Annotated in this window: 50 protein-coding genes, 2 tRNA genes and 1 riboswitch (1 of these 53 running past the window's edge); of the genes, 33 read left to right on the forward strand and 19 right to left on the reverse strand. The window is 70.2% G+C overall.

All coding sequences use genetic code 11. The features are described 5' to 3' along the window. The 3 genes in view from ABZ208_RS16120 to nudC are tightly spaced (at most 37 nt apart) and all read left to right on the forward strand, a layout consistent with a single transcriptional unit that may run on beyond the window. Positions 1–3323, forward strand: partial view of a UvrD-helicase domain-containing protein gene (locus ABZ208_RS16120; RefSeq protein WP_356910108.1) — the 3' portion only. 229 nt of this gene lie to the left of the window's left edge; only the last 3323 of its 3552 coding nucleotides appear in the window; its start codon lies beyond the left edge, outside the window; it ends in the stop codon at positions 3321–3323. Positions 3324–3333: 10 nt separating this feature from the next. Further along, entirely contained in the window at positions 3334–4731 is a 1398-nt protein-coding gene (locus ABZ208_RS16125) for a dipeptidase (protein WP_356910109.1), read from the forward strand. Between the two features lie 37 nt (positions 4732–4768). Then, positions 4769–5740, forward strand: coding sequence for an NAD(+) diphosphatase (nudC, locus tag ABZ208_RS16130; RefSeq protein WP_356910110.1), 972 nt, complete (start codon positions 4769–4771; stop codon positions 5738–5740). Between the two features lie 115 nt (positions 5741–5855). Here nudC and ABZ208_RS16135 read toward each other — a convergent pair whose 3' ends face one another. Continuing rightward, complete coding sequence (locus ABZ208_RS16135; RefSeq protein WP_328396759.1) at positions 5856–6113, reverse strand: mycoredoxin; 258 nt, start codon at positions 6111–6113, stop codon at positions 5856–5858. A gap of 155 nt (positions 6114–6268) precedes the next feature. Here ABZ208_RS16135 and ABZ208_RS16140 point away from each other — a divergent pair, with 155 nt between their 5' ends. From ABZ208_RS16140 to ABZ208_RS16160, 5 genes are all read left to right on the forward strand, one after another. Next, positions 6269–8443: an ATP-dependent DNA helicase UvrD2 gene (locus tag ABZ208_RS16140; protein WP_356910111.1), complete on the forward strand. Its 2175-nt coding sequence runs from the start codon at positions 6269–6271 to the stop codon at positions 8441–8443. A 163-nt stretch (positions 8444–8606) separates the two neighbouring features. Next, on the forward strand, positions 8607–8930 hold the full coding sequence (locus tag ABZ208_RS16145) for a hypothetical protein (protein ID WP_356910112.1): 324 nt from the start codon (positions 8607–8609) through the stop codon (positions 8928–8930). Positions 8931–9121: 191 nt separating this feature from the next. Further along, entirely contained in the window at positions 9122–9490 is a 369-nt protein-coding gene (locus ABZ208_RS16150; RefSeq protein WP_328396753.1) for a WhiB family transcriptional regulator, read from the forward strand. Continuing rightward, positions 9487–9810, forward strand: a complete 324-nt coding sequence (locus tag ABZ208_RS16155) for a hypothetical protein (protein ID WP_356910113.1) — start codon at positions 9487–9489, stop codon at positions 9808–9810. Before ABZ208_RS16150 ends, ABZ208_RS16155 begins: the two co-directional genes overlap by 4 nt. A 112-nt stretch (positions 9811–9922) precedes the next feature. Further along, the gene (locus tag ABZ208_RS16160) at positions 9923–10123 is read left to right on the forward strand and encodes a hypothetical protein (RefSeq protein WP_356910114.1); all 201 of its coding nucleotides are present in this window, start codon (positions 9923–9925) and stop codon (positions 10121–10123) included. 42 nt (positions 10124–10165) lie between these two features. On the opposite strand, the gene ABZ208_RS16165 is transcribed toward ABZ208_RS16160, so the two are convergent. Beyond that, a complete protein-coding gene (locus ABZ208_RS16165; RefSeq protein WP_356910115.1) occupies positions 10166–11569 on the reverse strand; it encodes an AarF/ABC1/UbiB kinase family protein in 1404 nt (467 codons plus the stop codon). 47 nt (positions 11570–11616) lie between these two features. Next, complete coding sequence (locus ABZ208_RS16170) at positions 11617–12771, reverse strand: ThiF family adenylyltransferase (protein WP_356910116.1); 1155 nt, start codon at positions 12769–12771, stop codon at positions 11617–11619. Positions 12772–12995: 224 nt separating this feature from the next. On the opposite strand from ABZ208_RS16170, the gene ABZ208_RS16175 reads away from it, so the two are divergent. The 4 genes from ABZ208_RS16175 (at position 12996) to ABZ208_RS16190 (ending at position 16810) form a co-directional block, all read left to right on the forward strand. Beyond that, positions 12996–13619: a M48 family metallopeptidase gene (locus ABZ208_RS16175; RefSeq protein WP_356910117.1), complete on the forward strand. Its 624-nt coding sequence runs from the start codon at positions 12996–12998 to the stop codon at positions 13617–13619. 107 nt (positions 13620–13726) lie between these two features. Then, on the forward strand, positions 13727–15343 hold the full coding sequence (locus ABZ208_RS16180; RefSeq protein WP_356910118.1) for a TerD family protein: 1617 nt from the start codon (positions 13727–13729) through the stop codon (positions 15341–15343). Between the two features lie 11 nt (positions 15344–15354). Then, positions 15355–16035 carry an AIM24 family protein gene (locus ABZ208_RS16185; RefSeq protein ID WP_356910119.1) on the forward strand — a complete coding sequence of 227 codons (681 nt, stop codon included), beginning with the start codon at positions 15355–15357 and terminating at the stop codon, positions 16033–16035. Between the two features lie 19 nt (positions 16036–16054). After that, positions 16055–16810, forward strand: coding sequence for an AIM24 family protein (locus ABZ208_RS16190; protein ID WP_356910120.1), 756 nt, complete (start codon positions 16055–16057; stop codon positions 16808–16810). A 57-nt stretch (positions 16811–16867) separates the two neighbouring features. On the opposite strand, the gene ABZ208_RS16195 is transcribed toward ABZ208_RS16190, so the two are convergent. Then, the gene (locus tag ABZ208_RS16195; protein ID WP_356910121.1) at positions 16868–17389 is read right to left on the reverse strand and encodes an NUDIX hydrolase; all 522 of its coding nucleotides are present in this window, start codon (positions 17387–17389) and stop codon (positions 16868–16870) included. Continuing rightward, the gene (locus tag ABZ208_RS16200) at positions 17386–18831 is read right to left on the reverse strand and encodes a zinc-dependent metalloprotease (RefSeq protein ID WP_356910122.1); all 1446 of its coding nucleotides are present in this window, start codon (positions 18829–18831) and stop codon (positions 17386–17388) included. Before ABZ208_RS16200 ends, ABZ208_RS16195 begins: the two co-directional genes overlap by 4 nt. A 190-nt stretch (positions 18832–19021) precedes the next feature. Here ABZ208_RS16200 and ABZ208_RS16205 point away from each other — a divergent pair, with 190 nt between their 5' ends. From ABZ208_RS16205 to ABZ208_RS16220, 4 genes are all read left to right on the forward strand, one after another. Next, positions 19022–20134: an SDR family oxidoreductase gene (locus ABZ208_RS16205; RefSeq protein WP_356910123.1), complete on the forward strand. Its 1113-nt coding sequence runs from the start codon at positions 19022–19024 to the stop codon at positions 20132–20134. A 172-nt stretch (positions 20135–20306) separates the two neighbouring features. Beyond that, positions 20307–20768, forward strand: coding sequence for a molybdenum cofactor biosynthesis protein MoaE (locus ABZ208_RS16210; RefSeq protein WP_356910124.1), 462 nt, complete (start codon positions 20307–20309; stop codon positions 20766–20768). A 140-nt stretch (positions 20769–20908) separates the two neighbouring features. Beyond that, positions 20909–21085 carry a hypothetical protein gene (locus ABZ208_RS16215; RefSeq protein WP_328396727.1) on the forward strand — a complete coding sequence of 59 codons (177 nt, stop codon included), beginning with the start codon at positions 20909–20911 and terminating at the stop codon, positions 21083–21085. A gap of 93 nt (positions 21086–21178) precedes the next feature. After that, the gene (locus ABZ208_RS16220; RefSeq protein ID WP_356910125.1) at positions 21179–22270 is read left to right on the forward strand and encodes a PDZ domain-containing protein; all 1092 of its coding nucleotides are present in this window, start codon (positions 21179–21181) and stop codon (positions 22268–22270) included. Between the two features lie 92 nt (positions 22271–22362). On the opposite strand, the gene ABZ208_RS16225 is transcribed toward ABZ208_RS16220, so the two are convergent. Beyond that, a complete protein-coding gene (locus ABZ208_RS16225; RefSeq protein ID WP_356910126.1) occupies positions 22363–22920 on the reverse strand; it encodes a PPA1309 family protein in 558 nt (185 codons plus the stop codon). A gap of 136 nt (positions 22921–23056) precedes the next feature. Here ABZ208_RS16225 and ABZ208_RS16230 point away from each other — a divergent pair, with 136 nt between their 5' ends. The 4 genes from ABZ208_RS16230 (at position 23057) to ABZ208_RS16245 (ending at position 28859) form a co-directional block, all read left to right on the forward strand. Then, a complete protein-coding gene (locus tag ABZ208_RS16230) occupies positions 23057–25951 on the forward strand; it encodes a UPF0182 family protein (RefSeq protein ID WP_356910185.1) in 2895 nt (964 codons plus the stop codon). Positions 25952–25993: 42 nt separating this feature from the next. After that, a tRNA-Met gene (locus tag ABZ208_RS16235) sits at positions 25994–26067 on the forward strand. Between the two features lie 249 nt (positions 26068–26316). Then, entirely contained in the window at positions 26317–28716 is a 2400-nt protein-coding gene (locus ABZ208_RS16240) for a sel1 repeat family protein (protein WP_356910127.1), read from the forward strand. A 69-nt stretch (positions 28717–28785) separates the two neighbouring features. Continuing rightward, positions 28786–28859, forward strand: a tRNA-Met gene (locus tag ABZ208_RS16245). Between the two features lie 162 nt (positions 28860–29021). On the opposite strand, the gene ABZ208_RS16250 is transcribed toward ABZ208_RS16245, so the two are convergent. Continuing rightward, on the reverse strand, positions 29022–29438 hold the full coding sequence (locus tag ABZ208_RS16250; RefSeq protein WP_356910128.1) for a Fur family transcriptional regulator: 417 nt from the start codon (positions 29436–29438) through the stop codon (positions 29022–29024). A gap of 126 nt (positions 29439–29564) precedes the next feature. Here ABZ208_RS16250 and ABZ208_RS16255 point away from each other — a divergent pair, with 126 nt between their 5' ends. Beyond that, entirely contained in the window at positions 29565–31034 is a 1470-nt protein-coding gene (locus ABZ208_RS16255) for a catalase (protein WP_356910129.1), read from the forward strand. A 76-nt stretch (positions 31035–31110) separates the two neighbouring features. On the opposite strand, the gene ABZ208_RS16260 is transcribed toward ABZ208_RS16255, so the two are convergent. Further along, positions 31111–31512: a CBS domain-containing protein gene (locus tag ABZ208_RS16260; RefSeq protein WP_356910130.1), complete on the reverse strand. Its 402-nt coding sequence runs from the start codon at positions 31510–31512 to the stop codon at positions 31111–31113. Positions 31513–32112: 600 nt separating this feature from the next. On the opposite strand from ABZ208_RS16260, the gene ABZ208_RS16265 reads away from it, so the two are divergent. Next, a complete protein-coding gene (locus ABZ208_RS16265; protein WP_356910186.1) occupies positions 32113–34779 on the forward strand; it encodes a tetratricopeptide repeat protein in 2667 nt (888 codons plus the stop codon). Between the two features lie 652 nt (positions 34780–35431). Here ABZ208_RS16265 and ABZ208_RS16270 read toward each other — a convergent pair. Together ABZ208_RS16270 and ABZ208_RS16275 are read right to left on the reverse strand one after the other, a co-directional pair. Continuing rightward, entirely contained in the window at positions 35432–35932 is a 501-nt protein-coding gene (locus ABZ208_RS16270; RefSeq protein ID WP_356910131.1) for a hemerythrin domain-containing protein, read from the reverse strand. A 263-nt stretch (positions 35933–36195) separates the two neighbouring features. Next, complete coding sequence (locus ABZ208_RS16275) at positions 36196–36585, reverse strand: VOC family protein (RefSeq protein WP_356910132.1); 390 nt, start codon at positions 36583–36585, stop codon at positions 36196–36198. Between the two features lie 208 nt (positions 36586–36793). Between ABZ208_RS16275 and ABZ208_RS16280 the strand changes: the two genes are divergently transcribed. Continuing rightward, complete coding sequence (locus ABZ208_RS16280) at positions 36794–37681, forward strand: LysR family transcriptional regulator (RefSeq protein WP_356910133.1); 888 nt, start codon at positions 36794–36796, stop codon at positions 37679–37681. A gap of 371 nt (positions 37682–38052) precedes the next feature. On the opposite strand, the gene hisN is transcribed toward ABZ208_RS16280, so the two are convergent. After that, positions 38053–38862, reverse strand: a complete 810-nt coding sequence (gene hisN / locus ABZ208_RS16285; RefSeq protein WP_328396668.1) for a histidinol-phosphatase — start codon at positions 38860–38862, stop codon at positions 38053–38055. Positions 38863–39050: 188 nt separating this feature from the next. Here hisN and ABZ208_RS16290 point away from each other — a divergent pair, with 188 nt between their 5' ends. Next, on the forward strand, positions 39051–39686 hold the full coding sequence (locus ABZ208_RS16290) for a TetR/AcrR family transcriptional regulator (RefSeq protein ID WP_356910134.1): 636 nt from the start codon (positions 39051–39053) through the stop codon (positions 39684–39686). On the opposite strand, the gene ABZ208_RS16295 is transcribed toward ABZ208_RS16290, so the two are convergent. The 4 genes from ABZ208_RS16295 to ABZ208_RS16310 all read right to left on the reverse strand — a co-directional run bounded on the left by ABZ208_RS16295 (position 39675) and on the right by ABZ208_RS16310 (position 43320). Further along, positions 39675–39998, reverse strand: coding sequence for a multidrug efflux SMR transporter (locus ABZ208_RS16295; RefSeq protein WP_356910136.1), 324 nt, complete (start codon positions 39996–39998; stop codon positions 39675–39677). The genes ABZ208_RS16290 and ABZ208_RS16295 overlap by 12 nt on opposite strands. Before the next feature lie 91 nt (positions 39999–40089). Beyond that, a complete protein-coding gene (rsgA, locus tag ABZ208_RS16300) occupies positions 40090–41103 on the reverse strand; it encodes a ribosome small subunit-dependent GTPase A (protein WP_356910137.1) in 1014 nt (337 codons plus the stop codon). Positions 41104–41106: 3 nt separating this feature from the next. Beyond that, positions 41107–42444: a 3-phosphoshikimate 1-carboxyvinyltransferase gene (gene aroA / locus ABZ208_RS16305; protein WP_356910138.1), complete on the reverse strand. Its 1338-nt coding sequence runs from the start codon at positions 42442–42444 to the stop codon at positions 41107–41109. A gap of 111 nt (positions 42445–42555) precedes the next feature. Then, the gene (locus tag ABZ208_RS16310) at positions 42556–43320 is read right to left on the reverse strand and encodes a M50 family metallopeptidase (RefSeq protein ID WP_356910139.1); all 765 of its coding nucleotides are present in this window, start codon (positions 43318–43320) and stop codon (positions 42556–42558) included. 62 nt (positions 43321–43382) lie between these two features. On the opposite strand from ABZ208_RS16310, the gene ABZ208_RS16315 reads away from it, so the two are divergent. The 9 genes from ABZ208_RS16315 to ABZ208_RS16355 all read left to right on the forward strand — a co-directional run bounded on the left by ABZ208_RS16315 (position 43383) and on the right by ABZ208_RS16355 (position 51843). Then, positions 43383–44198, forward strand: a complete 816-nt coding sequence (locus ABZ208_RS16315) for an SOS response-associated peptidase (RefSeq protein WP_356910140.1) — start codon at positions 43383–43385, stop codon at positions 44196–44198. 49 nt (positions 44199–44247) lie between these two features. After that, positions 44248–44892 (forward strand): alpha/beta family hydrolase, encoded by a 645-nt coding sequence (locus ABZ208_RS16320; RefSeq protein ID WP_356910141.1) that lies wholly within the window; start codon positions 44248–44250, stop codon positions 44890–44892. A 257-nt stretch (positions 44893–45149) separates the two neighbouring features. Continuing rightward, positions 45150–45815 (forward strand): sigma-70 family RNA polymerase sigma factor, encoded by a 666-nt coding sequence (locus tag ABZ208_RS16325; RefSeq protein WP_328396652.1) that lies wholly within the window; start codon positions 45150–45152, stop codon positions 45813–45815. Further along, positions 45812–46108: a mycothiol system anti-sigma-R factor gene (rsrA, locus tag ABZ208_RS16330; RefSeq protein ID WP_356910142.1), complete on the forward strand. Its 297-nt coding sequence runs from the start codon at positions 45812–45814 to the stop codon at positions 46106–46108. The genes ABZ208_RS16325 and rsrA overlap by 4 nt, the downstream gene beginning before the upstream one ends. 201 nt (positions 46109–46309) lie before the next feature. Beyond that, positions 46310–47752 carry an HD-GYP domain-containing protein gene (locus ABZ208_RS16335; RefSeq protein ID WP_356910143.1) on the forward strand — a complete coding sequence of 481 codons (1443 nt, stop codon included), beginning with the start codon at positions 46310–46312 and terminating at the stop codon, positions 47750–47752. 112 nt (positions 47753–47864) lie between these two features. Beyond that, the gene (locus ABZ208_RS16340) at positions 47865–49103 is read left to right on the forward strand and encodes an HD domain-containing protein (RefSeq protein WP_356910187.1); all 1239 of its coding nucleotides are present in this window, start codon (positions 47865–47867) and stop codon (positions 49101–49103) included. Positions 49104–49221: 118 nt separating this feature from the next. Continuing rightward, a complete protein-coding gene (locus ABZ208_RS16345; protein WP_356910144.1) occupies positions 49222–50202 on the forward strand; it encodes a hypothetical protein in 981 nt (326 codons plus the stop codon). Positions 50203–50284: 82 nt separating this feature from the next. Next, positions 50285–50926 carry a peptide deformylase gene (gene def / locus ABZ208_RS16350; protein WP_328396644.1) on the forward strand — a complete coding sequence of 214 codons (642 nt, stop codon included), beginning with the start codon at positions 50285–50287 and terminating at the stop codon, positions 50924–50926. Positions 50927–51105: 179 nt separating this feature from the next. After that, complete coding sequence (locus ABZ208_RS16355; RefSeq protein WP_356910145.1) at positions 51106–51843, forward strand: D-Ala-D-Ala carboxypeptidase family metallohydrolase; 738 nt, start codon at positions 51106–51108, stop codon at positions 51841–51843. Positions 51844–51899: 56 nt separating this feature from the next. Here ABZ208_RS16355 and ABZ208_RS16360 read toward each other — a convergent pair whose 3' ends face one another. From ABZ208_RS16360 to ABZ208_RS16375, 4 genes are all read right to left on the reverse strand, one after another. Further along, positions 51900–52916, reverse strand: coding sequence for a ribonucleotide-diphosphate reductase subunit beta (locus tag ABZ208_RS16360; RefSeq protein WP_356910146.1), 1017 nt, complete (start codon positions 52914–52916; stop codon positions 51900–51902). Continuing rightward, complete coding sequence (locus tag ABZ208_RS16365) at positions 52916–55306, reverse strand: ribonucleoside-diphosphate reductase subunit alpha (RefSeq protein WP_356910147.1); 2391 nt, start codon at positions 55304–55306, stop codon at positions 52916–52918. The genes ABZ208_RS16360 and ABZ208_RS16365 overlap by 1 nt, the downstream gene beginning before the upstream one ends. 136 nt (positions 55307–55442) lie before the next feature. After that, positions 55443–55575, reverse strand: a riboswitch (cobalamin riboswitch). A 129-nt stretch (positions 55576–55704) separates the two neighbouring features. Then, positions 55705–57333: a monocarboxylate uptake permease MctP gene (gene mctP / locus ABZ208_RS16370; protein WP_356910148.1), complete on the reverse strand. Its 1629-nt coding sequence runs from the start codon at positions 57331–57333 to the stop codon at positions 55705–55707. Further along, positions 57330–57620 carry a DUF3311 domain-containing protein gene (locus ABZ208_RS16375; protein ID WP_356910149.1) on the reverse strand — a complete coding sequence of 97 codons (291 nt, stop codon included), beginning with the start codon at positions 57618–57620 and terminating at the stop codon, positions 57330–57332. The genes mctP and ABZ208_RS16375 overlap by 4 nt, the downstream gene beginning before the upstream one ends. Positions 57621–57671 lie beyond the last annotated feature (51 nt).

Here is a 57671-nt window from a genome sequence, read left to right on the forward strand (position 1 = left end):
GCGAACTGGCCGAGCGCGTCCGTGCCGCTCTCGTACGGGCCGGTGTGACGGACCCCGACGCCCTTGACCCGGACAATCCGCCGGGTGAGCCGCGGATCTCCACGTACCACGCGTTCGCCGGTCAGCTGCTGACGGACCACGGGCTGCGCATCGGTCTGGAGCCGACCGCGCGTCTTCTCGCCGACGCCACCCGGTACCAGCTCGCCGCACGGGTGCTGCGCGAGGCGCCAGGGCCGTATCCCGCGCTCACCCGCTCCTTCCCGTCCCTGGTCAGCGATCTGCTCGCGCTGGACGCCGAGCTCGCCGAGCATCTGGTGCGCCCCGAGGAACTGGCGGCGTACGACTCCGCGCTGCTGCACACCCTGGAGACCGCCCGGCTCAGCAACGCGGAGCTGCGCAAGGTGCCCGAGGCCGCCGCCGCCCGGCGTGAACTGCTCGACCTGACCGTCCGTTACCGCGCGGCCAAGCGGGAGCGGGACCTTCTCGACTTCGGGGACCAGATCGCCCTGTCCGCCGAGCTCGCGCTGACACGGCCGGAGGTCGGCAGCATCCTGCGGGACGAGTTCCGGGTCGTGCTGCTCGACGAGTACCAGGACACGTCCGTCGCCCAGCGGCTCCTGCTGTCGGGCCTGTTCGGGCAGGGCACGGGGCATGCGGTGACCGCGGTCGGCGACCCCTGCCAGGCCATCTACGGCTGGCGCGGGGCGTCCGTCGCCAATCTCGACGACTTCCCGGCCCACTTCCCGCACGCCGACGGGCGGCCCGCCACGCGCCTCTCGCTCAGCGAGAACCGGCGCAGCGGCGGCCGGCTGCTCCAGCTCGCCAACGGCCTCGCGACGCCGCTGCGCGCCCTGCACGAAGGTGTGGAGGCGCTGCGCCCGGCCCCCGGCGCCGAGCGGGACGGCATCGTCCGGTGCGCCCTGCTGCCGACACACGCGCAGGAGATCGAGTGGCTCGCCGACTCGATCGCCCACCTGGTGCGCACCGGCAAGGAGCCCGGCGAGATCGCCGTCCTGTGCCGTACGGCGGGCGACTTCCCCGAGATCCAGGGCGCGCTGGTCGCCCGTGACGTCCCGGTCGAGGTCGTCGGGCTGTCCGGGCTGCTCCACCTCCCGGAGGTCGCCGACCTGGTCGCCGTGTGCGAGGTCCTCCAGGACCCGGGTGCCAACGCCTCGCTCGTCCGTCTGCTCACCGGGCCGCGCTGGCGGATCGGACCCCGCGACCTGGCACTGCTCGGCCGCCGGGCGCGGCTGCTGGTGCACCGTGCCACGGCTGAGGGCGCCGATCCCGAGCAGCGCCTCGCGGCGGCCGTCGAGGGGACCGACCCGGCCGAGGTCATCTCGCTCGCCGACGCCCTGGACACCTTCCTGGAGTCCGCGGGCGCGGAGGACGACGGCCTGCCCTTCTCGGCCGAGGCCCGGGTGCGGTTCGCCCGCCTCGCCGCCGAACTGCGCGACCTGCGCCGGTCGCTTGCCGACCCGCTGATGGACGTACTGCACCGCGTGCTCGGCACCACCGGCCTCGAGGTCGAACTGTCCGCGTCCCCGCACGCCCTGGCCGCACGCCGCCGCGAGACCCTCGCCAACTTCCTGGACACAGCGGCCGGTTTCGCCGCCCTGGACGGGGAGGCGTCGCTCCTGGCCTTCCTGGCCTTCCTGCGGACCGCCGCGCAGTACGAGAAGGGCCTGGACAACGCCCTCCCGGGCGGCGAGAACACGGTCAAGGTGCTGACCGCCCACAAGTCCAAGGGCCTTGAATGGGACGTCGTGGCCGTCCCCGGCCTGGTCGCCAAGCACTTCCCGAGCGACCAGGCGCGCGAGGCCTGGACCGCCCGGTCCAAGGTGCTGCCGCACGCTCTGCGGGGGGACGCGGCGACGCTCCCGGACATCGCCTCCTGGGACGCGAGAGGACTGAAGTCCTTCAAGGAGTCGATGAAGGACCACCAGCACACCGAAGAACTCCGCCTCGGATATGTGACCTTCACCCGCCCCCGCTCGCTGCTGCTGGGCTCGGGGCACTGGTGGGGCCCGAGCCAGAAGCGCAGCCGCGGCCCCTCGCAGTTCCTCCAGGCGCTGTACGACCACTGCGCGCAGGGCTACGGCGAGATCGAGGTCTGGGCGGACGAGCCGGACGAGGATGCGGAGAATCCGGCGTTGCACGGGACGGCGGCGGACCATGCCTGGCCGCTTCCCCTGGACCCGGCCTCCCTCGCGCGCCGACGTGCGGCGGCGGACACCGTGCTGGCCCACCTGGACACCCTGAGAAACCAGCCGGAGCCGGAGCCGGAGCCGGAGCCGGAGCCGGAGCCGGAGCCCGAGCCCGAGGACGCGGGCGACTGGTGGCCCACCGAAGCCCCGTACGACGACGAGGCCCCACCACCCCCCTACGACGACCTCGGCATCCCCGAGCCCCGCAGCCCTGCTGACGGGGGGACCACCCGGCGCCCGGCTCACCCCGCGTCGCCGCACCCGCACGCGCACGCCGATGCGGGCACCGAGTCGCGCGGTGAAGCCGGCTCTCCCGCAGGTGCGGAGGAGCTTCCCCTCGCTCCCGAAGAGGTCCGCATCACCCCCGAAGGGGTCCGCCTCACCCCGGAAGAGGCCCGCACCATCGCCTCCTGGGACCGCGACCTCGACGCCCTCGCCGGCGAGCTGCGCCGCACCCGCGCCAGTGTGCGTGACGTCCTCGTACCGCCCTCGCTCTCCGCCACCCAGCTGCTGCGCCTCGCCGCCGACCCCGACGGCTTCGCCCAGGAGCTGGCCCGACCCATGCCCCGGCCACCGCAGCCCGCAGCCCGTCGGGGCATCCGGTTCCACGCATGGGTCGAGTCGCGGTTCGAGGAGCTGCCGCTGCCCATGCTGGGCCCGGACGAGCTGCCGGGCGGGGCGGACGGCCCGGACGCGGCCGGCATCGAGGACGAGCACGATCTGGCAGCGCTCAAGGAAGCCTTCGAGCGCACCCCGTACGCACGCCGCACGCCGTACCGCGTCGAGGCGCCGTTCCAGCTCACCCTCGCGGGCCGCGTCATCCGGGGCCGTATCGACGCCGTCTACCGGACCGGAGCGGACACCTACGAGATCGTCGACTGGAAGACCGCACGCAACGGCAGCGCCGACCCCCTCCAGCTCGCTGTCTACCGCGTGGCCTGGGCCGAGACGCACGGCGTCCCGCTGGACGCGGTGAGCGCCACGTTCGTCTTCGTACGCACCGGAGAGATCGTCCGGCCCGACGGCCTCCCCGGCCGCGCCGGTCTCGAACGCCTCCTGATCGGCGGGAGTCCGCACAGCGGGACGGCCGACGAGTCAGCAGTCGGCGCCCGTTAGGCTCAGGAGCATGAGCGACACCCCGGACAACGCCGTCCGTACCTACACGGAGCAGCATCGCGCCGCCTTCATCGAGGCCCTCACCGAGTGGCTGCGCATCCCGTCGGTGTCCGCACAGCCCGAGCACGCCCCGGACGTACGGCGCAGCGCGGAGTGGCTCGCGGCCGCACTCGCCGGGACCGGGTTCCCCGTCACCGAGATCTGGCCCACCCCCGGCGCACCCGCGGTCTTCGCCGAATGGCTCTCCGACGACCCGGGCGCACCCACGGTGCTGGTCTACGGACACCACGATGTCCAGCCCGCCGCCCGCGAGGACGGCTGGCACACCGACCCCTTCGAGCCGCAGATCGGCGACGGCCGGATGTACGGCCGCGGCGCCGCCGACGACAAGGGACAGGTGCTCCTTCACACGCTCGGTGTGCGGGCCCACCTCGACGCCACCGGCCGCACCACGCCCGCGGTCAACCTGAAGCTGCTGATCGAGGGCGAGGAGGAGTCCGGCTCCCCGAACTTCCGCGCGCTCGTCGAAGAGCACGCCGAGCGCCTCGCCGCCGACGCCGTGATCGTCTCGGACACCGGCATGTGGTCCGAGACGACCCCGACCGTCTGTACCGGCATGCGCGGTCTCGCCGACTGCGAGATCACCCTGTACGGGCCCGACCAGGACATCCACTCCGGCTCGTTCGGCGGAGCCGTACCCAACCCGGCGACCGTCGCCGCCCGGATCGTCGCGGCGCTGCACGACGAGAACGAGCACGTCACCGTCCCCGGTTTCTACGACGGCATCGCACCGTTGACCGACGGCGAGCGCGAACTGCTCGCCGAGCTGCCCTTCGACGAGGAATCCTGGCTGCGCACCGCCAAGTCCCACGGCACCCTCGGTGAGAGCGGCTACTCCACACTTGAGCGCATCTGGGCCCGCCCGACCGCCGAGGTCAACGGCATCGGCGGCGGCTACCAGGGCCCCGGCGGCAAGACGATCATCCCGTCGTCGGCGATGGTCAAGCTCTCCTTCCGGCTCGTCGCGGGACAGGACCCGGACAAGATCGAACGCGCGATCACGGACTGGGTCGCACTCCAGATCCCGGCCGGCATCCGCCACGAGATCGAGTTCGGCGCGGCGACCCGCCCCTGCCTGACGCCTCTGGACCACCCGGCTCTGCAGTCGGTGGTACGGGCCATGAGCCGCGCCTTCGACGGTCACAAGATCCGCTTCACCCGCGAGGGCGGTTCGGGACCGGCCGCCGACCTTCAGGACGTGCTGGCCGCTCCCGTGCTGTTCCTCGGTATCTCCGTACCGTCCGACGGCTGGCACGCGCCCAACGAGAAGGTCGAGCTGGACCTGCTCCTCAAAGGCGTGGAGGCGGCCGCCCACCTGTGGGGCGACCTGGCCGAGGCCCTGCGCTGAACCGCAATCCATCCACCCGGGGGAGTTGGAAGAACACGTGAGCACCAACAGCTACGCCGACGGCCGTCCGATCGGTTTCACCGAGCCGGTCGGTCTCACCGCGCCGAGCGGTATCGACCGCGAGGCGCACAACCGCCTCGACGAGGCCTGGCTCGCGGCGGCGTGGAGCCACCCCACGACCCGGGTCTTCGTGGTCTCCGGCGGCCAGGCGCTGATCGACGACACCCCTGACGGCCGCACCGAACTGGTCATGACCCCGGCCTTCGAGGCCCCCGTCACCGAGACCCACCGCTACTTCCTCGGCACGGACGAGGACGGGGTGCGCTACTTCGCGCTCCAGAAGGACGCCCTGCCCGGCCGTATCGACCAGTCGGCGCGGCCGGCGGGTCTGCGCGAGGCGGGGCTGCTGCTGTCACCCCGCGACGCGGGACTGCTGGTGCACGCCGTTGCTCTGGAGAACTGGCAGCGGCTCCACCGCTTCTGCTCGCGCTGCGGAGAACGTACGGTCATCGCCGCCGCCGGCCACATCCGCCGCTGCCAGGCCTGCGGCGCCGAGCACTACCCGCGTACCGACCCCGCGGTGATCATGCTCATCACGGACCAGGAAGACCGCGCGCTGTTCGGCCGGCAGGTGCACTGGCCCGAAGGCCGCTTCTCCACGCTTGCCGGGTTCGTGGAACCCGGCGAGTCGATCGAACAGTCTGTGCGCCGGGAGGCTCGCGAGGAGGCCGGAATAGAGGTCGGCGAGGTCGAGTACATCGCCAGCCAGCCCTGGCCGTTCCCGTCCAGCCTGATGCTGGGCTTCTTCGCGCGCATCGCTCCCTCCACCTCGTCCGAGATCGTGGTGGACGGTGAGGAGATCGAGGAGGCGCGCTGGTTCTCCAGGGAGGACCTGCGGGCCGCGTTCGAGTCCGGGGAGGTGCTGCCGCCGTACGGGATCTCGATCGCCTCACGTCTCATCGAGCGCTGGTACGGCAAGCCGCTTCCCAAGCCCGGCAGCCTGGCATGACGCTCAGCAGACCGGCACAGGGCGCAGCGCCCGGAACATGACGCGGCCCCGGGACGAGCCCGGGGCCGTATGTCCGCGCGGCGACGGCAGTCGCACGCAGCGTCGACAGTCGTCGTCAGGCGCTGAGGGCCTGCTTCACCTGGGCGAGGCTCGGGTTCGTCATCACGACCTCCGCGCCGCCGCCTGCCGGCAGGATCTGTACGGTCGGCACCGTCTGGTTGCCGCCGTTGGCCCGCTCGACGAAGGCCGCCGACTCCGGGTCCTGCTCGATGTTGATCTCGTTGTACGAGATGCCTTCGCGGTCCAGCTGGCTCTTCAGCCGACGGCAGTATCCGCACCAGGTGGTGCTGTACATCGTCACAGTGCCCTGCATCGTCTCCTGCGCTCCTTCGTCTCGCGGGGTGTTCCAAGGGCAGAACGCGCGTGACCCGACCACCATTCCCGCATTGGCCCGCATAAGTAGGACCAATCCAGCACCCCTGTGGACAACGGCCGCATGCACCACTGCCGACCTGGCAGCATGGCGGGGTGACAGCAGCAACGCACTCCTCCCTTTTCCCGCAGGTCCCCGAGTCGGCGGACGCGGTGCTCGACGGGCTCGACCCGGAGCAGCGCGAGGTGGCGACCGCCCTGCACGGTCCGGTGTGCGTGCTGGCCGGAGCCGGCACGGGCAAGACGCGCGCGATCACGCACCGCATCGCGTACGGGGTGCGCGCCGGGATACTCCAGCCGGCCAGTGTGCTGGCCGTCACCTTCACCAACCGTGCCGCCGGGGAGATGAGAGGCCGGCTGCGCCAGCTCGGCGCGGGCGGGGTGCAGGCCCGCACCTTCCACTCCGCCGCCCTGCGCCAGCTGCAGTACTTCTGGCCCAAGGCGGTCGGCGGAGAGATGCCCCGGCTCCTCGAGCGGAAGATCCAGCTGGTGGCCGAGGCCGCCGCGCGCTGCCGTATCCGTCTCGACCGGAACGAGCTGCGGGATGTGACGAGCGAGATCGAGTGGGCCAAGGTCACCCAGACCGTGCCGGCCGACTACCCGGCGGAGGTCGCCAAGTCCCTGCGTGACGCACCGCGCGACCCGGCCGAGATCAGCCAGATCTATGCGATGTACGAGCAGCTCAAGCGCGACCGCTCGGCGATCGACTTCGAGGACGTGCTGCTGCTGACGGTCGGCGTCCTCCAGGACCGGCACGACATCGCCGACCAGGTCCGCCGCCAGTACCAGCACTTCGTCGTCGACGAGTACCAGGACGTCAGCCCGCTCCAGCAGCGGCTGCTCGATCTGTGGCTCGGTGACCGGGACAGCCTGTGCGTGGTCGGCGACGCCAGCCAGACCATCTACTCCTTCACCGGTGCCACCCCGGACCATCTGCTGAACTTCCGCACCCGTCACCCCGGCGCGACGGTGGTCAAGCTGGTCCGCGACTACCGCTCCACCCCCCAGGTCGTTCATCTGGCCAACGGGCTGCTGGGCCAGGCCACCGGCCGGGCAGCCGAGCACCGTCTGGAGCTGATCTCCCAGCGCGACCCCGGCCCTGAGCCCGCCTATGTCGAGTACGGGGACGAGCCGGCCGAGGCCGAGGGCACCGCCCGCCGGATCCGCGACCTCATCGCCGCGGGCGTCCCGGCCGGCGAGATCGCCGTGCTTTACCGCATCAACGCCCAGTCGGAGGTCTACGAGCAGGCGCTCGCCGACGCGGGTGTCCCGTACCAGCTGCGCGGCGCCGAGCGGTTCTTCGAGCGCCAGGAGGTCCGGGAGGCCGGGATCGCCCTGCGCGGCGCGGCCCGCGCCGGAGGCAACGACTCGCTGCTCGACGATGCAGAGGATCTGCCCTCCCAGGTCCGGGCGGTGCTGTCCACCAAGGGCTGGACGACCGAGCCACCCGCCGGATCGGGAGCGGTGCGTGACCGCTGGGAGTCGCTCGCCGCGCTCGTCCGCCTCGCCGAGGACTTCGCGCGGGCCAAGCCCGGGGCGACCCTCGCCGATCTGGTCGCCGAACTGGACGAGCGCGCTGCCGCACAGCATGCGCCCACCGTCCAGGGCGTCACGCTCGCCTCTCTCCACTCGGCCAAGGGCCTGGAGTGGGACGCCGTGTTCCTGGTCGGGCTCACCGAGGGCATGATGCCCATCACCTACGCCAAGACGGACGAGCAGGTCGAGGAGGAGCGCCGGCTGCTCTATGTGGGTGTCACGCGGGCCCGACTGCATCTCTCGCTGTCCTGGGCGCTGTCCCGCTCGCCGGGCGGCCGTGCCTCGCGCCGCCCCACCCGTTTCCTCAACGGCCTGCGGCCCGGCTCGGTCGCGCTCGGCAGCCGTGGGGCCGGAGGAGCGGGCGGGATCGAGCGTGGCAGCGGCAGCCGTCGCAAGCGGCGCGGCCCGGTGGTGTGCCGGGTGTGCGGCAAGACCCTGACCGACGCGGGCGAGATGAAGCTGATGCGCTGCGAGGACTGCCCGTCGGACATGGACGAGGCGCTGTACGAGCGCCTGCGTGCATGGCGCTCGGAGCAGGCGAAGGAGCTCGGCCAGCCCGCGTACTGCGTGTTCACCGACAAGACCCTGATGGCGATCGCGGAGGCCGTGCCGGGCAGCGAGGGCGACTTGGCCGGGATCTCCGGTGTCGGCGGCCGCAAGCTCGAGCGCTTCGGAGCCGATGTCCTGGCCATCTGTGCAGGTCAGGAGCTTGGCGAGGTTGATGAGAGCGACTGATACAAACTCGTCGAAAAAATAGTTTGCGCGGGCCCCAGCCCGCCCCATAGGTTCTTAACCACGAGAACAGGGCTTCTTCGAAGCGCTGTCCTCGTGCTGTACTTATCCGAATAGCGAGACCGGCCCCGGCCGGTCCCCGAGACGCCGAGAGGAGGCGATTCCAGTGATCAGCATCAAGACCAGCTTCGTCCGCACCGCCAAAATGACCGATCGCTCCGTCGTCTCCGCCTGCTCGCTCGGCTTCTCCGCTGCGTTCCAGGGCACCGGTATGTCCGGCATCTCCGCCGTGCTTCCCGTGTCCGGCCTGGGCGGCCTCTCCCTCCTGGAGCGCAATGAGCGACCGGCCAAGGCACTGGAAGCAGGAGTAGCAGCGGCAGAGGCTCAGGCCTATGCCTTTGCGGCGGCCAGTGCCGAAACCCAGCAGACGACGATGCACCACACGAAGTGGGCCTTCCGCGGGCTCGAACCCTGGAGTGATCCAGCCTGATCCAGCATCAGGCCGGCGCCTTCAGGGCCGCGGAACCCCACCCGGGATCCGCGGCCCTTCTGTTTTCCCCACCAGGGATCACAGAGCGAAGGGGCCTCGGGATACGCACCACCCGGTACCAGCCCCCCGGCACCGTCGGGGGACCCGCAACCGGCCACCAGCCGGCACGACCAGACGAGGAACAACACACCGTGCAACTCGAAGCGCACGCCCCGTCCGTACCGCCTTCCGAGACTCTCTCCCCGCCCGCCTGCACCGAGGACTCCACCTTGACTCCCCTCACCGCGCTCACCGCGCTCGACGACGCCATCGAGAACCTCGGCGTACCCGTCCCCTGCCGCTCCTACGACCCGGAGGTCTTCTTCGCCGAGTCGCCGGCCGATGTCGAGTACGCCAAGTCCCTGTGCCGCACCTGCCCGCTGATGGAAGCCTGCCTCGCCGGCGCGAAGGAGCGGCGTGAGCCTTGGGGCGTCTGGGGCGGAGAGCTGTTCGTCCAGGGCGTGGTCGTCGCCCGCAAGCGGCCGCGTGGCCGCCCGCGCAAGAACCCGGTCGCGGCATGACCGCCATCGGAACCATCGACCGACCCGTCACGCACGATCCCCAGAAGCAGGCCCCGATGACCTCTTCCACGAGCGAGCCCAACGGCTCCGCCGCCCCAGCCTTCACCACCATCGGCGCGAACACCTCGCGTCAGAACAGGACCCGCGAAATGCAACTCATCCCAGAAGCCCTGGCTCGCGCGCATATGAGCGAGCGCTTGCGTGAAGCCAACGCGGAACGCCAGGCCCAGCGCCTGGTCGCCGCCCGGCGGATGCAGCGCCGCGCCGAGCGCGTGTCCCTGCGCGCCCGTCGCGCCCTTGCCATGGCCGTCATGCACTGACGGCATGGGTGACCCCGCGGGGGCCGGTCCTTAACGGACCGGCCCCCGCAGTGCGTTGGGTCGGCGGTGCGTTGCACCTGCGCCCGGTCCGATGCGGAGGTATCGTCACGAGGTGGACGAGCAGAAGACTCCGCGCCCTGCACAGCCGGGTGCCGAGACCATCGTGTGTTCCCGCTGCGGCGCCGTCGCCGAGTGGACCCCGCCCACCTGGACCTTCTCCATGGAGAACGGCGTTCGCCACCACTACTGCGAGGACTGCGCCCGCGCCAACCTCCGGGCGATCGAGGGACGCCTGGACTCGGACTGGTGGTAGCGCCGCCCGCCAGGTCCCAGGGACTGGTACCGAAAAGGGTCCCTAGGCTTCGACGGCCGCGCTCCCGGCTTCCGCAGCGCCCGCGTCCGCATCTTCCGTCCCTGGCCGGGCCGACTCGTGCGGGGGCAGGAATCCGGGCAGCCACGCGTCCAGTTCGTCCCGAAGCCGCACGGTGGCGTTCATCTGGCACAGCACCCCGATCGTGCTCAGCGTCACCCGGTGTATCAGCAGATACGCGGGCGGCAGGTTCAGCTGCTTGCCCAACTGATAGGCGGGGGAGCGGATGTCGGCGATCCGTGCAGCCTGATGGCGCATCCATCGACGGGTGAAGGTGAACTCCTCCACCTCCGCCGGTTCGATGATCGGCAGCAGATAGCCGAGCACCGCCTCCGGGTCGAGGTCGATGGACTCTTTCACGAAACCCGCCTCGCACAGCAGTTCGTAGACTGCCTCGGCCTCGCCCTCCAGCGTCATCCGCAGGCATGCGCCGATGGTCGTCGGCAGCCCGCCGGGCAGCCGGTCCACCGTGCCGAAGTCCAGTACTCCCAGCCGCCAGCCCTCGCCGTGCTCGCCGGGAAGGAGCCGGAAGTTCCCGGGATGCGGATCGGCGTGCAACAGCCCTGTGCGAGCCGGGCCGGAGAAGAGGAACCGGGCGAGCAACTGGCCTGCCCGGTCCCGCTGTTCGGCCGTGCCCCCGGCGATCACCTCCGCCAGCGGTATGCCGTCGATCCACTCCGTCACCAGCACCTGGTCGCACTGGTGCACCACACCCGGAACCACCACATCGGGATCGTCCGCGAACTCCGCAGCGTGCTCCCGCTGGGCCTGCGCCTCCAGTCCGTAGTCCAGCTCCTCGGACACCCGGTCACGGAGCTCCGCGATCAACGGCTTGATGTCCATCCCGGGAATCAACGGCCCCAGCAGCCGTGCGAACCGGCTCAGCTGGGTCAGGTCCGACAGCAGTGCCTCCCCCGCACCCGGGTACTGCACCTTCACCGCGACCTCGCGTCCGTCGTGCCACACCGCCCTGTGCACCTGGCCGATGGACGCGGCGGCCGACGGCTTGTCCTCGAAATTGAGGAACAGCTCACGCCACCCGTCGCCGAGCCGCTCGTCGAGCACGGCATGGACCGTGCGGGTGGGCATCGGGGGTGCGGCTTCCTGCAACTTGGTGAGCGCCGCGCGATAGGGACCGGCGACCTCCTCGGGGAGTGCCGACTCGAAGACGGACAGGGCCTGTCCGAACTTCATCGCGCCGCCCTTGAGCTCACCCAGTACACGGAACAGCTGCTCCGCCGTGCGCTGTTGCAGCTCCCGCGCGACGATCTCCGCGGACTTGCCGCCGATCCGCTTGCCCAGGCCCCATGTCGCGCGCCCGGCGAAACCCAGTGGCAGTGCGGCCAGCTTGGCGGTCCGGGTGACCGCCTTCCGGGGAAGATCAGACATACGCCCCTCCAAATCCCAGACAGCCGTGCCGCATGTGCCCTGTGGCGTTACACCGTTGACGGCGATGGCCCGGCCATTGTCTCGTGTGTCGGACCGAACCCCAGGGTGCGCCCCCTCTCACTTTTCCTCTCCGCGCTGCAGGGACAGTCGAGATGGGGCGGTACGGACTCGGACCGCCAGCGCAGCAACGGAAGCGACACCTCGCACCGGGCTCCCACGCTCGCCGGCAGCTCACCGTCCAGAAACGACAGCGCATGCGCCGACGCCAGGCCCGCCACGGTGGTGGCCAGGGCGACATCGCAGGCCGGCGGCGCCGCCCTGCGCCGTCCCGAGCGCCACTGGGCCAGCAGCCTGGCCCGCCCCGGGTCCCGTTCCGCCCTGCCCCGTTCCAGACATTCGGCACAGGCGGAGCAGCCGGGCAGCACCAGCGGGCCGACCACACCGGTCGCCTCGACAACCCCCGCATACAGATGCGGAGTCCCGGTCGCGATCCAGTCCTCAGCGCCCGCCGGATCCGGCGCATACGCGGACAGCCCGTCCCGTGGCGCGACGACGATCAGCGACAGACCCGGCTCGCCCGTGCCCGCCTCGGCGGCGCGCGGAGGGCGGTCGGGTGCGGTGCGCCGCACGAGCTGCCGGGCAGCCACCGCCCGCCGTTCACCGACGGCTTCCCCGGGCAGCCCGCCCGGAGCGACGTCACCAGGCTCCGCACATCCGCCGTCCAGTACCTCGACCCGGCCCACCCCCGCCGCCGACAACGTCGCCGCGACCGTGGCACCGACACGACCCGCGCCACGCACCTGAACCCGTATCGCCCGCCGGGCGACAAGCCGTCCCATCCCGCCGCCCGGCTCGGGATGGATCACGGACAGTGACGCCAGATCGGGCCGAAGCCGTTCGAGCGCGCCGGCCCGGGTGCGTAAGGCATCGGCGGCAGGCCCCCCGGCCGTCGCGTCGTCGACCAGGCCCGCTGTCGCCAATCGCGCCACCAGTGCGTCGACTTGGCCATCCGGCAGCCCTATCGTCCGCGCCTGCTCACGCAGGAGGGGAAGGCCACGGGTGCCGTCCAGCAACTCGATCAGGGAGCCGGTGGCCGTGTCCACCGGACCCACCGTCACCGCGTGCGCGGGCGTGACCCCGAACTGCACTGATTGACGATCTCGCCATGCTCGCCGCAGGGCAGGCTTCATCATCGGATGCATATCCGCTTCCCCCGTCGATATCGGAACGTCGGACCCGCGAGACCGGTACGCCGCCCGGCACTTCGCTCAACCTGAGTCAGAATGCCCGGCGGCTTCGACGGGTGTGAAAAGTTGTCCACAGGCGTGGGGTATTAGTCGTTCAAATGGTGGAGCCATGGAGCGGATCACGTTCGAACCGTTCCCGAGGCGGGACTTCCGGCCCTGACAGCGGGTAACGTCGGGGCGTGCCCGTCGACCCTTCCCCTCGCCTCGCTGGGGAGACTCCGCCGCACGGCCCAGGGAGTCAGCAGCGCAGCGCGACACGCCACCCGCCACGCGGATCGGGGACGAGTGCGGTCGAGGTCCGCAGGAGCGCCCGGCGCAGCCGGACCGTCTCCGCCTACCGCGAGGGCGACCGCACCATCGTGCTGATTCCCGCCCGGATGTCGGAGGCGGAGGAGCGCCGCTGGGTCAGCGTGATGCTGGACAAGCTGGCTGCCCAGGAGAGCAAGCGGGTCATCGGCGACGCCGAACTGACAGAGCGGGCGGAGCGGTTGTCCGCCCAGTATTTCGACGGGCGGGCCCGGCCGACGTCCGTGCGCTGGGTGACGAACCAGAACACCCGCTGGGGCTCCTGCACCCCGGCGGAAGGCAGCATCCGCCTCTCGCACCGTCTGCAGGGCATGCCGGAGTACGTCGTCGACTACGTGCTCGTCCATGAACTCGCCCATCTGCTGGTACCCGGCCACGGCCCGCGCTTCTGGCGGCTGCTGGAGGCCTACCCCCGTACCGAGAGGGCCCGGGGCTACCTGGAAGGCGTCGTCTCCGCCGGCCGTCTCCCGCACCTGCCTGCAGCACGCGGAGAGTGACGGTCCACGGTCCTGTACCGAATGTGTACCGGCTTGGCTCAATGTCGGCCTCAGCCGTTAGCCTGGCGCGACGCATTCAAATTCGGGATGGGGGACGGTCGTAACGCATGGCCAGGGAATTTCAACGCGGCCACAAGGCCAAGATCAGTGATCTCACGCCGGGGACGGATCTGTACGTAGGTGTGCAGATCGCCGCTCCTGGGCTGACCTTCGACATCAGCTGCTTCGGACTCGATGCGAACGAGCAGCTCTCGGACGACCGGTACTTCATCTTCTTCAATCAGCCGAAGTCGCCGGAGGAGTCGATTCAGCTTCTGGGCGCACAGTCCGGTGACACCGAGTCGTTCCGCGTCACACTGGATCGCATCCCGGCGAACATCCACAAGCTCTCCTTCACCGCGACGATCGACGGCGCGGGACAGATGTCGCAGGTCGGCCCGGGATACATCCGGATCGTCGCCGGTGGCGAAGAGGTCGTCCGGTACGCCTTCACCGGCTCGGAGTTCTCCACCGAGCGTGCGGTGATGCTGGGCGACTTCTATCTCAAGGACGTCTGGCGGTTCGCGGCGGTCGGCCAGGGCTTCGACGGCGGACTCGACGCACTGCTGAAGAACTTCGGCGGCGAGGTCGCCGAGGAGCAGCCGGGCGCGCAGCAACCGCAGGCCGCGGCACCCTCGTTCGCGCCGCCGCAGGCCGCCGCGCCCGCCCCGGCGTTCGGCGCACCGGCCCCCGCCCCGCAGTCGCCCCAGGCAGCGCAGCCCGCGCCCGCCTTCGGCGCCCCGGGCCCGGCGCCCGCGCAGCCGAACCCGCAGATGCACGCCGCTCCGACCGTCGCCGCGCCGCTGCCGCCGGGCACCGTGCCGCCGCCGGCGCCTTCCCCGTACGGGCAGCCGCCGCAACAGCCGCAGTTCGGCCAGGTTCCGGGACAGGTGCCCGGGCAGGTCCCGCCGGGCATGCCGTCGCCGTACGGCCAGCAGGCCCCCGCGCCGTACGGTCAGCAGCCCCCCGGCATGCCCCCGGGCGGCATGCCGCAGGGCGTTCCCCAGGGAGTCCCGCAGGCAGGTGCCGGTCTGCAGGCCGCGCTCCAGCCGTACCGCGAGACCCCGACGGGCCAGCGCTGGACACCGCAGAACCAGCAGTTGATGCGGGTCGACCTGACCATGGGCGGTACCCCCGTCCTCGCCCGTCAGGGCAGCATGGTCATGTACCAGGGCAAGGTCGATTTCAGCTACAAGAGCGCCGGTTTCGCGGGCCGTATCGTCGGCAATGCCACCGGCCAGGAGATGCAGCTGATGCGCTGCACCGGCCGTGGCCAGGTGTTCCTCGCGGAGGACGGCGCGCATCTGCACTCCATCGAGCTGCAGGGCGACGGCATCTGTGTCTCTGCCGAGAACGTCCTCGCCTTCGACGAGTCGCTGCAGCACGAGGTCCGTCGCATCGAGGGCCACGGCATCCCCGGCGGCGCCCTGTTCACGATGATGTTCCAGGGCACGGGCACGATCGTCGTCAAGACCCACGGCATCCCCGTGGTCCTGCCGGTCACGCCCACCACGTTCGCCGACTGCAACGCGGTCGTGGCCTGGTCGGCGGCGTCCCAGGTCATCCTCTCCAGCCAGGTCCGGCTGCGGCGCAATGCCTACCCGGGCCACAGCGGGGAGACCGTGAACCTCCAGTTCCGGGGCGCGCCCGGCAACTTCATCGTCGTCCAGCCGTACGAGGTCTGAGGGAGCCCGACATGAACCAGCAACTCGCGGGCTTCGCCCCGACCCCGATCGCGGCCCGGATGGAGAACCACGGCCGCACCATGCTCAAGGTCGCCATGGCCACCGGCCAGGACCTGTACGCGCGTGCCGGCTCTATGGTGGCCTACGAGGGATTCGTCCAGTACGAGCCCAACCCGCCCGCCGTCCGCCAGGTCGCCGCCCAGTGGGTGACCGGCGAAGGCGCGCCCATCATGAAGTGCTCCGGTGACGGCCTGCTCTACCTCGCCGACTACGGTGCGGACGTCGTCGTCATCAATCTCAACAACGACTCCCTCTCGGTCAACGGAACCAATCTGCTGGCCTTCGACGCCCACCTCCAGTGGGGCGTCGAAAAGGTCAAGGGCCTGGCCAAGTTCGCCGGACAGGGCCTGTGGAACGTGGAGATCGCGGGCACAGGATGGGTTGCCCTGACCTCCCGCGGCACGCCGATCGTCGTGGACTGCGGCCGCGGCGAGGACGAGACGTACGTCGACCCGGACGCCCTCGTCGCCTGGTCCCCGAACCTCAAGGTGAAGGGAAAGCGCAGCTTCAAGGCCTCGTCCCTGATCGGGCGGGGCAGTGGAGAGGCCTACCAGATGGCCTTCTCGGGCCAGGGCATCGTCGTCGTACAGCCGAGCGAGGACAGCACCGACCGCCTGCGGATCCGGGGCTGAGGGGGAGCGGGAACACACCATGCAGAGTTCGCTTTTCAGCAACACGGAGCAGCAGTCCCAGGACCGCTACGTCGTGCAGAACCCGCAGTTGCTGCGGGTCTCGCTCACCGGCCACGACGACATCCTCGCCCGCAAGGGCGCCATGGTGGCGTATCAGGGGCTGGTCGACTTCGACGGCGAGTACCAGACCAGCAGCCAGCGACGGGCCCGCGCCAACACCGGTGAGGGCCTGGACCTGATGCGCTGCTCGGGACAGGGCACCGTCTACTTCGCCAACCTCGCGCAGTACGTCCATGTCGTGGACGTGGACCAGGAGGGCATGACGGTCGACAGCGCCTATGTCCTCGCGCTCGACTCCGCGCTGCACACCGAAGTCATCGCGGTGGACAGCCAGTACGGCATCTCCGGATCCGGCAAGTACCAGCTCAACATCTCCGGCCGGGGCAAGGTCGCGCTGATGACCTCCGGCCAGCCGCTGATGATGCAGGTGACACCGGACAAGTACGTCAGCGTGGACGCCGACGCGATCGTCGCCTGGTCGTCCGCACTGCGGGTGCAGATGCAGTCCCAGACCCACTCGACTGGCGTGCGCCGCCGACGCGGCAACACCGGTGAGGGCTGGGAGCTCAGCTTCCTCGGTCAGGGCTTCGCGCTCGTGCAGCCCAGCGAGGTCATGCCGCCGCAGAACGCGGACCTCGGACAGGGGCTGCGTGCGCAGTACGGCGTGGGCCAGCACGGTTCGCACTCCCAGAACCAGAACAACGCCTGGAACTAGCCGAACCTCATGAGAAGGGGCGGCCGCTGAAGCGGTCGCCCCTTACTCGTTCATGTCTCACAGCGCCGCGCGCGTGCGCTCAAGCAGCCTCACGACCGACGCATCGGCCACGTCCGGCACCTCGTCGTACGCGAACCAGCGCAGGTCCAGTGACTCCTCGCTGATCTCGGCGACGGCTCCGGCCGGCGCCACCGCCGCGTACTGCACATCGAGATGCCACGTGCAGGGCGCGGGAATCGGGTGCCGGTCCAAGGCCACCGGACCACCCGGCAACAGCGTCAGACCGCTGATACCGGACTCCTCCGTGGCCTCGCGCAGCGCGGCCAGCGCGAGCGTCTCGTCCCCCGGCTCGCAGTGGCCGCCCATCTGCAGCCACATGCCGAGCTTCCGGTGCAGGGTCAGCAGCACCCGCCCCCGGTCCGGGTCGATCACCAGGGCGCTGGCCGTGAGATGCCCGGCCCGGCAGGCCTTCCACATGGCGTCGGGGTGCGCGGCCAGGTGGTCCAGATACACCTGCCGCAGCTCTTCCTGGTGCTCGTAGCCCTTCAGTACGAGCAGGGCGTCGTCATGCAGGCTCACTTCTCGTTGTCGCCCTTGTCGCCGGTGCCGCGCTCTTCCGCGGTGCCCTTGCCGCCCTTGCCGTCCTCGTCGCCCTTGGAAGCGGCCTCACCGAGCATCTTGTCCAGCTCGGAGAAGTCGAGCTGCTCGCGGTGGACGAAGCCGTCCGGATCGTCCAGATCCGTGGCCGTGGGCAGCATGTCCGGGTGCTCCCACAGAGCGTCACGCCCGTCCATCCCGCGGGCGTCGGTGAGCGAGGCCCACAGCCGAGAGGCGTCCCGCAGCCTGCGCGGACGCAGCTGCAGACCGATCAGAGTCGCGAACGTCTGCTCGGCGGGGCCGCCCGATGCCCGGCGCCTGCGCAGCGTCTCGCGCAGCGCCGCGGCGGACGTCAGACGGCTCGACGCCGCCTCGTGCACCACGGCGTCCACCCAGCCTTCGACGAGGGCCAGCGCGGTCTCCAGCCGGGCCAGCGCGGCCTTCTGCTCCGGGGTGTCCTCCGGTTGGAACATGCCCTGCTGCAGCGCCTCCTGCAGCTGCTCGGGGTGCGTCGGGTCGAACTGGCCGACCACATCCTCCAGCTTGGTCGTGTCGACCTTGATCCCGCGCGCATAGCCCTCGACCGCACCGAACAGATGCGATCGCAGCCACGGCACATGGGCGAAGAGCCGCTGGTGGGCGGCCTCGCGCAGGGCGAGATAGAGCCGCACCTCCTCCTTCGGCACCCCGAGGTCCTTGCCGAGCGCTTCGATGTTCAGCGGAAGGAGAGCGGCCTTGCCGGCCGGGCCCAGCGGCAGGCCGATGTCGGTCGAACCGACCACCTCGCCCGCGAGCACACCGACCGCCTGTCCGATCTGCTGACCGAACATCGCTCCGCCCATGGAGCGCATCATCCCGATCAGCGGACCCGCCATGGCCTGCATCTCCTCGGGCAGCACATCACCCATGGCGAGGCCGACACGCTCGGCCACCGGGTCCACGAGCTGCTGCCACGCCGGGAGGGTCGCCTCGACCCACTCCGCGCGGCTCCATGCCACGGCCGTGCTCGCGCCCGACGGGAGCGAGGTCGCTCCGTCCAGCCACAGATCGGCCAGCCGCACGGCCTCCTCGACCGCGGTCCGGTCGACCGGACCGACGCTCACGTCCTTGGTGCCGTCCGGCGTGCCCTGGGAGACCGTCTGGCGCGCGATCTGCTTGGCCATGTCCCAGTTGACCGGGCCGCCCTCATAGCTCAGCATCTGGCCGAGCTGCTGGAAGGCCGCGCCCAGGTCGTTCGGGTTCAGGGAGCCGAACATGGCCGCGAAGGGGTTGTCCCCGCCGCTGTCCCCGAAACCGAAACCGAACGGATCGGCCGGGGACCCACCGGAGCCCTGGCCACCTCCGGCGGGATTCTTCTTCTTGCCCTCGTCGCCGTGCTCCGGCTCCTCCGGCGGAAGGCCGAATCCGAATGGGGTGTCACTCACGGGTTTCCTCGGCTCGTAGGGCCACCGGCGTCCTGCCGGCGGCGACTGCCTGACAACACTCTCAGCGTAGACATCCGGGACGCTTATGGGCTCGGTGCTCCGCCGAGGCGCGGCCTGCGGCAGGATGGACGCCACCTGGTGCGTAGACGTCATGCGCCTACGTACTGAAGACAACCGCTGGAGACGCCTGGTGAGTTCCCCAGATCCGCAGGTTCGCGCAGCGCGAAACCACTCAGCCGCTGCCGCCGGCCGTGGCCCCGTCGTGGCGGTCACCGGTGCCGCCACGGGCGTCGGCGACCTGCTCACGAGGCGTCTTGCCGCGTCCGAGGAGGTCAAGCAGGTCATCGCGATCGACGAGCGCCGGGGTGAGGTGTCCGAGGCGCAGTGGCACATTCTCGACGTACGGGACCCGGCCATCGCGGAGAAGCTGCGCGGCGCTGATGTGGTGGTGCATCTCGCGCTCGACCTCGACCTCGAGTCCGATCCCGCCGCGCGGACCGCCTACAACGTGCGGGGCACCCAGACGGTGCTGACCGCGGCGGCTGCCGCCGGGGTCCACCGGGTCGTCCTGTGCACGTCGGCCATGGTCTACGGGGCGCTTCCCGACAACGACATCCCGCTCTCGGAGGACGCCGAGCTGCGCGCCACCGCGGAGGCCACCGGTGTCGGCGACCTGCTGGAGGTCGAACGCCTGGCCCGCCGCGCGCCCCGTGCGCACCCGGGTCTGAACGTCACGGTGGTAAGGCCCGCCGTGCTGGTGGGCGGCACCGACACCGCTCTCACCCGGTACTTCGAGTCGCCGCGGCTGCTCGTGGTCGCGGGATCACGTCCCACCTGGCAGTTCTGCCATGTCGAGGACCTTGTGAGCGCCCTGGAGTACGCCGCTCTGGAAAAGGTCGAGGGCGAGCTCGCGGTCGGCTGCGACGGCTGGCTGGAGCAGGAGGAGATCGAGGAGCTCAGCGGTATCCGCCGCATGGAGCTGCCGTCGGCGGTCGCCCTGGGGGCGGCGGCAAGGCTGCACCGGATCGGACTCACCCCGTCCCCGGCCGGAGACCTCGCGTACACGATGCATCCCTGGGTGGTCAGCGTCAGCCGGCTGCACGACGCGGGCTGGCGGCCGCAGTGGACCAACGAGGAGGTACTCGCCGCGCTGCTCGAGGAGGTCGAGGGCCGGCACACGGTCGCAGGCCGCCGTCTGGGCCGCAAGGACGCCACTGCCGCGGGCGCCGCCGGCGCGACGGTCGCGCTTCTGGGCACCGCAGCGCTGGTGCGGCGTGCCCGCAAGGCGCGGCGCCGACTGTAGGGCCTGCCCGCCGGACCGGTTCCTCAGGGTCGGTCCGGCCCCGGGGTAGGCGCCCGGGGCGACGTGGCCGTCGGCGTGCGGGCCGGGACTGTAGAAGGCTCCAAGCCGACAGGCCGCCGGCCGGTCGATGGGGCTATTTCGCGTCGTCGGGGGCGTGCGGCACGATGGCTGCATGGCACGCACCAACGATCATCCCGGTGAGCAGGCGGCGCAGGACCCCATCCGTCTGCTGGCGATCCGCGAGACCCCGCTCTCCCTCGACGAGGTGTTCGCGGCTGTCGGTGACGACGCCGCGGGCGGCACCGCGCTCTTCGTCGGCACCGTGCGCAACCACGACGGAGGTGCCGATGTCGACGCCCTCGGCTATTCGTGCCATCCGACGGCCGAGACCGAGATGCGCCGTATTGCGGAGAAGGTTGCCGCGGAGTACCCGGTCCGGGCTCTCGCCGCTGTCCACCGTGTGGGTGACCTGCGGGTCGGTGACCTGGCCGTTGTCGTCGCCGTGTCCTGTCCGCACCGGGGGGAGGCCTTCGAGGCCTGCCGGAAGCTGATCGACGACCTCAAGCACGAGGTGCCGATCTGGAAGCACCAGAAGTTCTCGGACGGTACCGAGGAGTGGGTGGGGGCCTGCTGACACGCGGGTACTGAGCGCAACCCGGACGGCCCCATCCGCCCCGATTTGCGTAACCACACCCCTGCCATGAGCGTTGAATCCGCGGGTGGCTAATCTGCTGATCACTCGGGCGGGTTGCTCATGAACGTAGGGAGGTCGCGATGGCAGTTCTGGCATGGTTGCTGATTCCGCTCTTCGCCGTCATAGGCGCTGCGATATGGGCGAGCTGGGCCTCGCGCAACCGCAGTGCCGGGGACGTGGCGGAGCTTGCCGGTTATGCCCGTTTCCGTGACGCGATGGAGAAGGCTGCCCCCGGTTCCGACGCACTCCATCACTGACGCCGACCGCACGCCGGCGTCACCGCCTTCCGCAGCCCCCGTACGGACCGGCCCCGACGGTGCGCTTACAGGCCCGTCCCGTACTGTCGTTCCATGCCACGCCGCACTGCGACGATGCTCGCCTCCACCCTCATCTTCATCGCGCTGCTCTGCGCAGGGGTTTTCTTCCCCGTGCCGTACTCGGAGATGTCGCCCGGGCCGACGGTGAACACCCTGGGAGCCGCGGGCGGTGAGCCGGTGCTCAAGATCTCCGGCCGTAAGACCTATCCCACCTCCGGGAACCTCAACATGACGACCGTCCGGGTCACCGGGGCGGACTACCGGATGAACCTGGTCGAAGCGGTCTACGGCTGGCTGGCACACGACAACGTGGTGGTCCCGCACGACACGCTCTACCCGAACGGCAAGACCGAAGAGCAGTCGACCCAGGAGAACGCCGAGGAATTCAGCCAGTCCCAGGAGAGCGCCAAGGTCGCGGCCCTGCGGCAGCTGAAGATCCCCGTGCAGTCGCGGGTCGTCGTCGCCTCCGTCGTCAAGGACACGCCTGCGGAGAACAAGCTGCACGCGGGCGATGTCATCCGCGCCGTGGACGGCACGGCCGTCAAGGCGCCGGAGGACGTCGCGAAGCTCGTCGTGAAGCACAAGCCCGGCGAGAACGTCGTCTTCACGGTCGTCCCCGCGGACGACGCGGCGGCAGCGGAGAAGGCGGGCAAGGAGCCCGAGGGCACGGAGAAGGTCACGATCACCACGGTGAAGGCGGACGGCGGGAAGAGCCGGGCGATCGTCGGTATCCAGGCCGGGACCGACCACACCTTCCCGTTCGGCATCGACATCAACCTGGCCGATGTCGGTGGCCCCAGCGCGGGTCTGATGTTCGCCCTCGGCATTGTCGACAAGCTCACCCCGGACCGGATGACGGGCGGCAAGTTCGTGGCCGGCACCGGCACGATCGACGAGAAGGGCAAGGTCGGTCCGATCGGCGGCATCCGCATGAAGCTGGTGGGCGCGCGCAACGCCGGCGCGGAGTATTTCCTGACGCCGAAGGACAACTGCGCGGCGGCCGCATCGGACGTGCCGGACGGCTTGAAGCTGGTGAAGGTCGACACCATCGGCGACGCCGCCACGTCCCTGGCGAAGATCCGCGCGGGCGACGTCTCCGGCCTGCCCGCCTGTTCCGCAAGCTGACAGCACAGCACAGCACAGCACAGCCGCAGCGTGGCACGGCACGAGGCGCCGCTCCCGGTATCGGTCCGGAAGCTGCGCCCCGCGCCGCTGAGCTACGCCTCGAACGTCGCCGTCAGAGCCTCCGCCAGGCCCGGAACCAGATCGGCCCCGGTGAGGACCTCGTTCGGGGAGTCTTTCTCCCGCAGCCGCAGCGCCGACTCACGCGCACCGTCCCGCAGCACGGCCACAGTCATCCGGACCTCCTGCCGGTCCGGATGACGGGCGACCCATTTGGCCAGCGCCGCCTCGTCGAGGCCGTCGGGAACCGAGCTCTCCGCGGACGGCGGCAGCATCAGCCGCTCGACCGTCAGCGCACAGCCGGCCACCGCGTCGGGCCAGGCGATCGTGCCGAGAAACTCGTCCAGCGCGGTGCCGGCCGGGATCTCGTCCTGCTCGACCGGGGTGAGCGGCGCGGCCGCGTCACCCCCGTCAAGACCGAGCTGGGCGGCGAGCCCCGGCTCCTGGGTGCGCAGTTTGGCGGTGTCGACGAGCGCGAAGAGCCGTGCGGGCTGGTCCCAGCCGAGCCCGGAGGCGTACTCGTCGATCTCGAGCACGGCGCGGGTGAGTGGGCTCGCGGCCATCGGGGGGCCGGAGGAAGAAACGTTGGACATGGGCAATATCCTGCCTCCTTCCGGGCCCGGGACGGGAACTAGGTAAAGCCTCAGCAAGTTGGATGAGTGGGCTCTACGATCGCGGGGCCCGATTCACACGACAGCGAAGTTCGAGGTGCGCACGTTGGCTTTCCAGATGCCGGACCGCGGCGGAGGCCCGACCGGGCCACGGATGAGAGTAGGCCGGCCTTCCCGGCGTGTCCGCACCCTGCTCATGACGCTGGGCGTCCTGGCCGCGCTGGCCATGGTGTTCGTCATGTTCTCCGGGTTCTGGACCGACTGGCTCTGGTACCGCTCCGTCAACTACTCCTCCGTCTTCACCACCACTCTGTGGACCAAGATCGGCCTCTTCGCCGTCTTCGGTCTGCTGATGGCCGCTGCGGTAGGGGTGAACATCTGGCTGGCCCACCGGCTGCGCCCGCCGCTCAGCGCGATGTCGCTGGAGCAGCAGAGCCTCGACCGCTATCGCATGGGCGTCGCCCCTTACAAGAAGTGGGTGCTTCTCGCGATCACGGCGCTGGTGGGGCTGATCGCCGGCGCCTCCGCCACCAGCCAGTGGCGGACCTGGCTGATGTGGGTCAACGGTGTGTCCTTCGGACAGAAGGACCCGCAGTTCCAGATGGACGTGTCGTTCTTCGCCTTCGACCTGCCCTGGTACCGGTTCCTGCTCGGCTTCGGCTTCGCGGCCGCCGTGCTGTCGCTGATCGCCGCCGCGCTGACCCACTATCTGTACGGCGGGCTGCGTATCACGAGCCCCGGCGCCCGTGCGACCGCCGCGGCCACCGGCCACCTGTCGGTGCTGCTGGGCGTCTTCGTCTCGCTCAAGGCCGTTGCCTACTGGCTCGACCGGTACGGGCTCGCGGTGAAGTCCAGTGACTTCAAGGCGACCAGCAACTGGACGGGTCTGCGGTACGTGGACGCGAACGCGTACCTGCCGGCGAAGACGATCCTCTTCTGCATCGCGATCATCTGCGCGGTGCTGTTCTTCGCGACGCTGTGGCGCCGCACCTGGCAGCTGCCGGTGATCGGCTTCGGCCTGATGGTGCTCTCGGCCATCCTGATCGGCGGCCTCTACCCGGCGATCGTGCAGAAGTTCCAGGTCCAGCCGAACGAGCAGGCCAAGGAAGCCGAGTACATCCGGAAGAACATCGAGGCGACCCGCAAGGCGTACGGCATCGACTCCGTCAGGCCCACCGACTACTCGGGCACGGGCGAGCTCAAGGCGAGCGAGCAGCAGCGCAAGGACGCAGCCTCGGCCGCCAGCTACCGGATAAACGACCCCAACATCGTCTCGCCCACCTTCCAGCAGCTGGAGCAGGAGCGGAAGTACTACCAGTTCCCGCAGACTCTCGACGTCGACCGCTACAAGGGCCAGGACACCGTCATCGGTCTGCGTGAGCTGAATCTCGCCGGGGTCGACAAGCGCAACTGGATCAACGACCACTTCACGTACACCCACGGCTTCGGCGCGGTCGCGGCCAAGGGCACCGGCACCGCAGCGGGCACCTCCGGCGCCCCCGACTTCACGGAGTCGGGACTGCCGTCCAAGGGCAGTCTCGGGGACTACGAACAGCGGATCTATTACGGCGAGAAGACCTCCCAGTACTCGATCGTCGGCGGGCCCCAGAAGGAGCTCGACTACGAGGAGGACGGCGGCGGTCAGGTCACCACGAGCTACAAGGGCAAGGGCGGCATCGACCTCTCCGGCCCCCTCAACCGCGCCGCGTACGCGGTCGCACTCAGCGAGCCGCAGATCCTGTACTCGGGTGCCATCGGCGAGGGTTCGAAGATCCTCTACAACCGCACGCCCAAGGAGCGCGTCGAGGCGGTCGCCCCGTGGCTGACCATCGACGGTGACGCGTACCCGGCCGTGGTGGGCAAGCGCATCCAGTGGGTCGTCGACGCCTACACGACGACGAACGGCTATCCGTACGCCTCGCGTACGACGCTGGGATCCACCACCGCCGACTCGCTGACCGACCGGCAGCGTGCCGTGGTCGCCCAGCAGAACCAGGTCAACTACATCCGTAACTCGGTGAAGGCCACGGTCGATGCCTACGACGGCACCGTCACCCTGTACGAGTGGGACGACAAGGACCCGGTCCTGAAGACCTGGAAGAAGGCGTTCCCGGGCACGGTCAAGGCCAAGAGCGAGATCCCGGCCGAACTGAAGTCCCATCTGCGCTACCCGCAGGACATGTTCAAGGTGCAGCGCGAGCTGCTCAGCCTGTACCACGTCACCGAGCCCGACCAGTTCTACAACGCGAGTGACGCCTGGCAGGTGCCGCACGACCCGACCCGGCAGACGGACAACCAGGCGGTTCCGCCGTACTACCTGTCGATGAAGCTGCCGGGCCAGAGCGCGCAGCAGTTCTCGCTGACGACGACGTTCACCCCCAGTGGACGGCCCAACCTCCGTGCCTTCATGGCGGTCGACGCCGATGCGAACAGCGCCGAGTACGGCAAGATCCAGCTGATGCGGGTGACCGACGACAAGGTGGACGGCCCCGAGCAGGTCCAGAACAGGCTCAACCAGTACCGGCCGGTGGCCAACTTCGTCCGTGACCTCAAGGGCGCCGACTCGACCATCAAGTACGGCAATCTGCTGACGGTTCCGCTGGACAAGGGATTCCTGTACGTCGAACCGATCTACGCCCAGGGCCGCGGCTCGGAGTACCCGCTGCTGAGCAAGGTGGCGGTCGTCTACGGCGAGAAGATCGGCTTCGGTGACAGCCTGAGCGACGCTCTCAGCCAGGTCTTCGGCGCGGAAGGCGCGGAACCGACGCCGCCGACCACGCCACCGGGCGACGGCACCACCAAGCCCCCGCCGGCGACGGGGGACGCTGCGCTCAAGGCAGCCATCGCGGACGCCCAGGAGGCGTACGACGCGGCCAAGGCGGCGCTGAACAAGCAGCCGGTGGACTGGGTCGCGTACGGCAAGGCACAGGCGGACCTGGAGGCGGCACTGCAGCGCGCGGCCGAAGCCCAGACGGCCGCGTCCGACTCCAAGCCACCGGCGGAAGGGGACTGAACAGGGGCCACCCCGCGTCGTGGTACGGTTGCATCACAACGACGCGGGGTGGAGCAGCTCGGTAGCTCGCTGGGCTCATAACCCAGAGGTCGCAGGTTCAAATCCTGTCCCCGCTACTCGAAGAAGAGGGCCCGGATCCATCAGGATCCGGGCCCTCTTCGTGCTGTCTTTCGTTGACCTTTTCGTACGGTCCGATGTCGTAGGGGTCACTTCCGTGTGGCTTGTGGGGTGAAGTGCGTGCCGGATGACGCGTGTTGAGAGCCGACGTGTTTGACTTGTCGTTCTGTGGGCATGTCGACAAAACGCTGAAGTGACCTCACTGGTCGCGGTATACCAGGTGTACGCGGGTTGCAGGTGGTGCGACGATGGAATCTATGGGGGACAGGGCAACACTGTTGGAAACAGGGCGGTTTGTGCGGCCGCATACGGAGGATGCGCCGGACGCGAGCAGTGCGGCCGGACGCATCGACAACGTTGACAGCGCGTTGGAAGGGGCCGGCGCGGCGGGCACCGATGCGGTGGAGACCGCCGGCGCCGAGGCGCGGCACCGGCGCGCAGCCGACCACGGCGACACGGCGTCGATGAGCGTGCTCGGTGCGCTGCTGCTGCGCCGCGGAGACCTTGACGGCGCCGAGCCCTATCTGCGCGGTGCCACCGCCGACGGAGACCGTGCCGCTGCGAACAACCTGGGTGTCCTCCTCCATCAGCGCGGATACGCCGACGAGGCGGCCGGATGGTGGCGCATCGCCGCCGTCGCCGGTTCCGCCGCCGCGGCGCACGCCCTGGGACGGCATTTCCGCGAGCGCGGCGACGAGCCCGGGGCCGAGTACTGGCTGCGCCAGTCGGCCGAGCAGGGCCATGCGCTGGGGGCGTACGCCCTCGCCGACCTTCTGGAGCACCGCAGCGACTCCGGCGCGGAGCGCTGGCTGCGTACCGCCGCCGAGCAGGGCCATCGCGAGGCCGAGTACCGTCTCGCCCGCACACTGGAACGCCGGGCGGCGGCCCAGGCCCGGAGCGGGGAGGGCGCAGATCGCCTGGACCTGAGCGGCCCCGCCGACCGCGCACGCCAGGCGGGCGGCGAGAGCGCCCACCGGCCCGGGCGGGCAGCGGACCGAACCGACGGCTCCAGCGGGCCGCCGGGCGCTGCACACCGGCCCCGTGGCGGCGCGGATGCCGTCGAGCCGGGCGCGGGTGGAACGGGCGCGGCCCGGCGCGTGGGCGCCGTGCGGCAGGACCGTTCTGTCGGCGCGGCCCGGCCAGGTGCCGCTGTGCCGCGTCAGGACGGCGGCGACCAGGCCCGTGCGGGCAGGGCGGCGCGATCGGGTGCGGGCGGGCGGGCGGACGCCGGGCGCGAGGCCCGCCGCGACGACACGGGCCCGGACGCTTCCGCGCGACGGGCCGGGCGGGACGGTACCGGCCCGGACGCTTCCGCCCCGCAGGCCCGTCGCGGTGCAGAGGCCGGCGGCGCGTCCGTTCACGGGGACGGTGCGGGCGAGCGTGACTCCGGTACGCCGCCGCAGGAGCAGGCCGGTGAGACCGCGGGCGCAGAGCTGTCCCTGCTCGACGAGGCCGAGCAGTGGTACCGGCAGGCCGCCGCCCGTGGCCACCGCCGTGCGGCCCTGTACCTCGGGGCCATCCTCGAGAAGCGCGGCGAACTGAAGGAGGCCGGGCGCTGGTATCTCACCGCCGCCAAGGACGGCGAGGCCCGGGCCGCCTGTGCGCTCGGTTTCCTGCTGCGCGACGCGGGTGACGAGGAGAGCGCCGCCGTGTGGTGGCTGCGCGCTGCCCAGGACGGTGACGGCAATGCCGCCAACGCGCTCGGCGCGCTGCACGCCGCACGCGGTGAGCAGCAGACCGCCGAGCGCTGGTACCGCGCCGCCATGGACGCGGGAGACGTGAACGGCGCCTACAACCTCGGGTTGCTGTGTGCCGCCCAGGACCGCACGGCTCAGGCCGAGCAGTGGTACCGCCGAGCGGCCTACGCCGGGCACCGCGAGGCTGCCAACGCGCTCGCCGTACTGCTCCTGCAGGCCGGGGACGCGACCGGGGCCGAGCCCTGGTTCTCCAAGGCCGCCGAGGCCGGCAGTGTCGACGCCGCCTTCAACCTGGGCATCCTCCACGTCGGCCGCGACGACGACCGCACCGCCCTGTCGTGGTACCGGCGGGCGGCGGCCGCCGGTCACACCGAGGCCGCGCTCCAGGTCGGCATCGCCCTGCTCAGGGACGGTGACGAGCAGGGTGCCGAGCGTCATCTGCGGTGTGCGGCGGGCGGCGGCAGCGCCGAGGCGGCGTTCCGCCTCGCCACTGTGCTCGACGCCCGTCAGCCGCCGCCCGGACCACCGGCGCTCGGCGAGTCGACGGTGGAGAAGAGCGAGTGCGAGGAGTGGTACGAGCGCGCCGCCGAGCAGGGCCACCGCCGTGCCCAGGTGCGCGTCGGGATGCTCGCCGCCGCCCGCGGTGACATGACGGAGGCCGCCCGCTGGTACCGGGAGGCCGCCGAGGCCGGCAGCCGTAACGGCGCCTTCAATCTCGGACTGCTGCTCGCCCGCGAGGGCAGTGAGCGCGAGGCCGCCCTGTGGTGGGCCCGCGCCGCCCGTGCCGGTCACGGCAGGGCAGCGCTGCGCCTCGCGCTGCTCGCGGCGCGCAGGGGGGAGCTGGCCGAGGGGCAGGGCTGGTGCACCAAGGCGGTCGAGCTGGGGCCCGCGGAGGTGGCGGAGCGGGCCGCCAGGCTGCGCGAGGCGCTGCGCCAGGAGCTGACCGCATAGCTTGTTGTACAGCTCACGCAAGAGTGATTTGCGCTGGTCGGCGGCGTCCCGTAATGTTGAGTTCACCGACGCGGGGTGGAGCAGCTCGGTAGCTCGCTGGGCTCATAACCCAGAGGTCGCAGGTTCAAATCCTGTCCCCGCTACTCACGGACCAAGGCCCGGATCCTCAAGGATCCGGGCCTTCGTCGTGCGTGCCCGGCTCCGGCCCCGGCAGTCGGGCACAGGTGAGGGCAAGGGTGCGGGGGGGCTCCCGGGACGTCAAAGCCCCCGACGCGGGGGCGTCAGGGGCTTCGCAGGCTGTGCGGTTACGCGCTCGCGCAGTTCGGGCAGGTGCCGCGGTAGGTCACCTCGACGTCCGAGATCGTGAAGCCGAAGCGCTCCGCGTCCGGGAGGTCGGCCAGCGGGTTGCCGGCCGGGTGCACGTCACGGATCGTGCCGCACCGGGCGCAGACAAGGTGCTGGTGGGGCCGGTGCGCGTTCGGGTCGTACCGCTTGGCGCGGCGGTCCGTCGACACCTCGAGCACCTCGCCGAGACTGACCAGTTCGCCCAGCGTGTTGTACACGGTCGCCCGGGAGATTTCGGGGAGTCGCTTGACAGCCCGGGCATGCACCTCGTCGGCCGTCAGATGGACATGGTCGCCGTCGAGGACCTCGGCCACGACACGCCGCTGGGCAGTCATGCGCCAGCCGCGTCCGCGGAGTCGTTCGAGAAGGTCACTCATAAGAACCAGCCTAACAGTGGTGGGAATCAGGTCCCGACCCGATGTGACTTTGGATGTCCAATTGACTTGGACAAAGTCCATTGTAGGATCCAGTACGAAGAAGGCCGAGGGGCAGGACACGCAGGAATGACGCAGGAGGCGCACGTGACGCAGGGACCGCTCACCACGGAGGCCGGAGCGCCGGTCGCCGACAACCAGAACAGCGAGGTCGCGGGCGTCGGCGGACCGGTGCTGGTCCAGGACCAGTTGCTGCTCGAGAAGCTTGCGCACTTCAACCGTGAGCGCATTCCGGAGCGGGTCGTCCATGCCCGCGGCGCCGGTGCGTACGGCACCTTCACCCTGACTCGCGACGTCTCGCAGTGGACGCGTGCCAGGTTCCTCTCCGAGGTCGGCAAGCAGACCGAGACCTTCCTGCGGTTCTCGACCGTGGCCGGAAACCTGGGCGCCGCCGACGCGGTCCGTGACCCGCGCGGCTGGGCGCTGAAGTTCTACACCGAAGAGGGCAACTACGACCTCGTCGGCAACAACACCCCGGTGTTCTTCATCAAGGACGCCATCAAGTTCCCGGACTTCATCCACACGCAGAAGCGCGACCCGTACACGGGCAGCCAGGAAGCCGACAACGTGTGGGACTTCTGGGGCCTGAGCCCAGAGAGCACCCACCAGGTGACGTGGCTGTTCGGCGACCGCGGCATCCCCGCCTCGTACCGCCACATGAACGGCTACGGCTCGCACACCTACCAGTGGAACAACGCGGCCGGTGAAGTCTTCTGGGTCAAGTACCACTTCAAGACCGACCAGGGCATCAAGAACCTGACCTCGCAGGAGGCCGCGAGGCTCGCCGGTGAGGACCCCGACTCCCACCAGCGGGACCTGCGCGAGTCCATCGAGCGCGGTGACTTCCCGACCTGGACCGTGCAGGTGCAGATCATGCCCGCGGCCGAGGCGGCGAACTACCGCTTCAACCCGTTCGACCTGACCAAGGTCTGGCCGCACGAGGACTACCCGCCGATCGAGATCGGCAGGCTGGAGCTCAACCGCAACCCGGAGAACATCTTCGCGGAGGTCGAACAGTCCGTCTTCAGCCCCGCGCACTTCGTGCCGGGCATCGGCCCGTCCCCGGACAAGATGCTCCAGGGCCGTCTGTTCGCGTACGGCGACGCGCACCGCTACCGCGTCGGGATCAACGCCGACCACCTTCCGGTGAACCGCCCGCACGCCACCGAGGCGCGCACCAACTCCCGTGACGGCTTCCTGTACGACGGCCGCCACAAGGGCGCGAAGAACTACGAGCCGAACAGCTTCGGCGGCCCGCACCAGACGGACCGTCCGCTGTGGCAGCCGATCCCGGTCTCCGGCGTCACCGGCGGCCACGCGGCCCCGGCGCACGCCGAGGACAACGACTTCGTCCAGGCCGGCGACCTCTACCGTCTGATGTCCGAGGACGAGAAGAGCCGTCTGACCGAGAACCTCGCCGGCTTCATCGCCAAGGTGTCGCGCGACGACATCGCCGAGCGTGCGATCGACAACTTCCGGCAGGCGGACGGCGACTTCGGCAAGCGGCTCGACGCCGCGGTCCAGGCCCTGCGCGGCTGACGGTCACCTGACGCACAGCAGAGGGCCGGATCCCTGACGGTGGTGTGCAGGGGGCCGGCCCTCGTGCGTTCCCGTTTCAGCCGGCCAGTGTGGCGGGCCGGCGCCGGGCCGGAGCCCAGCAGCCGATGATGTCGCGTACGGAGACGACGCCGACCGGGCCGCCGTTCTCCAGCACGATCAGATGACGGAAGCCGCCGTGCGCCATGGCCTCGGCCGCCTCCTCCAGGGTCCAGGACGGCGCGGCGAAGACGACGTCGGTGGTCGTGTGGGTGCCGGCGGTCTCGTGGTCGGGGTCCTGCCCCAAGCCCACCGAATTGAGGATGTCGCGCTCGGTCAGAATGCCGAGTCCGTTGGCGTCGGTGTCGAGGACGACCGCTGCGCCGATACGGCGCGCGGCCATCAGGCGGGCAGCCTGGCGGAGTGTGTGTGCGGGTCCGATGGTGAGGACCACCGTGCTCATGGCGTCACGGACGAGCATGGACGGAGCCACCTCCTTGGTGGATCGGGTCGTTCGCGAACCGATTCACAAGTTCACAAGTGGGGGGACTCTCAGAGTCGCAGTCATGCGGGATGCCAGCAAGAGGGCGCGCGTGACCCGATGGGGCCGCGTGCGGAAGGCGCTGGTGAGCGGGCGTGCGCTGTCGCCGGTCCCAGTACTTCTGGTATTGAGCCGCCCTCCGGCGAGGTGCGGCGCTGGTTCGCATCCCGCCGGAGAGCTGCGCGGTTGCGGTGGCCCCTGGTCGTCTCTGGTCGTCCTAGGGCCTCCTCGGACGGCCCACAGACGGCCCAACCGTGAGGGCCTGCATGGTCGTCTGTGCTGGCAGAGCGCTCTCTCCCGCCGCAATCAATCTCGGATGCGGCGCCCGCGCCTGCAGGACGGGATGGCCACGCCAGACCGCTCGGGTTACCCACGTCTGCTGTCGCTGTCAGACGGTAAGAGCTGCGGGCCTGGGCAGGGATCCGGGCTCCCGTACTGCACGTCCGAATCACCTCCATCAGACATGCTGCTGTCGCAGGCCGAGACGGCGCACTGAAAGGCCGGAGCATCGTCAGTGCCAGCCGTTACCGTGGGTGTGTGATGGTGCCACGGCGGGTGTTCTTCAGTCATACTTCCGAGTTGAGCCGGTTTCCGGAGGGGCGGTCGTTCGTGGCGGCGGCGGAGTCGGCCGTGAAACGCGCCGGGGATGCGCCGGTGGACATGGCGTACTTCACTGCCCGGGACAGCAAGCCCGCCACCTACTGCCGTGAGCAGGTGCGTCGGTGCCAGGTCTATGTGGGCATCATCGGCTTCCGCTACGGCTCACCGGTACGCGACGAGCCAGAAGTGTCCTACACCGAGCTGGAGTTCGCCGAGGCAACCGATGCGGGCCTGGAACGACTGGTGTTCCTGCTGGACGACAAGGCAACGGGGTTACCGCTGCCACGTTCGGCGCTGTTCGACACCGCATACGGGGATCGTCAGGATGCCTTCCGGTGTCGACTGCGGGAGAGCGGGCTGACGGTGCAGAAGGTGGGCAACCCTGACGAGCTGGAGCTCCTTCTGCTCCAAGCGCTGCAGACCAGTGCTCTCGATCGGGAAGCCGATGCCCCAGCGGCGGGGACCACTTATGGTGACCTACCGGGTTTGCCGGTGGTGGTGGGCCGTGAGGGTGAGGTGGCGCGGGTGGTGGAGGGGCTGGCTGCCCTCCCGCCGGTGTCGGTGCCTGTGCTGGGGGCGCCGGGGATCGGCAAGAGCACTGTGTGCGTGGCCGCCCTGCATGATGCCCAGGTTATCGCCCGGTTCGGACACCGGCGGTGGTTCGTGCGCTGCGACGGCGCGGAGGACGCCGACTCACTCCTTGCGGCGGTCGCCGCGGAGCTGGACGTCACTGTGGACGGGTCCGGTTCGCTGACAGCGGCGGTGTGCGCTGCGCTCGACGGTTCCCCGGCGGTGCTGGCGCTGGACAACCTGGAGACGCCGTGGACGGCGGACCCGCTGGGAACCGAGGAGCTGCTGTGTCGGCTGGCCGCACGGCCGGGCACCGCCTTGGTCGCCACTATCCGTGGCACCGCCCGCCCCGGGCGCCTGGCGTGGGGGGAGTCGGTGGCCGTGGCGCCGCTGCCGCTGTCCCAGGCCCGCCAGGTGTTCCTCAACATCGCCGGGGCCGCGTTCGCCACCGACTCCGACCTGGACGATCTGCTCGGCGCGCTGGACGGGGTTGCACTGGCGGTGGAGTTGCTGGCCCACGCTGCCCAGGGCCAGCCCGACCTGGCGGACTTGGCCCGCCGCTGGCAGCACGAGCGCACCGCCCTGCTGCAACGCCACGGCGGCGGCCGCCGCGAGCTGAGCGTCCCGGTCTCGGTCGAACTCTCGCTCGCTGGCCCGCCGATGACCCCCGAGGCGCTGCGGCTGCTCACCGTCCTCGGCCGACTACCCGACGGTATCGCGCACCTGGACCTGGATGCCCTGCTGCCAGATGCCGGGCCGCGGGCGGCTGCGGTGCTGCGGCAGACCGGGCTGGCGTATGACCAGACCGGCCGGCTGCGCACCCTGGCCCCTATCCGCGAGCACATCGCCACCACCCGCTCTCCCCACGACGCCGACCGGGACCGCACTCTCGCCTTTTACTGCCGTCTCGCCAGCCGGGAGGGGGAGAAGGTCGGCACGAGCACTGGGGCGCGCGCGGTGGAGCAGCTGCTGCCCGAGACCGGCAACATCCTGCGCATGCTCGAGACCGCCGTCGAACGCGGGCAGACCGATACCCTCACCCGCGCTGTCCTCGGGCTGCTGGAGTACATGAGGTTCACCGGCGCCCTCACCCCCGCCCTCCTCCATCCCACCACTACCGCCATCGACACCCACGGCACGCCCCTGCAGCGGGCAAGCCTGCACCGCAGGCTCGGCGAGCTTGCCCGCTCCCGCGACGACAACGACGCCGCCGAGCGGCATTACCGCCACGCCCTCGACCTCTACGAGCAGAGCGGGCGCCTCCTCGGCCAGGCCAATGCCACCCTCGGCCTGGGCGACCTCGCGCGCGCTCGCTCCGATTACGACGCCGCCGAGCGGCATTACCGCCACGCCTTCGACCTCTACGAGCAGACCGGGAGCCTCCTCGGGCAGGCCAACACCACCCTCGGCCTGGGTCACCTCGCGCGCGCTCGCTCCGATTACGACGCCGCCGAGCGGCATTACCGCCACGCCTTCGACCTCTACGAGCAGACCGGCAGCTCGCAGGTGATCATCGGCTTCAGCCGTACCGAGGCGAATACCACCCTCGGCCAGGCCAATGCCACCCTCGGCCTGGGCGACCTCGCCTGTGCTCGTGACGATTACGACGCCGCCGAGCGGCATTACCGCCACGCCCTCGACCTCTACGAGCAGACCGGCAGCCTCCTCGGGCAGGCCAACACCACACTCGGCCTGGGTCACCTCGCGCGCGCTCGTGACGATTACGACGCCGCCGAGCGGCATTACCGCCACGCCCTCGACCTCTACGAGCAGATCGGCAGCCTCCTCGGGCAGGCCAACACCACCAACGGCCTGGGTCACCTCGCCCGCGCCCGCTCTGACTACGACACCGCCGAGCAGCACAATAGTCAGGACGAACGGGTCATGGCTGATTTGAGTTCGATGAGCCCAAAAGACCGCGCACGGTATTTGCTGCAGCTGAGGCTGAACGAAGAGGACGAGATGGGCGTACTCCTGACACAGCTTCAGGCGCTACGCCATCAGACGGCTATGTCGATTATCGACAACATTCGTTGACCAGCGCCTCTTGGTTCAAAAGCTTCCCGGGCGTTACATGTTGCCAGAGGTCTGCTGTGCGGCTTTCGCCGGTGTCCTGCCTGGTTTGGGGTCGTGCCTGCTCAGGGAGCCGTCCGTTCCCCGCCCCCGGCCTGGTTCTTTCGCCCCCTTCTGGGCGCGGGCGGGAGACGACGTGCGGCCCTGGTGGCGTGCGGTTGCCCTCGACGTCGGTCGTTGCTGGTCGGCGTCGGCCAGCCGCAGACGGCCCACGGGCGACACCTTGCTCCCCACACCGGTGGAGCCACGAACTACTGTCAAAGCCGCCACCGCGACTACCTGCCAATTGCGGACTGATCTTCTGACGGCTGAGTGTCCCCCGGCACAGGTGGGGACACTCGGCTGTCACCCGCTCGCTGCGTACGTGACCTCGACGTCTTGATCCGCAGGATCGGGCAGCCCACCATGGGCAGTGCCGACGGCCTCCAACTTCGATCGCTCACGTTGGTGATTGCACGTCTGTGTGCAGTCGTTGCCGTCACGGTTGGTGTCAATCGTGAACATCACATGCGGGCAAATGGTCCGGCCCACAGTGGGTTTCGCCAGTTGGTTGCCTGGTCGGGTGCCGCGTTTCGGACGCCTGACCCTGCCTCGGTTACAGGTACGGGCGGGTGATTCAGCTCGATCGCGTGACCGGCCGGGTCCTTGAGAACACCGTGTTGGGCCAGTCGGTGTCAGGTATTGCGTCGTCGAGCGCCTCACTGATCGTGCGCTCTTCGTACCTGAAGTGGGACTCCATGATCGCTGCCAATCCGTCAAGCTCACGCCCGATCGCCTCCAGGGCGAGGCCACGCGATTCGGCAGCCCTGTCAGCGAGTTCGCGCACCTGAGACAGGATCGAGGTGATCATTCCATGGTCCTCGACAAGATTCGCGACCGTTGGAGCGAGATCCGGGCGTTCCCGAAGCAACTGCGAGAACATCCCGTCGTCCTCGCCCTGATGGTGTGAAGTCAACGCGGCACAGAACGCCAGGCAATGGGTGAGCAGTACGTTGTCGCTCAAGCGGCGGTGTCCGAGACTTGACCTGATCTCGCCGATCTGGCGAAGCAGTTCTTGATGCGTTTGCGCGAGCTGCTGGCTCAAGGCGGCTGCACGGTCGCCGTTATGGGAAGCCACGAGGGGCGGCCCTTTCGGTTTCGCACCTCCATGCCTGACGCAGTCCGTCAGCGGCACGCGATGCTGCCGCTCATCTGATCACGCGACCGGTGCAACAGCAAGCACAACTGCCCGCCATACCCAGGAACCACCACTCCGTCCGGAGGTCCCGGTCCAGCTCAGCCCTTCCCTGAAGAAGAGCTGCATCCAGCTGCGGATCGGCATCCGAGACGAGAGCCACTGGGGGCCACCAGGGGGTGTCCGACGAGTCGCTGTGGGGATCCTCAGGCGTCCTGCGGATACCAGCGCAGTTCCACCGTGTTGCCGTCCGGGTCCTGCACATAGAGGGAGACCGCGGTGCCCTGGGCGCCGAAGCGCTCGCCGGGACCGTCCAGCACCGTGAAGACTCCGGAATCGATGACCTGCTGCCAGTCGAGCGGTTCAACCACCAGACAGATGTGGTCGACGTTGGAGCCCTCCGGCCGCTCGGCGGGCGCCTGGACGAGGTCAATGATGGTGGTGGGGTTCACTCGCACGGACGGGAAGGAGACCTTCCCGGCCCGCCACTGGTCCACCCGCACCGGCCGCAGACCCAAAGGGCCGGTATAGAAGGCGAGCGAGCGCTCGATGTCGGCGACGTTCAGGACCAGGTGGTCGAAGGCGATCACGCGCATGGGTGTCTCCGCGGGGTCGGGGCGCGCGGGGGCGCCGGTGGGAGTACGACGGGTCGGCGGTTCAGGACCTAGCCGGTCCGGGACGGTAGCTGGGCGGTGGCTGGTCGCCGGCTGCCGTGGCCTGTCCGTGATTTCAGCATCGCCGAGCAGGCACCCATCGGTCCAACGCATGTTTGTCATCTGATCCATCGTGTTTCACGATGGATCAATGGATCTCCAGCAGATGCGCTACGTCCTCGCGGTGGCGGAGACCGCGAGCTTCACCCGCGCCGCCGAGCGGTGCCATGTCGTCCAGTCCGCGCTCAGCCATCAAGTGGCCCGGCTGGAGAAGGAACTGGGCGCCCGGCTGTTCGAGCGGACCAGCCGCCGGGTGCGGCTTACCACCGCCGGAGAGGCGTTCCTGCCCGCCGCCCGCCAGGCCCTGGAAGCGGCCGAGCGGGCCCGGGCGGAGGTGGCGGCGGCCACCGGCGAGGTACGGGGCAAACTGACCGTCGGATCGATCCCCACCGTTGCAGCCGTCGATCTCCCGGCGGTGCTGCGGGACTACCGCCTGCGCTACCCCCAGGTACGGATCAGTCTGCGGGCGGGTTCCAGCGAGCGGCTCGTCGAGCAGGTGCGCGACGGCGGACTGGACGCGGCATTCCTCGGCGTCCAGCCCGGATTCCGGCCGCAGGGCGTCCGTGACAAGGAAATCGCCCACGGGCAGCACGTCGCGGTGGTCGCCCCGGACCACCCACTGGCCACGGAGCAAGAGGTTGACCTTCACCTCCTCGCCGAAGAGGTGTTCGTGGACTTCGCCGACGGCAGCGCCGCCCGCGCTCAGTCGGACCTGGCGTTCACTGCGGCCGGCCTGCGGCGCGAGGTCGCCTTCGAGGTGTCCGGCGTCGAGCTCATGGTCCGGATGGTCCGCCATGGACTGGGCATCGCCCTGCTGCCCGCGACGTTCACCACCGAACTGCATGGACTGCGGTGTGTGCCGATCACCAACGGCCCGATGCGGGTCGAGCGCCTCATCTGGAGCCGGTTCACCCCCTCACCCGCAGCTTCCGCCTTCCTCTCCCTGCTGGGGGTCTGCATGCCGGCCCCAACCGCATGACCGCTGACCGGAGCAACCGGCTCGGCAGGCCCGACGGGGCCGGCCGGCTTTGATCTGCATGGGCTGCGGGAGTTCGCCGCCGATGGAACGTTCACCCCTCCCGAGGGCGTCTTATCGGTCTTCGTCCAGGCCTGGGGAGGCCGCGGAGGCTTCGCCTGGTGCCTGGTGCCTGGTGCCTGGTGCCGGTCACGCCCGGGGACGCTTACGACGTCGACGTGAACCCGGGCGGCACCGGTGGATTCGGCGGGCGCGGCGGACGCGGGAGGCGGTGAACCGCGCGTTCCAGGACGGCCCGAAGACCGATGACGGCCCCATGGCGGCCCAGGGGGGCCTGGGCTAGGGGAAACGCGCAGGTCACGCCCCAAGCGGCGTCAGTACTTCTGGTTGAGGTAGCCGAGCAGCTCCTCGTGGAGCCGCCCGTTCGACGCCGCGGCGTTGCCGCTGTGCGGCCCCGGCCGGCCGTCGAGACCGGTGAAGGTACCGCCCGCCTCCTGGACGACGACGGCGGTGGCCGCCATGTCCCACAGCGACAGCTCAGGCTCCGCGCAGATGTCCACCGACCCCTCGGCGACCATCATGTACGGCCAGAAGTCGCCGTACCCGCGGGTGCGCCAGCAGGCGCGGGTCAGGTCGAGGAACCCGTCCAGCCGTCCCTGCGCCTCCCACCCGCTCAGCGAGGAGTACGCGAACGAGGCGTCCTGTATGCGCTCGACCTCCGATACCCGCAGCCGGGTCGCGGAGGAGAGGCTGCGGCCCGTGTACGCACCGGCGCCCTTGGCCGCCCACCAGCGCCGGCCGAGCGCCGGGGCCGACACCACGCCGACCACCGGCTGATACCCCGGTGCGCCGTCGGCGCCCGCCTCCATCAGGGAGATCAGCGTCGCCCAGACCGGCACACCGCGCACATAGTTCTTGGTGCCGTCGATCGGGTCGATGACCCAGCGGCGCGGGCCGGTGCCCTCGATGCCGTACTCCTCGCCGAGGATCGCGTCGCGCGGCCGTGCCCGCTGAAGATGCCCGCGGATCAGCTCCTCGGCCGCCTTGTCCGCCTCGCTCACCGGCGTCATGTCCGGCTTGGTCTCGACCTTGAGGTCAAGAGCCTTGAACCGTTCCATCGTGACGGCGTCGGCGGCGTCCGCGAGCACGTGGGCGAGACGCAGATCATCGTGGTAATCGGGCATGGTCGCCACTCTAGCGGTGCACACCGCTGCCTTCCCGGGCGCCGGTGGACCGCCTGTGCGACCCGCCCCGGGGCCCTTGGCAGTCACGCCTATTGACAGTGGAAGGACACGAGTCAACGCTGTGCCCAGAGTCCGGCCCGCCCTTCCAGAAGGAGCCGCGCCGGAGCCGCTCGGCCGGGGAGGCGACGATGCCTGCAGCCCGAGAGTTACTGCTGAACGCCGCGCTTGCGGCACTCGAGGACCTGCCCTGGTCCGCAGTGCGGATGGTCGATGTCGCCTCCGCCGCGGGCCTCTCGCGTCAGACCCTCTACAACGAGTTCGGCAGCAAGGACGGCCTCGCCCGGGCTCTTGTGCGACGGGAGGCCGACCGTTATCTGCACGGCGTGGAACGGGTGCTGGCGCAACCCACCGAACCCGCCGACCGTCTGGTGTCGGTCGCCCGGTGGACCGTCGGCGAAGCCCGGGACAGACCGCTGCTGCGTGCCCTGATCACCGGCTGCTGGGGGGAGCGGATGCCGCAGCCCAGGCCGGCGAGGCGCGGCGCCGTGCTCGCCGGGGTGCCTGCCCAGCGCCGGGCCGATGCGGGGCTGCCGGCCCCGCACGAACTGGTGGCCGCCGTACGGGACCGGTCGCTCGCCGCCCTCGGCGCCGGGCGCCAGGACGGGCGGCCGGAGCTGGCCCAGCGCTGCGAGCTGGTGGTGCGTCTCGCGCTGTCGTATGTCGTCGCACCGGTCGGCGACGGTGTCGGCCGGCCCGTACGCACGGCCCTGGCCGGTATCGACCAGCTCGTACGCGGAGCCGTGGGGGTGCCGTCAGTGCGATGAGCCCGAGAGCTGCAGGCCGATGACGCCGACGATCACCAAGGTGATCGACACGATCTTGAGGGTGGAGACCACGTCGTCGAGGAAGACCATTCCGTAGATCGCGGTGCCCGCCGCGCCGATGCCCGTCCACACCGCGTACGCGGGCCCCACGTCGAGCCGCTTGAGTGCGAGCGTGAGCAGTCCGAAGCTGCCGAGTGCGAACGCGCAGAACGCGATCGTCGGCCAGAGCCTGGTGAAGCCGTGCGACAGCTTCAGACAGACGGCGAAGCCCGTTTCCAGGAATCCGGCGACCACGACCAGCAGCCACGCCATCGTCTCTGCCTCCCGATTCGATCGGTGACTGCTTCGTCTGACTTGGTGCGATTATGCCCTTACCAGTAGGTGCGGTCCCCAAACGTGCGGCTCAGTCGCCCTCGCGTCGCTCCCGGGTGGCCAGCAGCCGCCGCAGCGAGAACAGCCGTGCCGGATCCGCGTGGCCCTCGGCCACCCACTCGTCCAGCGCGCAGTCCTTCTCGTCGTGCGAACAGGACCGCGGACACCCCTCCGTGCCGGGCACCAGATCAGGGAAGGCGTGGATGACCCGGGACGGGTCGACATGGTGCAGCCCGAAGGAGCGCACGCCCGGAGTGTCGATCACCCAGCCGCCCTGCTTGTCCGCGAGCGGCAGAGCGAGCGCCGATGTCGTGGTGTGGCGGCCCCGGCCGGTGACCGCGTTGACATGGCCGGTCGAGCGCCGCTTCTCCTGCGGCACCAGCGCGTTGACCAGAGTCGTCTTGCCGACGCCGGAGTGACCGACGAATGCGGTCGTCCGTCCCACCAGATACTCGCGGACGCGGTCTGCGGCCAGTCCGTCCACGAACTCCTCGCGTGTGGTGACCACATGGGGCACACCGAGCGCCCCGTACATCTCCAGCAGTTCGTCCGGCGCCGCCAGGTCCGACTTCGTCAGCACCAGCAGCGGCTCGAGCCCGCCGTCGTACGCCGCCACCAGGCAGCGGTCGATCAGACGCGGGCGCGGCTCGGGATCGGCGAGCGCGGTGACGATCGCCAGCTGGTCGGCATTGGCGACGACCACACGCTCGAACGGATCGTCGTCGTCGGCGGTACGCCGCAGCACCGAACGGCGCTCCCCGATCCGCACGATGCGGGCGAGGGTGTCCTTGGCACCGGTGAGATCGCCGACGATGTCGACCCGGTCGCCCACCACCGCGGCCTTGCGGCCCAGCTCGCGGGCCTTCATCGCCATCACGACACGATCCTCGACGAGGCAGGTCAGCCGGCCCCGGTCGACGGTGAGGACCATGCCCTCGGCCGCGTCCTCGTGCTTGGGGCGGATACTGGTGCGGGGCCGGTTGCCCTTGCGGTTGGGGCGGGACCGGATGTCGTCCTCGTCGGTGTGCTTGCCGTAACGGCGCATGTCTCAGGCCCCGAGCATTCCGGTCCACATCTGCGGGAAGTCCGGCAGCGTCTTTGCGGTGGTCGCCACGTTCTCGATCTGCACGCCGTCGACCGCCAGGCCGATGATCGAGCCTGCCGTCGCCATCCGGTGATCGTCGTAGGTGTGGAAGACGCCGCCGTGCAGCGGGCGCGGGCGGATGTGGAGACCGTCCTCGGTCTCGGTGACGTCGCCGCCGAGTTCGTTGATCTCCTTGGTGAGTGCCGCCAGGCGGTCCGTCTCGTGCAGCCGCAGATGCGCCACACCGCGCAGCGTGGACGGGGAGTCGGCGAGAGCCGCGACCGCCGCGATACCGGGAGTCAGCTCCCCGACCTCCGCGAGGTCGACATCGATGCCGTGGATACGGCCGCTGCCGGTGAAGACCAGAGCCGTGCCGTCCGGGGTCGTCCTCAACTCGCAGGAGCCACCCATTTCGGTGAAGATCCGGCGCAGCGCGTCACCGGGTTGGGTGGTGCGCTCGGGCCAGTCCGGGATGGTGACCCGCCCGCCGGTGACCAGCGCCGCCGCCAGGAACGGCTGCGCGTTGGACAGATCGGGCTCGACGGTGAGGTCCCGGCCGAGCAGCGCGCTCGGGGAGACCCGCCAGACGTTCGGCTCGCCGCCGGTCTCGGGCTCGTCGACCTGGGCACCGACCGTGCGCAGCATGTCGACGGTCATCCGGATGTGCGGCATGGACGGCAGCCTGCCGCCGACATGCCGTACCTCCACGCCCTGGTTGAAGCGCGGCGCGGACAGCAGCAGCGCGGAGACGAACTGCGAGGACGAGGAGGCGTCGATCTCGACCGGACCGCCGTCCAGCGCCCCGCCGCCGTGCACGGTCATGGGAAGTGCGCCGCGTCCGTCGTCGTCGATACGGGCGCCGAGCACCCGCAGGGCGTCGATCACGCCGTTGAGCGGGCGCTCGTGGGAACGGGGATCGCCGTCGAAGTGGACCGGACCGTCGGCGAGGGCGGCGACGGGAGGAAGGAAGCGCATGACCGTGCCGGCGTTGCCGACATCGACGGTCGCCGGGCCGTGCAGCCCGGTGGGGAAGATCCGCCAGGCCTCACCGGCGCCGCCGGTGGTGCTGGACGAGACGGTCTCCTCGATACCGACGCCCAGCGTGCGCAGCGCGGAGGCCATCAGCAGGGTGTCGCGGGAACGCAGCGGGCGGCGCAGCCAGCCGGGCTCGGCGGCCAGCGCGGCCAGCACCAGGGCCCGATTGGTGACCGACTTGGAACCGGGCACGGTGACCGTCGCTGCGACGGCCCCGGTCGCGAGCGGGGCGGGCCAGAGGGCGGGTTGCACGGAGCTTTCGGTCATGGGCCTCACTTTAGTGGCTCGGCGCCGGGCCCGATCTTGATCAAATGCGCTCGAACGGGGCGAATGTGCAGCGAAGGGGCGAGGAGCGGGGCCGCGGGATCCGGTCGAGGCTCACAGTCCGAGCAGCCAGCGGCCGCCGCCTGTCAGCGAAGTGATCGACACGGCGTGGAAGAGGAACAGCCACATCGCGGGCGGCACATTGGTCAGCCGGGCGAGCTGGTCGGCGTCCGAGTCCGGGGCGCCGCCGTGCCGCCGCTTGGACTGGAGCTCGAATGCCGGACGTAGACCGCCGAGCAGCAGGAACCAGACCGCCGCGTACGCGAAGGCGGACTGGACGACGGGCTCGGTCAGCCAGGACACGAGCACGAAGGCGGCGCCCGTGACGATCACCGTGAACATGCCGTAGACATTTCGGATCATGACCAGCATCGCCAGCAGCAGCGCGGTCGCCAGCCACAGCAGCAGCGTGATGTGGTGCGCGGCGAGCAGCCAGGCCCCGCCGAGGCCGAGCAGCGGCGGCGCCGTGTAGCCGGCGGCCGCCGTAAGGATCATCCCCAGCCCTGTCGGCTTGCCGCGGCTGACCGTCAGGCCGCTGGTGTCCGAGTGCAGCCGGATGCTCTGCAGACGGCGGCCGGTGACCAGCGCGATCAGGCCGTGACCGCCCTCGTGGGCGATGGTGATCGCGTTGCGCGAGACACGCCAGGCGGCCTGGGGTATGACGGCAGCCAGCGCCGCCACGCCCGTGGCGATGACGAGCCACTGGTCGGGGGCGGGCTGGCTGCCGAAGACGCGGTCCCACAGGTCGGTGAGCGAGGTCACGCCGAGGTGCACGCCGGAGGCCAGGTCGGAGATCGTGCCGGGATGAGTGGTGTCCATGTCTCGGGCGGGCTCCTCGGGATGGTGGTCGGGCGGCGTGCGCGAGTGGCAGTGTGGCACTTATGTGCGGACGGTATGCAGCGAGTCGTAGGCCCGAGGATCTCGTGGGGCTGTTCGAGGTCGAGAAGTGGGAGCCGCAGGAGACGCTGGCGCCCGACTGGAACGTGGCCCCCACCAAAGAGGTCCACGCGATTCTCGAGCGCCCTCTCAAGGACGCGGACGACCGGCGTCCGGTTCGACAGCTGCGAACGCTGAAGTGGGGGCTCGTACCGTCGTGGGCGAAGTCCCCCGAGGGCGGGGCGCGGATGATCAACGCGCGGGCGGAAACACTGCACGAAAAGCCGTCGTTCCGCAAGCCGTTCGTCTCCCGCCGCTGCATCCTGCCGGCGGACGGCTATTACGAGTGGGTGACGGGTGTCGAGGAGCGTGAACTCGAGGTCGAGGGCAAGAAGAAGCGGCCCCGCAAGCAGCCGTACTTCGTGACGCCGTCGGACGGGTCGGTGTTCGCGATGGCGGGCCTGTACGAGTTCTGGCGTGACCGCACGCTGCCGGAGGGGCATCCGCAGGCATGGTGGGTGACCTGCTCGGTGATCACGACCGAGGCGGAGTCGGGACCGCTGGGGGTGGCCCCCGCCGATGGCCCGAGTTCGCTGGCGGACATCCACCCCCGGATGCCGCTGATGCTCACGCCGGACCGCTGGGACGCGTGGCTGGACCCCGCCCGCACGGACCCGGAGGAGCTGCGGAGCATGCTCGAGCCGCCGGAGGGCGGGCTGATGCGGGCGTACCCGGTGACGACAGCGGTGAGCAACGTCCGCAACAACGGACCGGAGCTGCTCGAGGAACTGGCGGCCCCGGAGGTGCCCACGCTGTTCTGACGTGCCCCGGCGGTGTGGAGCCACGCGCCGCGTCGCCCGATGCGCGAGCATGGGGGGCGTGAGCCGGGCAGAGATCGTGGAGACCGAGGCCGGGGACGCGCGTGTCACCTGGTGGGCGGCGAGGAACGCGCGGGGCGTGTTGGCCCTCGGACACGGCGCAGGGGGCGGGACCGAGGCGCGCGACCTGCGTGCCCTCGCCGGCGTTCTGCCCTCCCACGGCGTCACCGTCGCGCTCGTGGAGCAGCCCTGGCGGGTCGCAGGGAAGAAGGTCGCCCCCGCGCCCAGGACACTGGACACCGGATGGCGCGGCGTATGGCCCGCCCTCGCCGGGGCGGGGCTGCCCATCGCCTCCGGCGGGCGCAGTGCCGGGGCGCGCGTCGCGTGCCGGACCGCCGCCGAACTCGGTGCCGTGGGCGTGCTCGCGCTGAGCTTCCCGCTGCATCCGCCCGGCCGCCCCGAGCGGTCGCGCGCCCAGGAACTCCTCGGTGCGGGCGTGCCCGCCCTCGTCGTGCAGGGCGGCAACGACCCCTTCGGCCGCCCCGACGAGTTCCCGGACGGCGCCTACGAGCTCGTGGAGGTCCCGCACGCGGATCACGGGTTCGCCGTGCCGAAACGGGCCGGGGTCGGCGAGGCGGAGACCCTGAAGGTGATCACGGACGCCGTGACCGCCTTCACCCGGCGCCTGTGGGAATGATGTGCGTGCGGACGCTGTTGTGGCGGATGTCGGAACGTCAGCAATGAAGCATGGAGTAGGGAGTCCGCCACATGGGTACGACCTTCTGCCCGACAGCCGAGCGCGCCACCGGGCTCGAGTGGACGGTGCTTTCCGCGGGCAAGGCCGAACCGGCTCGGACGGCGGGCAGCGCTGATCGGCAGGCCCCCTCGCAGCATGGTCGACTATTCTCCGATTCGAGCGGGTCCGCACTCGGTCTCGCCACAGCGTTGGAGGAGGTGGGTCCGGTCACTGGGACCGACGCAGGGGCCGACGACGGCCAGGCGGAGCTGTCCGAGGAGACGGCCGCCGAGCGCAATGCCCGTTTCGAGCGGGATGCCCTCGGCTTCCTCGACCAGATGTACTCGGCCGCTCTGCGCATGACACGTAATCCCGCCGACGCCGAGGATCTCGTGCAGGAGACGTACGCCAAGGCGTACGGATCGTTCCACCAGTTCCGCGAGGGCACGAACCTCAAGGCGTGGCTGTACCGGATTCTCACGAACACCTTCATCAACTCCTACCGCAAGAAGCAGCGTGAGCCCCAGCGCAGTGCGGCGGAGGAGATCGAGGACTGGCAGCTCGCCCGCGCCGAGTCGCACATGTCGACCGGGCTGCGATCCGCCGAGTCGCAGGCCCTCGACCATCTGCCGGACTCGGACGTGAAGGCGGCGCTGCAGGCGATCCCCGAGGAGTTCCGGATCGCGGTCTATCTGGCGGACGTAGAGGGCTTTGCGTACAAGGAGATCGCGGACATCATGGGGACACCCATCGGTACGGTGATGTCCCGCCTGCACCGGGGCCGCCGCCAGTTGCGCGGCATGCTCGAGGACTACGCCCGCGAGCGCGGGCTCGTCCCGGCCGGTGCGGGGGAGTCGAACGACGCGAAAGGCTCGGGCTCATGAGCTGCGGAGAGCCGCATGAGACGGACTGCTCAGAGGTCCTGGACCATCTCTACGAGTTCCTCGACCGCGAGATGCCCGACAGTGACTGCACGAAGTTCGAGGTGCACTTCGAGGAGTGCTCCCCGTGCCTGGAGAAGTACGGTCTCGAGCAGGCCGTGAAGAAGCTGGTCAAGCGCTGCTGCGGCCATGACGACGTGCCGAGCGATCTGCGGGCCAAGGTCATGGGGCGTATCGATCTGATCCGTTCGGGCGAGGCCGTTCCCGACCAGGACGTGGCGACGGCCCAGGACTAGGACGGCCCAGGAGCAGGAGCGTCTCCGAGGAGCGCCTCCTCTTTACGCACCTGAACGCCTTGCGTGCACACAGGGTGCGCCGCGTACGTCGCGGCGCACCCTGTGCGCATGTCACTCGTACGTGCGAATGGGCGGTGAAGCGCCCCCCATCCCCCCTCAACTCGCTAGCGTTGGCGCTCCATTTGAGGAGGGTGCGGGGCAGTGACGGCCTTACCCACGGCAGCTCGCGCGTACATTCTGGGCGCCGTCCTGTGCGCCGCGGCATGCGCCGCCCCGGTCCTGCGGACGTCCGGGGCGGCGGTGCCATGGAGCGCCGTGCTGCTGCTCGCCGGGCTGTACGCCATCTGCGAGCTCCCGGCGCGCTGCCGCATTCTCGGCGACATGGTGCCGGTGAGCGCCGGACTGTTCTTCCCCGTACTGCTCGCCGCCGCCTTTCTGCTGCCTCCCGCCGCGGCCGCGCTCGTACCCGTACCCGGAGCACTGCTGGCGCGGGTCGACCGGCCCCCGGCCACGGCGCGGCGGATCTGGCGGACGGCCGAGCAGGCGCTCGCGACCTGGGCGGCCGGACAGGCCTATGCGCTGCTCGGTGGCGAGCCGACGCTGCGCGCGCCGGACTTTCCCCGGGTGCTCCTGCCGGCAGCCGCCGCAGCGCTCGCGTTCTGGCTGGTGCTGACTGTGCTCGACGGCGGGATCCGGGCCGCGGCGACCGGGGTACTCCCCCTGGCGTCGGCGGGGTCGGCCCCACCCACGCCCAAGGGGCTGTGGGGGAGGGCGCCGCTCGGCAGCGCCCGGCGCGCCCAGCTGCCCGCGTCACCGGTGCCCCATCTCGTGCACGGGCTCGTCGGGCTGATGATGGCCGTGCTGTGGAGCAGTCCGTACGGGCCGCTGTCCGCGCTGTTCGTGCTGCTGCCGATGTACATCTCCTGCTGGATCTTCGCCCAGTACCACCGTGAGCGCGCGGCCCACCAGGCGACGATCCGGGCCCTGGTGCAGGCCGTCGACATCAAGGACCGGTACACCCGTGGGCACAGCGAGCGCGTGGGACGGGCCTCGGCGCTGATCGCGCGTGAACTGAGCATGGAGGAAGACCGGCTGGAGGTGCTCAGGTTCGCCGGGATCCTGCACGACGTGGGCAAGCTCGGGGTGCCGACACGGGTGCTGCGCAAGGACGGGCCGCTCACTCCCGAAGAGCGGCGGGTGATCGAGCTGCACCCCGAGTACGGGCACGAGATGGTGCGCGGCATCGGATTCCTCGGCGAGGCACGGGCGGCGATCCTGCACCACCACGAGCGGATGGACGGCAGCGGCTACCCGTACGGGCTCGTGGGCACCCAGATCCCCGAGTTCGCGCGCGTGGTCGCGGTGGCCGACGCGTTCGACGCGATGACCTCGACCCGGTCCTACAGCAGGGCGAGGCCCGTGCCGGTGGCGCTGGCCGAACTGGAGCGGTGCGCCGGAACCCAGTTCGATCCGCGGATGGTGCGGGCACTGGTGCGGGCGCTCGACCGGCACGGCTGGGAGACATCGGTCACCGCGGACGAGTCGGCAGGGCTCGTGCCGCCGCGCCCAGCGGAGACCGGCCGGCAGGACCCGGCGGCACCGCCCGGGAACGTCCCGCCGCCCCGGCAGGTGCGGGCCGGGTGAAGGCGGCGGCCGGGTGGGCGCGGTGAAGCGGGGGCATCAGCGGCACCGGAGGCGCCGGGAGAGACGGAGACCCGGGGGCCTTGTCGTCGTGGTGTACGCGGGCGCCCTCTCGCTGACCGGAGCATCGCTCGGGTGGGCGGTGTGGGCGGGCATCGAGCAGCGCGGCATCGCGCTGGCCTTCGGGTCGTTCATCGCCGTGGGGGAGCTGACGCGGTGGGGTGCCGTGCCCGGGGTGGGCGTGCCTCCCGTGCTCGGAGAGTTATGGGGGAGGGAACCCGCACCGCTCGGGTTCGCGGGCGCCCTGGCGTACGCCCTGCTCGGCGAGTGTGCGGGACGCCCCACCACGCACGGGGCACTGCAGGCCGTCGCCGTCGTGGTCGCCGGCGGGCTCGCGGGTGCCGTGCCCCATGTCGCCCGCGGCCGAGGGCCCGCGCTCGATCATGTGGTGCGCCGGGTGCTGACCGTCGGATTCGCCGCCGTTTGCTTCCAACCACTCTACATCTCCGGGGAGTTGGACCGCCGCCTCGGCCAGGGGGCGTACTACGCCCTGTTCCTGCTGCTCGTGCTCCTGCTCACCGCGCTGTGCGACGCCGTACTCGCCTCCGCCCTGCTGCGGGCGCGCACCGGGTACCCCTTCGGGCCGCTGCTGCGCGACGAGCTGCGCGCCCTGCTCGGTATCGGCTCGGCCGTCTGCGCCACCGGCGCCGTCATGGCCCTCGCGGTGGCCGTCGCCGGGCTGTGGGCGCTGCCCGTGTTCTGTGTGCCGTTGCTGCTGACGCAGCTGTCGTTCCGCAGATACGCGGCGGTCCGGACCACGTATCGCCAGACCATCACCTCTCTCGCCCGCGCGACCGAGATCGCCGGATACACCAGGCCCGGCCACGCCCGTCGCGTCGCCGCGCTCAGCACCGCCGTCGGACGCGAGATGGGCCTGTCCGGTCCTGAGCTGACCGTGCTGGAGTACGCGGCCCTGATGCACGACATCGGGCAGCTCTCGCTGGTCGACCCGGTCGCGGACGGGGCGACCGCTGCCCTCCCGGCCGCCGAGCAGCGGCGGATCGCACTGCTGGGCGGGGCCGTGGTCCGCCAGACCGGTGCTCCCGCAGCGGTCGCCGTGGTCGTGGAGCAGCAGGCCGACCCGTACCGGGAGCAGCCGTTGCCGGCGCGGATTGTCCGGGCCGTCAACGCATACGACGATCTGACCGGGGGCAGCGGAGGAAGTGCGGGCGGGGTGCTCACCGCCCTCGAGCGGCTGCGGCTCGGGACCGGGCACGACTATCAGCCGGAGGTCGTTGAATCCCTTGCCAGAGTCCTTGCCCGAGGCGGTCTGGCCCCGCTCCCACCTGGGTAACCCATGGGTAATGAGCGAGCCTGTGACCGGGCATGGTTGGATGCGAAAGAAGACACACAAGCAGGCGCACAGGCATGCGTCCGGGGGCAGTGACCCGAGCGACCGGCAGGCGGGAATCGTGAGGATCTTCGGGAAGGTACGGCATCGGCCCTCCGCCTCGTGGCGGCAGGCCACCGACCGCGCGTTCACGCTGATCGGCGACGGCCGGTACGAGGACGCTGGTGCCCTGCTGACACGGGCCGCGGACCTCGAGCCGTGGCTGTCGGAGTCCTGGTTCAATCTCGCCCTGCTGCACAAGTTCCGGCACGACTGGGAGCAGGCCCGGGCCGCCGGGCTGCGAGCCGTCGCCCTGCTCGACAAGGAGACCGGCGCCCCGGACTGGTGGAACGTGGGCATCGCCGCCACCGCCCTGCAGGACTGGCCGCTCGCCCGCCGTGCCTGGCAGGCGTACGGGCTCAAGGTCCCCGGATCCGCCGCTCCGAACGGCGAGCCCGTCGGCATGGACCTGGGCAGCGCCGCCGTCCGCCTCTCGCCCGAGGGCGAGGCGGAGGTGGTGTGGGGCCGCAGGCTCGACCCGGCCCGGATAGAGGTGCTGTCCATCCCGCTGCCGTCCTCCGGTCGGCGCTGGGGCGAGGTGGTGCTCCACGACGGTGTGCCGAACGGCGAGCGGATCACCAGCGCGGGGCCCTCGTACCCCGTCTTCGACGAGATCGAGCTGTGGGCGCCGTCGCCCGTGCCCACGTGGGTGGTCCTGCTGGAGGCCGGGACGGAGGCCGACCGGGACGCCCTGGAGCGTCTGGCCGCCGACGCCGGCTTCGCTGCCGAGGACTGGTCCTCGTCGGTGCGGCTGCTGTGCCGGGCCTGCTCCGAGAGCCGGATGCCGAGCGCCGAGGGCGAGGGGGAGCACCTCGACCCGCACGACCACAGTGAGCCCGGCCATCCCGGGCCGCTGGGCCACCGCACGGCCGGCGATCTGTGGTCGCCGGAGCGCGAGTGCGGGATCGCGGCGCCGGCGGGGCTCGTGCGGGGGCTGCTGGACGGCTGGGTGGCGGACAGCCCCGATTCCAGGGAGTGGCGGGATCTCGAGGAAGTCTGCTGACCACTGCCCGTAGGCTGTACGGACACAGGACTGACCGGTCAACGGGTCGGGCAACGGGTAGTGAGAAGGGCGTACGGCTGACATGGCGTCGCAGCAGTCGCAGCAGGAGACGGACCAGCAGATCAACGATGGTTTCGTCGTGGACACGGAGAACTGCGAGGAGCGCGAGCAGGCGTACCGCGAGCGCGGCACCGCGCGACCGATCACGGTCGTCGGCAACCCCGTCCTCCACAAGGAGTGCAAGGACGTCACCGAGTTCGACGACAAGCTCGCCGCGCTGATCGACGACATGTTCGCCAGCCAGCGCGCGGCGGAGGGCGTGGGCCTGGCCGCGAACCAGATCGGCGTGGACCTGAAGGTCTTCGTCTACGACTGCCCGGACGACGAGGGTGTCCGTCACACGGGCGTGGTGTGCAACCCGGTGCTGGAGGAGCTGGCGCCCCAGGAGCGCGTGCTCGACGACTCGAACGAGGGCTGTCTGTCCGTGCCGACGGCGTACGCGTCGCTGGCCCGTCCCGACTACGCGGTGGTGCGCGGTCAGGACGCCGAGGGCAACCCGATCAAGGTGCGCGGCACCGGGTACTTCGCCCGGTGTCTGCAGCACGAGACGGACCATCTGTACGGGTACCTGTACATCGACCGGCTCTCCAAGCGCGACCGCAAGGACGCGCTTCGGCAGATGGCCGAGGGCACCCCGCGCTACCCGGTCGTCGCCAACGACTGACCTCACCGTCACGCACCAGGGCCCCGCTCGCCACGAGCGGGGCCCTGGTGCGTGCTCGGCCCCGGGGTGTCGGCAGAGCGTCATTGGGCGGACAAATGACGTTGGGACAGAGGCTGTTGACGCGCGTCAACCGGCCCGCCACTCTCTGGCGTACACCGCTTTCACGGTATGGAGGCTCGATGTTCCGACGTACCGCACGACTCCTGCTGTCAGTTGTCATGCTCATGGCTGCAACATCGGCCGGGATCATGGCGACCGCCGGCACCGCCCAGGCCGACGGCTGCTACACCTGGTCGCGCACCCTCTCCCAGGGCGCATCCGGCGCCGACGTCACCCAGCTCCAGATCCGCGTCGCGGGCCACCCCGGCTCCGGCGCCGTCCTCGCCGTCGACGGAGACTACGGTCCGGCGACCACCGCCGCCGTCAGACGCTTCCAGTCCGCCTACGGCCTCGCCGCCGACGGTGTTGCCGGCCCCGCCACCTTCGACAGGATCTACGCACTCCAGGACAACGACTGCACGCCGATCCACTTCAGCTACGCCGAACTCAACGACTGCAACACCACTTGGGCGGGCGGTGCGGTGAGTGCGGCGACGGCCAAGTCCAATGCCCTGCGCACGATGTGGAAACTGGAAGCCCTGCGGCACGCACTGGGCGACCAGCCCATCACGGTGACCAGCGGCTTCCGCTCGCACGCCTGCAACGACGCGGTCGGCGGCGCGACGAGCAGCCGGCATCTGTACGGTGACGCGGCCGACCTCGGAGCCGGCCCGCACTCGCTGTGCAAGCTGGCCCAGCAGGCCCGCAACCACGGCTTCAACGGCATCCTGGGCCCCGGCTACCCGGGCCACAACGACCACACGCATGTCGACCACCGGGCGAGCCGTTTCTGGTCGGCGTCCAGCTGCGGCATCTGAGCCTGCGCCGGGGGCCACGGCATCGGCCGTGGCCCCCGGCATGCTCGTCCGTTCGATCAGAAGTCCTCGTCCAGATCCACTGAGCCCTCGACGGCGACCTGGTACGCCGACGGGCGGCGCTCGAAGAAGTTCGTCAGCTCCTGGACACCCTGCAGCTCCATGAAGGAGAACGGGTTCTGCGAGCCGTACACCGAGGCGAAGCCCAGCCGGGTGAGCCGCTGGTCGGCGACGCACTGGAGGTACTCACGCATCGATTCGGTGTTCATGCCCGGCAGGCCGTCACCGCACAGATCGCGGCCGAACTGGAGCTCCGCCTCGACGGCCTCCTTCAGCATGTCCTTGACCTGCTGCTCCAGTTCGTCGTCGAACAGCTCCGGCTCTTCCTTGCGGACGGTGTCCACGACTTCGAAGGCGAAGTTCATGTGCATCGTTTCATCCCGGAACACCCAGTTCGTCCCGGTTGCCAGACCGTGCAGCAGGCCCCGCGAGCGGAACCAGTACACGTACGCGAACGCGCCGTAGAAGAAGAGGCCCTCGATGCAGGCCGCGAAGCAGATCAGGTTCAGCAGGAAGCGGCGGCGGTCGGCCTTCGACTCCAGGCGGTCGATGCTCTCGACCGAGTCCATCCACTTGAAGCAGAACTCGGCCTTCTCCCGGATGGACGGGATGTTCTCGACCGCCGCGAAGGCCGCCGTGCGGTCGTCCGGGTCGGGGAGGTAGGTGTCGAGCAGCGTCAGATAGAACTGGACGTGCACGGCCTCCTCGAACAGCTGGCGCGACAGATACAGCCGCGCCTCCGGGGAGTTGATGTGCTTGTAGAGGGTGAGCACCAGGTTGTTCGCCACGATCGAGTCGCCCGTCGCGAAGAACGCGACCAGGCGGCCGATCATGTGCTGCTCGCCGGGGGAGAGCTTGGCGAGGTCGGCGACGTCGGAGTGGAGGTCGACCTCCTCCACGGTCCAGGTGTTCTTGATCGCGTCCCGGTACCGCTCGTAGAAGTCCGGGTAGCGCATCGGGCGGAGGGTGAGTTCGAAGCCCGGGTCGAGCAGGTTCTTCTCGGTCGGGGTGGTCATTACTGGCAGGCCTCGCAGGACTCAGGGTTCTCAAGGGAGCAGGCGATCGCATCGGCGTCGGGGGCCGCCTGCTGGACGGGGATGGTGGCAGGGACCGTGCCGGACGCGGCGCGCGCGATCCGGGTCGCGGGGCGTGAGCGCAGGTAGTACGTCGTCTTCAGGCCCTGCTTCCAGGCGTACGCGTACATCGAGCTGAGCTTGCCGATGGTGGGCGTCTCCAGGAACAGGTTCAGCGACTGGCTCTGGTCCAGGAACGGTGTCCGTGCCGCTGCCATGTCGATCAGGCCACGCTGCGGGATCTCCCATGCCGTGCGGTACAGGGCCCGTACCTCGGCCGGTACCCAGGTGAAGTCCTGCACCGAACCGTTGGAGTCGCGCAGGGCCTCGCGGGTCTGGGCGTCCCAGACGCCGAGCTGCTTGAGCTCCTCCACGAGGTAGGAGTTGACCTGCAGGAACTCGCCGCTGAGCGTCTCTCGCTTGAAGAGGTTGGAGACCTGCGGCTCGATGCACTCGTAGACGCCCGCGATCGAGGCGATCGTCGCGGTCGGGGCGATGGCGAGCAGGAGCGAGTTGCGCATGCCGACCGTGGCGATACGCTCCCGCAGCGCGTCCCACCGCTCAGGCCAGTTGAGCTCGACGCCGTAGTGGTCGGGGTGCAGTACGCCGCGTGCCGTACGGGTCTCGGACCACGCCGGCAGCGGGCCGTTGCGCTCGGCGAGGTCGCAGGAGGCCTCGTACGCCGCCAGCATGATCCGCTCGGCGATCTTCGTGGAGAGCGCCTTGGCCGCGGGCGAGTCGAACGGCAGCCGGAGCTTGAAGAAGACGTCCTGCAGGCCCATCGCGCCCAGGCCCACCGGCCGCCACTTGGCGTTGGAACGCCCGGCCTGCTCGGTCGGGTAGAAGTTGATGTCGACGACCCGGTCCAGGAAGGTCACGGCGGTGTGGACGGTCTCGTCGAGGCGCTGCCAGTCGAGGTCGCCGGACGGGAGGACGAACGAACCGAGGTTGACCGAGCCGAGGTTGCAGACAGCCGTCTCGCCGTCGTCCGTGACCTCGAGGATCTCGGTGCACAGGTTCGAGGAGTGGACGACCCGGCCCGGCTCGGCGGTCTGGTTGGCGGTGCGGTTGGACGCGTCCTTGAAGGTCATCCAGCCGTTGCCGGTCTGGGCGAGGGTGCGCATCATCCGGCCGTACAGGTCGCGTGCCGCGATGGTCTTGCGGGCCAGGCCCGCTGCCTCGGCCTTGCGGTAGGCGGTGTCGAACTCCTCGCCCCACAGGTCGACCAGCCCGGGTACGTCGGCGGGCGAGAACAGCGACCAGTCGGCGTCCGCCTCGACACGGCGCATGAACTCGTCGGGGACCCAGTGTGCGAGGTTCAGGTTGTGGGTACGCCGCGCGTCCTCACCGGTGTTGTCACGCAGCTCGAGGAACTCCTCGATGTCCGCGTGCCAGGTCTCGAGGTAGATGGCGGCAGCGCCCTTGCGCCGGCCGCCCTGGTTCACCGCGGCGACCGAGGCGTCGAGGGTCTTCAGGAACGGCACGATGCCGTTGGAGTGCCCGTTGGTGCCGCGGATGAGGGAACCGCGGGCGCGGATACGGGAGTACGAGAGCCCGATGCCGCCGGCGTGCTTGGAGAGGCGGGCGACCTGGTGGTACCGGTCGTAGATCGAGTCGAGCTCGTCGAGCGGCGAGTCCAGCAGATAGCAGGACGACATCTGCGGGTGACGGGTGCCGGAGTTGAAGAGCGTGGGGGAGGAGGGGAGGTAGTCGAGCCGGCTCATCAGGCCGTAGAGTGCGGCGACTTCGTCCAGGGCGCGGGCCCCCCTCTCGCCGTCGGACGCGGTGTCCTCGGCGAGCCCGGCGGCCACGCGCAGCATGAAGTGCTGCGGGGTCTCGATCACCTGACGGGTGATCGGGTGGCGCAGCAGATAGCGGCTGTAGAGGGTGCGCAGCCCGAAGTAGCCGAACCGGTCGTCGGCGCCCTGGTCGATCAGGGCGTCGAGGCGGGCCGTGTGCCGCGTCACGAACTCGGCCGTACGGTCGGCGATCAGGCCTTCGCGGTGCCCCACGGCGACCGATGCGGAGAAGCACACCGCGCCCTGCCCGGCGGCTTCTTCGGCGATCGTGCGGGTCAGCAGCCGGGCGGCGAGCCGGGAGTAGGCGGGGTCCTCGGAGATCAGTCCGGCGGCGGCGTCGGTGGCGAGGGAGCGCAGTTCGGCCTCGTCGGACCCGGCGTGCCGGCCGCGCAGCGCGGCGGCGGCGACCCTGCCGGGGTCGGTGTCGGGCAGGTCGGCCGTGAGCTCGGTCAGGAGCCGCAGGAGCGCGGTCCCGGGGCCGTCGGCCGTCTGCTCGACGGTGCCTGAGGCCGGATCGGCCGGCGCGATCGTCACGTGGTGCTCCCTCGCTCGGTTCCGGACCGGCGGGGGAGGGGAAGGCCGTGCGGCGTACGTGCCGCAGCGGGCAGCACCGTGCACGGCGTCCACCGGCCCAACCGCGAGACCCGGACGTCTTGGCACCCGGGTCGGTCGAACCGGATGCACCGTCGGCAGGTCCTCGGACTTGTGGGCGCGGCAAAGTGCACCACATCACACCGTTGCGGGACAGTTCCGGATTCGCACCGGATTCCCCTGCGGCGACAGCGAGCATGAGCATACATGTGGGGGCGGCCCGTTGCGTCACCCACCACATGTTGTGTCGGTGGGTAGGTTGTTGCCCGTTTTGCTCTCGTCGTGGACGAGAGCGGGCCGCCGGTTTCCCGGCGGCCCGCTGTTGGTTGGCGGTGGGTCGGTCAGTGACCGGCGCCCGCTGTGGCCGGCGGGAGTTCGACCTGGACGCCCGGGTCGCCCGCGTCCGCCGTGTAGTCGGACGGGCTGGTCTCGTCGACGCCGTCGGGGGCCTTGGCCGCCCGCAGGACGAAGGTGAGGACCACGGTGACGACGACGTTCAGCACGAACGCGGTGAGGCCGATGTAGCCGATCTCACCGATGCCGGGGATGACATCGGACGAGCCGCCGAAGTGCTTCTGGGCCGGGGTCGCGACGCCGTACGCGGTCCAGGTGCCGTAGACCATGCCGACCGCCCAGCCGGCGAGCAGCGCCCAGCGGTGGAACCAGCGGGTGAACAGACCGCCGACCAGGGCCGGGAAAGTCTGCAGGATCCATATGCCGCCCAGCAGCTGGAAGTTGATCGCGACGGTCTTGTCCATGGTCAGGACGAAGACCAGCGCGCCGACCTTCACCAGCAGCGAGACCAGCTTGGAGACCTTGGTCTCCTGCGCCGGGGTCGCATCGGGCTTGATGAAGTCCTTGTAGATGTTCCTGGTGAAGAGGTTGGCCGCGGCGATCGACATGATCGCCGCCGGTACGAGCGCGCCGATGCCGATGGCGGCGAAGGCCACACCGGCGAACCAGTCCGGGAACATGTTCTCGAACAGCTGCGGAATCGCCAGCTGGCCGTTGGCCACCTCCACGCCGGCGGCGATCGCCATGAAGCCGAGCAGCGCGAGCAGGCCCAGCATCAGGGAGTACAGCGGCAGGATCGTGGTGTTGCGGCGGATCACCTCGCGGCTGCGCGAGGACAGGGTCGCGGTGATCGAGTGCGGGTACATGAAGAGCGCGAGCGCCGAGCCGAGCGCCAGCGTGGCGTAACCCCACTGGCCCAGGTCGCCCGGTACCAGGGCACCGGTCGGCTTGCCGGTCGACTCGTTGATGGTCGCGAACTTCTCACCGGCACTGGCGAAGATCTCGTCGAAGCCGCCCAGTTTGATCGGGATGTAGATGATCGCCACCGCGATGACGATGTAGATCAGGGTGTCCTTGACGAAGGCGATGAGCGCGGGTGCACGCAGTCCGGAGGAGTACGTGTAGGCCGCGAGCACGCCGAACGCGATCAGCAGCGGCAGGTCCTTGACGAACCAGTTGGTGGTCTCGCCGCCGCCGACGCCCATGACGTCGAGCACCGCCTGGATACCGACGAGCTGCAGTGCGATGTACGGCATCGTCGCCAGAATGCCCGTGACGGCGACCGCAAGCGAGAGACCCTTCGAACCGAAGCGCCCGCGCACGAAGTCCGAGGTCGTCACATAGCCGTGCTTGTGCGACACCGACCACAGCCGCGGCAGGAAGGTGAAGATCAGCGGGTAGACGAGGATCGTGTACGGCACGGCGAAGAAGCCGGCCGCGCCGGCCGCGTAGATGGCCGCAGGGACGGCGACGAAGGTGTACGCGGTGTACAGGTCGCCGCCGAGCAGGAACCAGGTCACCCAGGTGCCGAACGACCGGCCGCCCAGGCCCCATTCGTCGAGGCTGTGCTCGTTCTCGGCCTTGCGCCAGCGCGAGGCCAGGAAACCCATGACCGTGACGGCCAGGAAGAAGAAGATGAAGACGCCGAGTGCGACGCCGTTCACGTCGTCCTTCACTGCGACGCACCTCCCTTGCGGGCGCGCTGGTCACGCTGCCACAGCTGGTACGCGACCATCGTCAGCGCGGTCGACAGCAGGACCCAGAACATCTGGTACCAGTAGAAGAACGGCATGCCGATGAACGTCGGTTCGACCTTCGCGTAGGAGCTCACCCAGAGCATGGCCACGAAGGGCGCGAGGAGGCAGAGGGCGATGACGACCCGCACCGGTGTGACGACGGGTTGCCTCGCTTCGGGCGCTTGTGGCGGTTCGGGCGCATCGGGCGCCTCGGGCACTGCGGACATCGTTGTCTCCGTCCCCTCGCTGATCAGCTGTACCTGTAACGCGCAGGGAAA

The sequence above is a fragment of the Streptomyces sp. NPDC006208 genome (assembly GCF_040613775.1).
GTDB lineage: Bacteria > Actinomycetota > Actinomycetes > Streptomycetales > Streptomycetaceae > Streptomyces.

Coding starts and splice junctions, on each gene's coding strand:
- ABZ208_RS16355 (WP_356910145.1), top strand. CDS start 51,106: ATGTTCCGACGTACCGCACGACTCCTGCTGTCAGTTGTCATGCTCATG.
- def (WP_328396644.1), top strand. CDS start 50,285: ATGGCGTCGCAGCAGTCGCAGCAGGAGACGGACCAGCAGATCAACGAT.
- ABZ208_RS16210 (WP_356910124.1), top strand. CDS start 20,307: ATGGCACGCACCAACGATCATCCCGGTGAGCAGGCGGCGCAGGACCCC.
- hisN (WP_328396668.1), bottom strand. CDS start 38,862: ATGCCCGATTACCACGATGATCTGCGTCTCGCCCACGTGCTCGCGGAC.
- ABZ208_RS16250 (WP_356910128.1), bottom strand. CDS start 29,438: ATGAGTGACCTTCTCGAACGACTCCGCGGACGCGGCTGGCGCATGACT.
- ABZ208_RS16320 (WP_356910141.1), top strand. CDS start 44,248: ATGGGGGGCGTGAGCCGGGCAGAGATCGTGGAGACCGAGGCCGGGGAC.
- ABZ208_RS16185 (WP_356910119.1), top strand. CDS start 15,355: ATGAACCAGCAACTCGCGGGCTTCGCCCCGACCCCGATCGCGGCCCGG.
- ABZ208_RS16375 (WP_356910149.1), bottom strand. CDS start 57,620: ATGTCCGCAGTGCCCGAGGCGCCCGATGCGCCCGAACCGCCACAAGCG.
- rsrA (WP_356910142.1), top strand. CDS start 45,812: ATGAGCTGCGGAGAGCCGCATGAGACGGACTGCTCAGAGGTCCTGGAC.
- ABZ208_RS16255 (WP_356910129.1), top strand. CDS start 29,565: ATGACGCAGGAGGCGCACGTGACGCAGGGACCGCTCACCACGGAGGCC.
- ABZ208_RS16230 (WP_356910185.1), top strand. CDS start 23,057: ATGCCGGACCGCGGCGGAGGCCCGACCGGGCCACGGATGAGAGTAGGC.
- ABZ208_RS16310 (WP_356910139.1), bottom strand. CDS start 43,320: ATGGACACCACTCATCCCGGCACGATCTCCGACCTGGCCTCCGGCGTG.
- ABZ208_RS16290 (WP_356910134.1), top strand. CDS start 39,051: ATGCCTGCAGCCCGAGAGTTACTGCTGAACGCCGCGCTTGCGGCACTC.
- ABZ208_RS16170 (WP_356910116.1), bottom strand. CDS start 12,771: ATGCATCCGATGATGAAGCCTGCCCTGCGGCGAGCATGGCGAGATCGT.
- ABZ208_RS16240 (WP_356910127.1), top strand. CDS start 26,317: ATGGAATCTATGGGGGACAGGGCAACACTGTTGGAAACAGGGCGGTTT.
- ABZ208_RS16265 (WP_356910186.1), top strand. CDS start 32,113: ATGGTGCCACGGCGGGTGTTCTTCAGTCATACTTCCGAGTTGAGCCGG.
- ABZ208_RS16315 (WP_356910140.1), top strand. CDS start 43,383: ATGTGCGGACGGTATGCAGCGAGTCGTAGGCCCGAGGATCTCGTGGGG.
- ABZ208_RS16280 (WP_356910133.1), top strand. CDS start 36,794: ATGGATCTCCAGCAGATGCGCTACGTCCTCGCGGTGGCGGAGACCGCG.
- ABZ208_RS16155 (WP_356910113.1), top strand. CDS start 9,487: ATGACCGCCATCGGAACCATCGACCGACCCGTCACGCACGATCCCCAG.
- ABZ208_RS16225 (WP_356910126.1), bottom strand. CDS start 22,920: ATGTCCAACGTTTCTTCCTCCGGCCCCCCGATGGCCGCGAGCCCACTC.
- ABZ208_RS16180 (WP_356910118.1), top strand. CDS start 13,727: ATGGCCAGGGAATTTCAACGCGGCCACAAGGCCAAGATCAGTGATCTC.
- ABZ208_RS16215 (WP_328396727.1), top strand. CDS start 20,909: ATGGCAGTTCTGGCATGGTTGCTGATTCCGCTCTTCGCCGTCATAGGC.
- ABZ208_RS16220 (WP_356910125.1), top strand. CDS start 21,179: ATGCCACGCCGCACTGCGACGATGCTCGCCTCCACCCTCATCTTCATC.
- ABZ208_RS16360 (WP_356910146.1), bottom strand. CDS start 52,916: ATGACCACCCCGACCGAGAAGAACCTGCTCGACCCGGGCTTCGAACTC.
- ABZ208_RS16295 (WP_356910136.1), bottom strand. CDS start 39,998: ATGGCGTGGCTGCTGGTCGTGGTCGCCGGATTCCTGGAAACGGGCTTC.
- ABZ208_RS16135 (WP_328396759.1), bottom strand. CDS start 6,113: ATGCAGGGCACTGTGACGATGTACAGCACCACCTGGTGCGGATACTGC.
- ABZ208_RS16260 (WP_356910130.1), bottom strand. CDS start 31,512: ATGCTCGTCCGTGACGCCATGAGCACGGTGGTCCTCACCATCGGACCC.
- ABZ208_RS16275 (WP_356910132.1), bottom strand. CDS start 36,585: ATGCGCGTGATCGCCTTCGACCACCTGGTCCTGAACGTCGCCGACATC.
- ABZ208_RS16165 (WP_356910115.1), bottom strand. CDS start 11,569: ATGTCTGATCTTCCCCGGAAGGCGGTCACCCGGACCGCCAAGCTGGCC.
- rsgA (WP_356910137.1), bottom strand. CDS start 41,103: ATGCGCCGTTACGGCAAGCACACCGACGAGGACGACATCCGGTCCCGC.
- ABZ208_RS16190 (WP_356910120.1), top strand. CDS start 16,055: ATGCAGAGTTCGCTTTTCAGCAACACGGAGCAGCAGTCCCAGGACCGC.
- aroA (WP_356910138.1), bottom strand. CDS start 42,444: ATGACCGAAAGCTCCGTGCAACCCGCCCTCTGGCCCGCCCCGCTCGCG.
- ABZ208_RS16125 (WP_356910109.1), top strand. CDS start 3,334: ATGAGCGACACCCCGGACAACGCCGTCCGTACCTACACGGAGCAGCAT.